The organism is Sphingobacterium spiritivorum ATCC 33861 (genome assembly GCF_000143765.1).
GTDB classification, from domain to species: Bacteria; Bacteroidota; Bacteroidia; order Sphingobacteriales; family Sphingobacteriaceae; genus Sphingobacterium; species Sphingobacterium spiritivorum.
In genome coordinates, this window is the sequence record NZ_GL379773.1 from 230,686 (window position 1) to 288,356 (window position 57,671).

Genomic DNA, 57,671 nt, shown 5'->3' on the forward strand with positions numbered 1-57,671 from the left:
AATAACAGGCAGATCATACATCGTTTTGTGATCATAGTTCTTAACCGGAATGACCGTTACTTTACATTGCTTACCTTTCTCCAGCCATTTCTCTCCATTGATCATATGAGCGAGTTCACCCACTGTCAGCCCGTGAATCATAGCAATCTTATGAAAAGAGACATTAGATTTGAATTTATCATCTTTTCTGACCGGACCATCCACCTGATCTCCGTTCGGATTAGGCCTGTCCAGTACGATCAGTTCTTTGTTATGTTTAGCACATAATTCCATCACACGATGCAGAGAAGTGATGTACGTATAAAACCGGGCGCCCACATCCTGCAGATCAAATATCATGACATCTACAGACTTCACAATGGAGTCCTGCTTCTCATTACCTCCATATAAGGTATACAACGGAAGACCTGTTTTCGGATCTACATCATTGCTTACTTTTTCACCACGCTCCACATTTCCGCGGAAACCATGCTCAGGAGCAAATCCGAATTTCAAATTTACCTTCTCTCTTAATAGCACATCTACAAGATGTTCCTTATCTTTTCCGACGATAGATGTTTGATTCCCCATCAAACCTACTTTCTTGCCTTTCAACAAGGGCAGATATGCAGATAGCTGATCAGCTCCGGGAAGAGGTGATGAAGCAACAATGGTTTGTGCAACAGAGTCATTTCTTACCGCGGCCTGTTTTGAAGCTGAAGTGCAGGCATTCTGCATCAGTACCACAGTGATAAGTGATAATGTAAATAGTTTTTTCATAAGCAGTAGAAAACACCAAGAGATTTGGTTCTCTTGGTGTTATTATATTTATAATTGTTTAAATAATTACCAACCTGGTGTCTGAGCCAGTGTATAGCCTAACTCCGTATATTGTTGTATCTGATTTAAACCCACAGGAGCTAAATAAGCTCTGTCTGTAAAGGCAACACGATTTGCAAATCTCGCAACTACATAATACCCGACCAGCGCATCTGCGTTGGTACCGTCATATGTAATAATCTGTCCGTTTGCATTTTTTACTTTCAGTACATTTTTATAAGTTGCTGTCAATCGGTTTGGTAAATCTTTTTTCACATTTACCCATGGACCCAAACTGTAATCTTCTTTTACAAAATTCATATAGTTTAGTTTCTTCCACCGTCTGATATCATTGATACGCGCGTATTCATAAACAAATTCCATACGTCTTTCTCTGCGAATTTCCCACATTAATTGGGAAACATCTCCGTCACGGGTAGGATCATTAGGCAGATTGGCCAAAGTTAAAGGAGCTGTTTTCTTTACCCCTTTATTTGTTGCCTCTGTATCTAAAGGACGATTACGGATGGCATTGATCGACTTATCCAGATCTGCCTGAGTCACTGCCGGGCCTCCAAATTTTTCTGCTAAGATTTGTTTTGCTTCTATCCAGTTTAGAACCACTTCTCCAAGGCGCACAATAGGTGCATCACTGACATTTGTATTACTACCCCATTTAGCAGGATAGGTCTTACCGATATAGGTCAATGCATCTCTTCCTGCAAATTTGTGTGCATATGCCATCGTGGAAGATGCCGTATTAACAGTATCCATAAATGTAGCTTCGAAACGCGGATCTCTTGTTTTTGCCAGATTTTTCAGTGTAAAATCCTTTGCATTCGCGACGGTAGAATTTTGCCAGATCTGACCATCGGTACAGATAAATGCTTTCAACAGATCCAGATTGGCTCCGCGAGGCTGACCTTCAGTACCATTACTGTAAGAAGATACTGCATGTGTTACTTTCAACACATCATCATAGGATCTGTAAAATATAACTTCTGTATTGGTCGCCAGATTATCAGACGCAAAGAGACTTTTAAAGTCATTGTTAAAGCGCCACTTTCCACTATCCATTACAAACTGAGCTGCTTCAACAGCTAATTCCAGATATTTTTTAGACCGTGTCGCATCTAACCCGTGATAATGCTGCCATGACCCTTCAAATAACATCATATTAGAAATAAGTGCTGCCGCTGCATAACGGTTTACATACTGTGCTCCATCGTCCAGACGCATATTAGCCAGCACGTATTTAAAGTCATCGTACACACGATCCATTACTTCTCCTCTAGGCGTACGTTCTTTATACATAGAGGCCTGATCTGTAGGATCCACCGGTGCGTCATAGTATGGAACATCTCCGAAGACACTGGTTAATCTCGAATATTCAAAACCTCTGAAGAATCTCGCCACTGCCATCCAGTGATTATACTCTTCCTGAGAAAGATTTGCTTTAGCCTGATTGTCCAGTCTGTTGATCATGACATTAGCTTTGCGAACCCACGCAAAATTCCAGTTAGGCCCTCCGCCGTATTGCTGAGAGAGAATAGCAGGAACTTCTGACGTAGAACCTCTTGTAGCAGGAACGGTCGCCTCAAATCCGGTCTGCGTTCCTTCTGATGTGAAATCATCTGCCATTGTATAACCAGTCATGGGTGCATACGCAGTTCCGAATCCGGAGTTGTAACCCACAAAGTAATTGGTGTAAAAGTCATTGGCGTATAACTTTACATCCCCCTGATTTCTCCAAAAATCTTTATCTATAACTTTTGTTTTCTCAGGTCTGTCCAGAACATCTTTATTACAACTTGCTAAACCAACTGTAGTAGCAAGCATTGTATATATGATTTTTTTACTTATTTTCATTTTTGACACATTAAAAATTCAACTGAATACCAAAAGATGCACTTTTAAAGCTTGGAGTACCGACACCTGTTCTTCCTCCGTTATAACTATTCGCATCAAATGAGATTGGATTTCTGCTGCTTGTCGGATTAAAGATAGATTCTCCCTCTACTTCTTCCGGATCAATAGGCAATCCGTTCAGCTTATCCCATGTAAAGAAGTTTTCTAAAGAAACGTATACTCTTAAATTGTTAATCTTAACACGCTCCAGCACATTTCTTGGGATGGTATAACCCAAAGTCAGGTTTTTCACTCTCAGGTAGGACATGTCCAGCAGATAGCGCGATTGAATCTGCATATTATTTACATTTAATGTCCCTGCATTATTAAATGCTGCAGGATAGAATGCATCCTGATTATCCGGTGTCCAGTAATCATTAACAAAAGATGCAGGCATAGCTCCGTCAGAGACGTTAAAACCAGGAATAGCCAGGAATCCAACTCCCCATACACTACGCTGTCCCACTCCCTGGAAGAATGCAGAAAGATCAAACCCTTTATAATCTGCTCCTATTCTGAATCCGTACTGGTAACGTGGAGTAGAGTTTCCGATGATACGCATATCACCCGGATTTTCTACTGTTCCGTTGCCGTTATCAATCTCACCGTCACCATTTAAATCTTTAAATTTAACATCACCGGGACCGAAGTAAAAATTCGTTGAATTCTGGAATCTCGGCTGATAAACAGCTTTTTCTCCGTTTGGTCCGTCTTTCAGCAAGTATGCTTTACCACCACCGCTGGTATTATATTTAGACATATCAGGAGTCAGGCTAACCAGTTGAGGTTTTCCGTTACCATCTAACACAAAGTCATCATACTGATACAGACGATCTGTCTCATATCCCCAGATATCTCCGTATACACGGCCATCGTAATTTAACCCTGTACCTCTTTGTGAAGTGTATCCGCTAAACACTGACTTCGCATCATCTAAATTAGCTCTTAAATTGATCCCCAATCCGTTTTCGAAACGGTGATTGAAGTCAATAGCCAACTCGAAACCTTTAGTTGTCAATGTACCGTAGTTTCCGAATGGAGCAGCAGCACCTAAGGTCCAGGTCGTTCCCTCCATAGGAGCAAACATATTATTTGTTTTCTTCTGATACCAGTCAAATGTTAAACCCAGTTTGTTTTGGAAGAAACGTGCATCCACACCAAAATCCAATGTTTCCAGATCTTCCCAGGTTACTGAAGGTACATTCAGCTTAGGAGTTCCCACCGAATTGGTCAACGCACCGTTAGCAATCCAACCCGTCTGTCCCGCAGTCATATTTGCAATGTACAGATCGGAAGGAACAGCCTGATTTCCGATAATACCCCAGGATCCTCTGAACTTCAGATTACTTAATGCAGGCTTAGCCCATTCCATAAAACTTTCTTCTGAAGCTACCCAACCAGCAGAAAAGGATGGAAACCATCTCCACTTCAAATCCGTTGGAAATTTAGAAGATCCGTCATAACGCAGATTCGCTTCTACCAGATATTTATTTTTAAAGGCATAATTGACACGTCCGAAATATCCGAGTTGGGAATCCCATGATTCGCCTCCGCTACCGGTAACTTGCCCTACGGCCAGGTCAAACTGAGGATTAGTGATATCGATCAGGTCAGCACGTTGTGTCCAGTGGTATTGTCCATCCGTAGTCACTCTGTTAAGTCCCAGCATAAATTTGAAATCATGTGCATCATTCAGATTTAGCTGATAGGTGGTGAATGCATTCACAGTATGTCTGCGTTCATTTTCAGACCGCATATAGATATGATCCTGAGCGGACCCGTTAGCAGTATACGTATCTTTTGAAAGATCATATGCCAATATCGCTCCCGGATCTGTAGACGCGACAGTCTGTCCGTCACTATTCACATATACCGGTTTACCATCTTTATCAAATCTTTGTTTTGCAGCAACCCATGAATTGGCTGCAGTATAACGGGTTCCGTTTTTTCTCCAGCTGTAGTCTTCATTTGTGAAAGTATAATCAATATCTACTTTCCAGTTTTTCATGATATTAACAGTTGCACCTGCATTTAAGTTAATATAATTGCGCAGCATACTGGCATCATTTGCAACAGAGTTTTCGCTCCATGGGCTGCGAATCGGATTTCCGTTTTCGTCATTTCCCATCGGATATAAAGAACTCCATCTGTACATGTACAACCATGGATCGGCTGTGGTAGAGTTAGTGGCATACGGATACGTCTTATTCCGTTGCGCAAACATGGCACCTCCGCGTACAGTCAGGTATTTATTCAGCTCCGAACTCACACGTAAGGCTGCATTGTATCTTTTGAATTTATCCGAATCACCAGGTTTCAACATCCCGCTTTGATTCAGCGAACCAAAAGACATAGTATACTTGGTTTTATTCAGGTTACCGTTCAGTGACAGGTTATGTGTCTGTGTAGGTGCCCATTCACGGATCATATAATCATACGGATCGTATGTACGTATACCGTATTTCTTAGTCGGATCTCCAGGGTTCACATACCAGTCGCGGCCATATACAGTCGGATCATCTGCACCAATGGTGGATCCGTATTTTTTATCCCATTCTACCGCCTTTTCATAGCTCTCGCGGTTTACTTTATAAAACGCTCCTGTTTCTACAGCTCCGATACGGTCTAATGCATCCATTGTATATTTCAATGCATTGACACGACCCATTTCATATTTTTTGAAAGGATTTTGGAAAGAAAAGTTGTTGGAGTAATTAATATTGATTTTTTCCTGTGTCCCGCCGGTCTTACTTGTAATGAGAATAACACCAAAAGCAGCTTTTGCTCCATAAATAGAAGATGCAGCAGCATCTTTCAATACGGAGATCGATTCGATATCTTCCGGGTTGACATACTGAATGCTTGGAATCTCCACATTATCCAATAAGATCAATGGATTACTGTTTCCCTGCATAGAAGAAATAGCACCACGGATTCTGATTCTTGGATCAGAACCAACCTCACCGCTAGGTATGGTAACACTCAGGCCGGGAGTTGTACCCTGTATAGCACGACCAACGTCAGAAATAGGCCGGCTCTGCAGATTTTCCTTTACATTGATGGTAGACACAGCTCCTGTAAGATTTCCTTTTTTCTGTTTACCGTATCCTACAACAACGACCTCATCCAGTGTAGATTCATCACTCGTCAGGGTTACGTTTAATGTGTTGGATGTAACAGTCAGATCTTTAGATGTATATCCTACACTTGAAAAACGGATCTTAGCTCCGATAGGAGCTGTAAGACGGAACTGCCCTTTGGCATCCGTTTGTGTAGAAGTAGTGGTTCCCACCACAGAGACAGTAACACCCGCCAATGGTCCTTCCGGACCGGATACTGTCCCTTGAACCGTCCCCTGCTCCATTCGTAAATTTGAACTCATGTACGAAGTTGCTTCACGGACGAGCGTATTACCTTTTACATTTCCGGCATGTGCTTCCGGAGATGGTAAGGATAACCCTAGAGCAACAGAAAATAGTAGAAATTTTCTCATACTTTTTTAGATTAAATTAGCTTATTTTTTAAAGTAGATTTTAAAAAGTTTTGCCTGTTTATGTTTGTTTTGTTTTAAATCAGGATAAAAGTATGCAAGAAATATGGATATAATTAACATTTATTAACAAATAAAGTGAGGAAACACTTACTTTGCACCATAATAATTCTTATTTAAGCTCTTATAAAAAGCAAAAACAGGCAATTAAGGTTTTGAAAATGCGCACAAAAACGCATAATAATCAGATTGACTGCTATTTAATGAAGAAAAGCATAGTGTAATAAATACACTGTTTTGTCACGTTTACGATACAATTGCGTTTATAACAAAAAATGCCGGCACTTTACTGCCGGCATTTAAAAACGATTAAGTTGGCGGATACTTACTTTGCCGCAGCAAAACCTACTTTTATTAAAGACTGTGCGCCAACAGCATCCTGGCCCCATTCCCAAAACATAATTCCATTTCCTTTTTGTCTGGCCAGCTGTGTTTTCAGCCTGATGGTATTTTCCCCATTGTAATAATAGGTTTTTCCATCTTTTGTAAATTCATCGGCATTTGCATTCGCTCCCATTGCCAGCAGATCCCGATATGGAGTTGCTGCATTGGCAGCCGTTTTTCCATAAGCCGGCAATCCTAAAACAGCCTTATTTGCCGGAAGTCCCTTTTCTGTTATCCAGATATTGAGCACACGTTCTGCCATACCATAGCTTGCATGATGATTGGGATTGGCCGAATCTGTTCCAATACCATCGTAGGCCATGAGGTTGACAAAATCACAGGCATCGATAGCCTCTTTGCTGATTCCTTCTTTTACAGTCCCTGCAAAGATTCCTGCGGTCACAGCCATACTGAGTGTACGGTGCCAGGAGTGAAGCTCGGCACCTAACTCTTGCATAAAGATTCCGAACGTAACATCATTCGCCTTATTGGATCTTGGATATTCCCAGTCCATATCTACGCCATCGAACTGGTTCTGAAGCGTAAAGCTCACTATATTTGCAATAAACTTAGATCGCAACTGCGGATTGGAAACAATCGTCGTAAATACCGAATCCACACCGTTCATCGCAATTACAATTTTCTTATTGTGACGCTTTACCAACCTGACCGCAGCCTGCATGTTTTCCTTTGTTCCCTGCAAAACCAATGATCCGTCGGACTTGGGCTGCATAAACGCGTATATCACATGTGTCAGACTTTCCAACGCTGTCGTATCTATAGCGGCAATGGTACGATAGCTTGGTAAATAAACAACCGTTTTAAATGAAAGATCTGGCTGATAAGGAGTTGTCGGTTTGACAAACTGATCTGCTCCGTAACCATCCGGTACCCAGATAACATCCTTCTTACAGGATACCAGTGTTACCAAAAGGGCTATACCCAATATTAAAAATTTCTTCATATTCATTTTATTTAGCCCCTGCATTTCTACAGGGGCAGATTATATCTTATCGTTTTACCTGATCAATAGCGATACCATAAGGCGCATATCCTTTGATAATAAATTCAGGAGTTTCACTTGTTCCTAATTTATATCTCAGAACTCCGGATTTAGATCCGGATCCAACTGTCTGTGGCGCATTTGCTCCACTTGCATCAGCTTTATTACGGTAGCCAAAGTATAGATAACCTTTTCCGGTCTCATCTACATCGATATCCATACCGGTTACATAGATGGTCTCATTTGTGTTGTCCGGTGCTACATAGCCCTGATCACTAAATCCTGTAGCAGTAAAGCCCATTACAGCCGGATCATTATAAACGGCAACAATATTATTGCCGTCCATATCCGAACGGTAAATTCCCGGTATATATGTTCCGCCTCTGTTGATCGCAAAATAAATCTGCTTATTGACCTGATCTACGACAAACTGACGTACTCCTAAAGACTTAATAGTTCCTGACAGGGAGCCGATAAACGCTCCAGCTTTGCTGAATTTATGAATTCCGACACCTGCAGTACCGGTAAACGAAACCCAGATTTCACCATTCACTTCTTTAATTCCGCTATAGAAATGTGTGGAAGAAGAAAAACCGGGAATATTGGTCGCTGTTGGTCTGAATTTAAAGTTAGGATAAGGAATCTCTACCCCTCCTCCGGCAGCTACATACACACCGTTATTACGACTTGTCCACCAGACATTACCGTCCGAATCTACTGCGTTCATCCATGGATCCAGGTTATATTCGGATGCTCCGACAACACTTCTCTTTGTCAGGAAGGTCTCGCCTGTTCCATCCAGATTGAAATATTTCACAAAACCATCTCCGTTTGCATTAGTACCGGTACTAAAACGCAATCCAAGACCGGCATCTGACAGATACACCTTGCCATTACCTATAGACAAACCTAAAGGACTGACACCGGTGGTAATTCCAAGATCAACTACGGTAGACGGCGCTAAAGTCGTCAGTTTATATTTGTAGATTTTCTTGGTAATGACATCCGTAAAATAAATGGTCTTGGCCAGTTCACCTTTGACATCTACTGCAACTTCTGTTGTTAGCGTTTCTACGCCGTCATTGACAGTCAGTTTCACAATCTGACTACCTTCTTTTGTAAACTTAATAACAGGCTTTTCGAGATCTGAAACTACTCCGTTGCCAAAATCCCAGCTATAGGTAACCGTTTTTCCGGGATATGTGAATATGCTGGCGGAGAACTGTACATCTGTATAAACGGCTATATTCTCAGGGACATTGATCTTAGGCTGCATTTTAGGGATAACGATTTTCTTTGTAATCTCCTTTTTCTGATCGCCTTGCCAGGTAGTCAGACTGACACTGTATTCACCCGGAAGTTCATAAAAAATAGTATCCGGAACCATCTTTTCAGATGTGGTCACATCCTGTACCTTACCCTTGCTATCGATAATCTTTGCCCCTTCAAACTGCCATTGAAACTTGTCTGCATTCTTTGAACGGTTTGTCAGCACCACTTTTGCCGGAGCAGTAATAGCATATTCCGGAAAATCAAAGTTTGCAATATACTCTCCTTGCTGACCGATACCGGTTATCTCATCCTTTGAACAGCCTAATATGACAAGGCCGATAAATAGATATAAAAATTTAACTGTCTTCATATTATAAACTGTTTTCGAATGTTCTGGTCGCTACGGTAGCAGTACCTGTTGAAGTAATTGCCGCTACATCTATAGTCACACTGTATTTTCCTACTTTTTTAATGCTGTTGACAACGGGTAGCAACTGTGTTTTTGTCAATGTCTGCTTTAGATTATTAATACCCGTTTGTGACAACACATAAGTTCCGCCATTCGTAAAATGACTGGCAGGAGCACTCGGATACAAGACCAGATAATCTGCTCTGGTAATCGTGTAAGCCAGCAAACCTTTCAATATCTCAAATTCCTGATCAGACAATTTCGTAATCAAGCTACTGTTATTCGGATACTTTCCTTCTTTAATAACCATCGGATACCTTCCTACCATCACATAATTATTGGTTACAGTTACCCAGTATTTATCCATATCGGCAGCAGCAACTTTCAACCATGAATTTGCTTTTGCAATGGAATCTATAACGGTCAGCGTAGACTCAGTTTCTCCTTTTGTCAATAGTTGCGTCCCGTTTTTAAGACTCATATTAATACCGAATGTTTCGACTATAGTCTCCATAAACCTCACTTCTGAAAATTTATCATCACGCTGCCAGGTCGATGCTGTCACTTGTAAGGTATCGCCGATTGCCGGCCGTGTATTATTATACGACACTCTCAACTGGGCAGCAAACTGACCGTTTGTTTCTCCCAATTCTGAAATGGGATCATTTTTCTCACAAGAAATCAAAGCACATGCTAAGACTACTGCATATAGTATGTTCGTTATCTTTCTCATTCTTTTAATCTTTTAATGTTGACTTCTCTGCCCACCAAACCGGTTTAAAGACCCAGTCTCTGGCTGACGCACCCAAACGTGCGATCTCTTTAGGGTTATAGACATATTCTGTCTGCGGATCGTACGGCAGACGCTGAATATATCTCCCTGTCCATTCTGTAAGTGCATATCTTGGGTAGTATAAATTCGGATAAGCCTTTTTACTGTATCCGTACCGTCTGATATCTGTCCAGGTCTCTCCCTGCAGGTAGAGTGCTATATATTTTTGAAGCATAATATCCGCTATAGTCAGTGCAGAAGCATTCTGTGCAACCTTAGCTGACCCCATATAACTAATGATCTGCCCTTCAGCTACACCCAGTCTTCTCAGGTTCAGATCTATGCCCGTATGGTAAGAAGCCAGCGCACCTTCTGTATCTCCTAAGTAAAACTGTGTTTCCGCTTTGATAAAATAAAGCTCTTCTTTTAACAGGATCGGATAAGGAGAATCATCTGATGTCCAGAATCCGTTTCGCAGGTTTGCAAAATCCTGATATACAGTCCCTGTCGGAAGATTAACATCCCGCAGACCTTCAGACATTTTAGCTCCCAGATATTTGTTATTTGCTCCCGGCGTTGTCAGCTTCAGTAAACGAGGATCATATACCTTATTTACTTCGTCTATTGTCAGTGATTTCATAAGCACATCCGTTGGAAGAGTGGTTTCCAGATCACTTTTGATATCAGCAAACTGAAATGCTTCTCCGGCAGGAGGCGGACCTGAAGGACCCCAAAGATTGCGCTGCCAGGATGATGTCGATCCTTTCGGATAGGTATACAGGGCATCCGAGAAATTAGCAATTGCGTTATTTACAATTGTCAGCAACTCCTGATGACCGTTTTGAAAATTAGCTGTTCTCAATTTTACACGAGCCCTTACCGCTTCGGCCAAACCTTTCCATTTATTAAGATCTCCCTGATAGATAATATCTGTCTTAGCATTCATGGATAAGGCCTGATCACTTACATTGTTCAGATCAGCCACACCTTCGTCCAGAAGAGTAAGTATATTTTTCAGAATTTCTTCCTGGCTATCATACAGCGGATTAAAAGAGCCTATATATGCTTCTTTCATTGGCATATCTCCAAATACGTCTGTCGCACTGAGGTAACTCAATGCAAGCATAATTTTGCCCACACCAATGTAGTTATTAGACCCTTCTTCTTTAGCGCGGACAATCATACCAGCCTGTCCGATAATATTACTACCGACATCAAAGTAATGCCACCTCCATGCACCCAGACGTGTAATACTGTTGTAATTCCAGGTATCTGTCTGTGCATTACTATTTCCTGTTCTTGTCGTCAGGTAATAGCTATGATAGGCTCCCCAACGTGCCTGAGAATACAACGAATAGGCCAGATTGGCTTCTATTGCGGCCAAACGCTGTGTAGAAGGTACCGTTACCGGATTCACAGGGTTCTCATTAATATCCAGTTTACTACATGAACTTACCACGACCAGGGCAAGTACTGTTGTTATGTTTTTTAAAATTCTAGTCATGATCCGATGCTTATAAAGAAATATTAAAACCAAAAGAGTAGGATTTAGGCAATGGAATAGCTCCATTGTCTACCCCCATCGTGCTGGCTCCGGAGCCACCTGCATTTGGACCCGCACTGTTTACCTCCGGATCTCCTCCGGAATAATTGGTAATGACAAACGGATTCTGTGCAGACAGTTCCAGACTCAGGTTATTTACACCCAATCGTTTGGACCATATCTTTGGTAATGCATAGCTTAATGTGATATAACGCACACGAGCCCAGTTCACTTTTTCAACAAAGTTGGTTCCTACCTGATAGTAGTTGTTTGCAAAGTAACTGTAATCCATCACGACGGATTTCTCATTCTTGACATACGTTCCGTCATTTTGCTGTACAACACCATTGAACACAAACTCTTTATCTCTCCATTCTCCGATATCATATGCTGTACCTACAGACATCATACGTTGACGGCTGGCATTCAGAATATCTCCTCCGAATCTGAAATCCCACAGAAAAGAAAGGCTGATATCTTTATACCGAAACTTGTTCATCCAGCCGATATTAAATTCTGGTTCGCGGTTACCGATATACTTTTCTTTAGAATCAATAATCGGATAACCATCTGCATTTACAACGACATACCCTTCATCTGTTCTTTTATAATCAGTACCCACAATGCCCAACACAGCATCATTAAGCGTCGTCGCGGCTGTACCGGCAGTAAGCTGTGCATTGGTGTATTTGAATGTCACGATATCTCCCGCAAATTCTAACATTTTCGAAGTATTACGCCATGCGTTTAGTGTTGATGACCATGTAAAATCATCTTTCTTAATTGGCGTTCCGCTAAGTGAGGCTTCGATTCCACGATTACGCAGTGAACCTGCATTGAAAGTCATAATAACATATCCTGAAGGCAGAGGCACACGTGGAGTCATAATCATATCAATGCTCTTACGCTCATAGTAGGTCAAATCCAGATTCAGGCGGTTTTTAAACAAACTTAATTCTGATCCGATCTCAAATTCACTGGTTTTCTCCGGTCTCAGATCCGGATTACCTCCTGTAGCACTGGTCACGAATCCACCTCCCTGTGTCTGTGCCTGTACCAGATTGGTATTGGTACGGTAAATAGGAGCATCCTTACCTACTTTGGCATAACTCACACGTACTTTACCAAACCAGGAATCATGATCAAACAGTTCGCTATAGCTAAAACTACCGGAGTAGGATGGCGAATAGAATGAACGTGCATTTTTAGGTAAAGTGGAAGACCAGTCATTACGTCCGGTTACCCCAACAGAAACGATGTTTTTGTATTCCAGTTTGAAATCTCCATAGATTGCGTAGCGCTGACGTCTTGACCATGTATCTGTAAGGCTAAGGTTTTCACGCTCCACGACATTCGGAGAGAAGATATCCTTTACGAGCAGACTTTCACCCATATAACCAACGCCTTTACTATCAAAGTAATCACTTGTCCCTCCCAAGATCAACGTTGCACGGAAGTCATTATAGAATTTACGGTCAAATGTGGCATTGAATATCGATGTTGTATACTTTGTATTCGTGTTGGATTCTGAAACCCGGCCATCAAAATAAGTTCCCGGAGTTCCCGGCGTGGTGATAATACGGTACTTGGATGCTGTAAAATCCTGTCCCAGCTGATACGAAAGTCTCACCCAGTCTGCAACTTTGTAATCAATTCTTCCATTGACCACAAAACGTTCTACATCGTTGTTTCGCGGATTACGCATAACACCCCACATAGGTGAGATCATTGCATTACGTCCATCATCCTCTGCCTCAATATACGAATACAAGGGCTCTCCATTGGGTTTCTGATACGAAAGAATATCGTATCTGAGCGGATAAGTCAGAATACTATTGATCCATCCTCCTGAGTTTACTCCTCCAAGACCTTCCTGAATATTGTTTTTGATGTAATTTGCAGAAGTTGTCAGTTCCAGTTTTGAACTTAATTTAGCTGTTCCTTTTAACAGGAAGTTGATTTTCTCCTGCTCTGTATTAGGCACCATAGATCCTGCATTGCGGTATCCTCCGGACATGTAGTAATTTAATTTCTCACTACCTCCATTGACATTCAGGTTGACATCATGCGTTACAGCCGTTTGAAAGAAACGATCTATATTATTGTACACAGTCTCATCATATCTGAATTTTCGACCCCATGAACTTCCTGAGGTTTCATCATACACTCCTCCTGTTCCGGTAGTATAAATACCTTGCTGACGAGGTGTACGTCCCATGGTCTCGACAAATGCTTTGTACGATCCATTGATCTGCATTGCTCCGGCTTTACCTTTTTTAGTTGTAATAATGATTGCGCCGGAAGCGGCATCAATACCATACAATGCTGCTGCAGCCGCTCCTTTTAATATGGAGATATCCTCAATATCAGCAGGATTAAAGTCCGCAATCCGGTTGACCGTTCCATTAGCAGAAGAATTACTCACACGGATACCATCCACGATCATCAGGGGCTGGTTGTCCCCTGTAAGTGTACTCGATCCCCGAAGAATAATTTCTGTAGGTAGTCCCGGAGAACCTCCGGAAGATGAGATCTGCGCTCCTGCGATCTGCCCTTGTAATGCATTCAGGACATTCGATTGGTTGGCATCCCGGAGATCTTCTCCTTTTACAGTCTGTACGGAATAGGTAAGGCTCTTTTTATTACGCTCAATTCCCATTGCTGTGACCACTACCTCGTCCAGACCTTTCATGTCGGGCGACAAAGCAATGTCTATAGTAGAAGATTCGCCGACCACGCGTGTGGCGGCCAACATCCCTATGTAACTAAAAGAAAGAGTCTGCCCTTTAGCAGCCTTGATCTTATACTTACCATCTGCATCGGTCACTGCTCCTACAGCAGTACCTACGACTTTAATTGAAGCGCCCAAAATAGGTTTTCCATCCTCCTGCGATGTGACTAAACCAGAAATTGTTAGCTCCTGAGCAGTTACCACATCCAAAAGGCACACTAGCATTGCCAGCAGCAATAGTAGATGTTTTCTCATAGTGAAAAAATTAGTTTATTCTTTAGTAGTTGTTAAATTGGTTTTGCGTTTTCATGTCGGTTAATTGGCAAAACGTGATAAAAATAATAAAGATTTTGAGTTTAGAAAACAATACCATCAATTAAAATCGGCCGGAACCTACAAAAATAGTATATAACAAGTTTTTAAACAGCAATCACGCATAATTTAAAATGCGCACAAAACCGCATTAACGTGTTTAAAATCTTATTATTTGAATCAAAAAAGGAAAGAAGAGAAAACAAAAAAAGTGTCATTCAGACACTTTCAGGTAATTTTTATGTTACAGTAACAGTTTAAGCTTAAAAGGAAAGTTTTCTAAGGGTTGTATTTTTCAATCCTGAACGCAGTCTTTTCATAAAATCCAGACCAGGATCTGATTTTCCGGTGATATAATTTGGATCCGTTTCTTTCCACCATTTAGTTTTCTTAAACTGCTTGTACTCCAGATGCCCAATGACGAGTTCAATAGGATATTTCTCCGACAACAGATCAATAAGCTGTGTATTAGCTTTGAGCTGTGCATCTGTTAACGGATTTTTCTCACTTCCGATATTTTCGATACCAATGGCACAATAATTAAGACCTATCGTATGTCTGGCAAATACGGTATCCGGCAAGAACTGATAGATCGTACCATCCCTGTCAATGACATACTGAGAAGAAACATTGAGTTTACTGGCTTTGGTAAGCTCGGGCCTGCCTGGTAACTGCACAGGATTGAAAGCATTGAATGTAGATTTTACGCTGTTATTTGCGGTCCAGTGAACGACCACGATCTGAGGTTTTATAACAGCTTTTTTCTGATCTAACCCATGTCGGACTTTCAGGTATTCCAGCGATAATTGTTCACGCTCAGCATTCCATGTTATTGGTTTTTGAATGATTTTTAAATCTTGCGCCTTAACACATAGGCAACCCATAATCAGATATATGGTCAGTACTATATTTTTCATATTCGATTCTAATATACAAAAAGCCTGTCTAATGACAGGCTTTTTATTATTCCGCAACATTAAACCACAAAGGCGTAGTAAGTCGATATTTCTCTGAATTATCTCCCACATTATCCGGATTGCGATTTTGCTCATTACTCTCATAAACCATTGCCTGAATCCATTGATTAGGATTACCCGCTTCAAATATGGTTGTATTCAAGTTAGCTGGTCTTTTCAAACTTGGTCCGTATATCGTCGAAGCATAATCCATACGGCGCATATCAACCCATGTCTCAGGATTGAGACACAATGAAATATATTTTTGTCGAAGGATATGACTCAAACCTCCATTTAAAGAGCTGAAATGTGTACTTAATCCATCAGCTTGTTGAGCTGTCCAATACGCATTAATTCCCTCTTGTGTTACTCCGAGTTTGCGCATATTGGATTTTACACCTTCTTCATATGCAATTAATGCACCAGCAGCATCTCCTGATCTTAGCTTCGCCTCTGCTTCTATAAACTTGACTTCAGAGTAGGTTATAAAACCAAAAGGAGACACCGTTTTAGTATAATAACCACTCTTGCTAAATCTACCATAATCATCAGGAGCGGTTTTTGTAGCATCTCCGGGATTACCATTTGCGAGAGTCCCTTGACCATTTGCAATAAAAGCTCCTGCAGCAGGCCCTCTGTACTTTCCGTCAGATGCCGCTCCAACCATAATTTTACTTATACGTGGATCTTCATAACTTGTATTTGTGACAGGAAAAGAAGTCAACATATTTATAAAAAACTGAGACCAGGAGAAATAACGGGGATTTGCAACACTTTCAAAACCACCCCAACTTGACCATGGATTTTCATCGATTAATAAGCCTCCTGCCAAATATGGAAATTCAGCATCCATTCCATCTCCATTGAAACCATTCTGACATGCTTCAATAATTTTTGCGGAATTATAGATGCCACTTTTCTTTGACAAATGGTTCATATAGCGAGCTTTCAATGACCAAGCAAATCTCTTCCATTTCTCTACATCACCTTGGTAAAGTAAATCACCTTTCTTCGCGTTAATACTACGCTGGGATGCTGTAGAGCTAAATGCTTCAATAGCCTCATCCAACAATTTTTGGATACGCTCATAAACAGTCTTCTGATCATTAAATTTAGGTTCCAAAACCAATTGATCTTTTCCCGTATAATAATCATCTACAACGATATTACCATATTGACTAGTTAAAAGGCCGAAATTAAGTGCCAATAATGTCTTTCCAACTCCTACAAGATGAGGATTACCTTCTTCAGTTGCCAGATTAATAATATCTACACAGTTTGGCATCGTATTGACATACGCATTCTGCCACAAAAAGTATCCCGAAGTAAAGCGCCAATTGCTTGCTGCATATCCTCCTGAATTAATCGTCTGGAGTCCGGTATATTGCATCACTGCTGCAATTTCCCTGGTTCCTCTCCATTGTGCTGCTCCGCTAGAAGTTGTAATTGCTCCGGCAACACGACTTGCAGCCTCAACTTTTGATGGATTATTAGGATCTTCATTAACATCCAGATACTTTGTACAGGAAGTTATTGAAACACTTAGTGTAACCATTAAATATATGCCGTAATTTTTAAATTTTCTTTTCATCATCGATCGCGTTAAAAAGTTAGTTTCAAACCAAAATCAAATCCTCTTGTTGCTGGAACACCTAAATTATCAAATCCAAAAGAGCCGGATCCACCAACACCAGCACCGCTTCCGGAAACTTCCGGATCAACACCTGAATAATCCGTAAATAACAATAAATTTCGGCCGGTTAAGGTAAATTGTAAATTAGATAACCTCAAGCTTTTAACCACATTTGAAGGCAAGCTATAAGTCAGACTGGCGTATCTTAACCGCACCCAAGATCCGTCTTCTACAAAGTTAGACCCTCTCGCTGCGTAGTATGTTTGGTAAAAATCCTGATCCAGATTAATAGATTTGGTATTCGCAGCTCCTGTTTTCTCAACAATCCCTTGCAAAACTGTAGTTCCACGATCTGCTGTTAATGGACTAAGCCCCTGACGTACCAACATATAAGATGTTGCATTAAATACATCTCCTCCTTTTCTTATATCCCACATAAAGGACATTCCCCAGTTCTTATACTTAAATGTGTTTGTGATTCCACCTATCCAATCCGGATTTCTATCTCCAATTTGAGACATAGTAGAAACAACCTGAGGTAAGCCTGCTTCTGTCAGCAACAACTGTCCATCTGCATTCGTTTTCCAGGTTTGTCCATTGATTCCGAAAAGAGTGCCATTCAAAAACGCGGCTCCCTGTGCAATTGAATTAGCAATCCAAGAGTCAGAAATTTCAACTCTGTCCAATTTTCCAGGCAGATCTTTTACGGTTGCCTTATTAGCACTAAAATTCACATCTATACTCCAGTTAAAATCCTGCTTTCTAACAGCCTGAAAGTTCAGAATAGCTTCGTATCCCTTATTTTCAATAGATCCACCGTTCAAATAGGCAAGAAAAGAACCTGAAGAAGGAGGAGTTCTTGTTCCAAGAATCTGATCGTCTGTCAGCGTCTTATACCAGGTTAGATCTAACCCAATACGATTGTTCCAGAATCTCAAATCTGCCCCTACTTCATAAGAATTTGTAAATTCAGGTTTCAGATTTGGATTCCCAAAATAGTCTGTAATATTTGTAATAAAGCCTCTTGGATTAATAGTAAAATCATTGATATATGTCCCCAAGGTTGTTTGCAATACGTGAGATGGCGCATCTTTTCCGACCTGAGCCCACGCCCCTCTCAACTTTGCAAATGACAAAAAACCTGTTGGCTGATCTCCATTTAATTCCTTGATTAAATCAGTTACTAGAACAGAAGTACTGATTGAAGGATAGAAAAAGCTATTTTCAGCTTTTGGCAATGTGGAAGACCAATCGTTTCTTCCTCTGAAATTCAAATAAACTATGTTTTTCCAATCCAAATTCAGATCTCCGAAAACTCCTACAATTCGCCGGCGCGAAATCCCTTTTGAAACGGTTCTATCACTTGCAAGGGTATTATTAATACCAATAAAATCCGGATCAATAAAATTCCTTGCAGTAGATGTCACAGTCTTTCTGTAAGTCGCCTCAACATTATGACCTAATGTAAAATTTATATTAAAGTCATTAAATGATTTTTTAGCATTCGCTAAAAAAGTTGAAGTCGTTACCTGATTCGTTGTGGCAGCTTCCGCTAAATATCCGGTAAGACCTGTTTGAGAACTTGGACTTGTCACACTCTGGAAATTTTCCCCATAGTAATCCGTTCCAATTCTATAAGTAATATTCAACCATGATAAAGGATCATATACCACTTCACCAATTCCGATAACTCTGTTAATATCATTAAAAACAGGCTTTCTGTTGATTGTCCAGTAGGGATTATCAAATGCAGATTCAGAATTCTCACTTAATACCTTTTGTGTATTATCGGGATTCAGATAATCTGTCATATCGACATTTCTTGGCCAGAACAATGCTCCCATTATGCCACTCTGGCTACCTTGAGAAAAATAAGTGCGATCAGTCTTAACATAATTAACATTAGCCCCTATCTTCAAATTATCCTTAATTTTATGATCTGCATTAACCCTAAAAGACTTCCTATTAAACTCTGTGTTTTTAGCTATTCCTCCTTGATCAAATAATGATGCTGATGCATAGAACGTTGACCTATCCGTTCCGCCACTTACAGACAAATCATGATTTTGAGTGAAAGCTGTTTTGAAAAAAGCAGGGATATTATCATAGACGTTCTCACCTTCGTTAAATTTCGGGCCCCAAGACAGATAAGAACCTGCACTAAATACACCTTTTTCGCCTTGCTTATATAACGACTGCAATTCAGGGAACTTATTTGCTTTATCAAAAGAAAACGTATTAGAGTAAGTAATACCACCCTGACCACTCACACCTCTTTTAGTTGTAATAACCACAGCACCACTCGCTGCTCTTATTCCATATAAAGCTGCAGCAGCAGGTCCTTTCAGAACAGTTACGCTCTGAATATCCTCGGGATTAATATCAATGGCTCTGTTGGAGGCTGGTGTTATACCCGCAGCTAAACCGCCCTGAGAAACCGGGGTAGTATTATCTACCGGAATACCATCCACAACAAATAGAGGTTGATTATTTCCACTTAAAGAAGTTCCCCCACGGATCATAATATTTGCTGAAGCCCCGGGAGATCCTCCTGAATTGGTTACTTGAACTCCCGCAACTTTACCTTGAAGAGCATTAACTACGTTGGTTTGATTCGACTCTGTGATTTGTTTCGGAGATACACTTTGTAATGCAAAACCCAAACTCTTTACTTCCTGTTTGACCCCCATCGCCGTTACCACTACTTCTTCAAGAGCTTCTTCCGAACCGGACATAGACACAGAGACCGTATTTGAAGCCCCCACTGCTTGCTGGACTTCTTTGGATCCTACAGAACGGAAGATCAGTACATCGCCGGGACTTGCCTGGATTGTAAAGCTACCATCCGGATCCGTTTTTGTGGTTACAGACTTTCCTTTGACAAGAACAGTCACACTGGACAACGGCGCCCCGTCTGCGGAATTGGTAACTTTCCCGGAGATCGTTTTCTGCTGCGCCATCAAATTGACTGAAATAAGCATCAGCCAAAAGAATAATAAGAGTAATTTTCTCTTCATGTTTGACAGTTTGTTTATGATTTATAAATAAGTTTAGATAATAAGCATGTAATATGGTCTGGTCAGTATAACAGGACATTGTCCTTTACAATTTTAGCAATTTATTTTCTAAAATTGCAGTATTTTGCTTCTTTTATTTAAATTCAAGATAAAATAACACTAATAAACACCAAACAGAACCATAAGATCCGCAATAAAACGCAAAAACAGGAATGTAGCAGCATATTTCAACAAAAAAAAGCGGGCAGATATTCTGCCCGCTTCTTTATTAACTCCAAAATTATTACGGTCTCAGCACAAATCCGATCCCATTTGCTGTTGCAGACCCGGTTTTATTAACGGGTTTATTCAGCATATCCCAACGCGGGCCTTTTGCGTCTTCCTGTCTCTTAACCACAGCAGAGAAATTACCTCCATTTGTAAAAAAAGCCCTGCTGGATCCCAAGGTTTTCATAACTAGCCCAAGATCATTCAGTGTGATTCCTGAAGAAAAGGCGTCATCTCCGCCATCCACTACCACACAGATAACTTTTTTGTCTGCATTAATTCCTATCGCAGTACGCGCTGATACTGTAGCATTCGTAGATGTTATCAGATTATTGTTAAAGACAAGCCAGTTTGTTCCGGATACTAAATGATAAATAGTATTCAGATCAACCGGTTCAGCAGGATAAGTTGCAGCCGGTCTGTTTCCGATAAAGGGTACTCCGGCCTTTGTAACGGCAAAATACGGAATAGTAAACGCTGTTGTAGTAGTGGTATTTGTTTTGATCTGCCTTCCGTATCGGATATAGGATCCGGATGGTGCATTAATCGTTGTTCCGGAAGTCAATACAGCATCTCCGTTGATAGCAACCATCATCTTACCACCTGATCCCGACTCATTATACTTAGCCATTTCAGGTAAAATCTGCGTAGCATAAAGCACCTCGTTAAACGGACCGAGTGCCTGAGCGGTAAGTTTAGGTTTGGACAAATCTATTTCCAGAACATGCATACTCACAGGCCGATTCAACCTGTTGAGGTAACGGATGTGTGTATGAACGATTCCGTCTGCAACAGTTGTAGTCGAATCCAGACGAAATGTCTTGATAATATCGGTATTTGAAATAATACTTTGAGTCAATGCACCGATTTGATTATCAGGAGGAATGGTATCTTTTTCCACTACAACTTCCTTTTTCTCAAATACCGGCCAGTCATCCCGTTGTTTACAGGATGTAAATGCTGAAACGATAAACATAGAAGTCACAACAAACTTCAACGAATGTTCAACGCTCAATGACAAAAATTTTAAACTTGATTTCATAGCGTGGTCATTTATCGTATGTTAAAAAATGAAAGATAAGGCTTCATTGCGGTACTCGTCTGTCCATTATAGCCTAATGCAAATGCAGTATAGGTTCGCTGATTGACTATAGTACCTGCATTGCCATAAAAAGCAATAACGGTCGCATTGGTCACTGCTGCCCCTGCAGGTCTGACTTTCCAGGTTCTGGAGACGCTTCTGTTCAGTACAAAGTATTCACTCATCTCCATAAATTTAATATTACTAGCCACCAATGAGTCCTGAGTAGCAACCTGGCCCGCTGCTGTAGTAGAGAAAAACCCATAATACAGATCTACTGCCGGCACATTAGGCATTAGGTTTACAAACCGGTAGCGCGCATATAACGAGTCCGGCACAGAGAAATCTTCTTCTGTGAGAAGCGATTTGGTATTTGCTGCAGTATCTGCCAGATGGAGTGTATAACGTTTACCTGCTGTTAACATAATATTTGTTTCATAAAGAATCAGCGAATCTGTACCATCATCCTTCTTCTTCGGGAGACCCAGTTTGACATTTACATTGCCGGCTTTGATTCTTAGAAAATCCGCTCTTGAATCTCCTCTTGTATTCCATCCCCCACCCGGATACGGTTCACGAGCACGAATAAGGGGCGTCACACGCTGATCATTAAATTTGACATACATGTATCTGTCATCCGGATACACACTTGCCATATTAATCTTGACAATAGCATCATCATTGGTCATAAACTCCAGATTTCCGTAATCCTTGACCGACTTCTCGCAGCCGAATAACGATACGAGACCAAGCATGCATATAATTAGTTTTATTGATTTCATAACTTCAAAAATTTCAATCCGTAGATTTTGAAAACCATAATTCTTTTGTGACATAATCAGGCTCTAAACCGCCCCATTTAGCCAATTCATCTGCATTCCATACATATTCTGAATTGTAGCGGGGGCGCACCCGGTATCCGTATTTCTTATAGACCAATGTAGAGGGATCGATTTGTTGGTATTGTCTGAAAACAGTTGCATCATAATGATATTTTCTCAGGTCACACCATTGTTCCAGTGATCCCCATCCCCATTGCGCAATATACTTTTGCCCCATAATATCGGTTATGGTCAGTTCTGCTGCAGTCTGTGCGACCTCTGTACTTGCCAGATATAGCCCAATTTCAGTTGCTGTAATTTCTTTTTCTCCGGAAGCTTCCGCTACAGCATATCGGCTTACAAACGACATATGTGCGGTTATCCCGTTTCTATACGCAGCAAACGCGCCGTCCCGATCACCTTTTATCAGCATCGCTTCTGCTTTGGCAAACTGCAGTTGTGAATACGTCATTAATGGAAAGTCTACTGTATTCTTAAATATAAATTTACCCCCGGTACCTACAACAGACGGAACAGTCGAATTAGAAATATTGGGTGTACCTCCAATAAATGTACTATCCGGCAGTCTAAAGTTCAGCATTCTTGACAATCTGGGATCCAGAGAAGTCTTCGCTGCCTCTTCAAAATCTCCTCTGACACCTCCTGTTAAATACCGTAAAATCGGCAAGCCCGCTTTACTGTAATACGTAGAGTTGAGATATCCGCCATCTGTCCCAAAGATATTTGATGTTTCCGGTGATTTCCCGCCAAACTTTACTCCGGCGTCATCCGCCGCAGAAGTGAAGGAAAGATCTGCATAACGGATTACAGAATCAGCATACTGAGAAGCAAACTCCGGTTTGTTAACCAGATGACTGTATTGCAAAGCCAAAATTCCATATACAAACTTTTTCCAGCGATCCATATTCCCTCTGTACAGGTTATCACCGGATGCAGAATTCAGATTAGCAGAATAATTAAGCGGACTTTTCAGCGTCATATAATACAGCGAAGAATCACACCACTGACGCACTTTAGCATACACTTCAGGCTGATCCTGATATTTGAATTTTAATAAATCATTGCGCAAAGCTTCATCCAGAATTACAGGACCATGATAATCTGTCAGCATCTGATAACCCCATGCTTTGATCGCATAGCCAATTGCAGCATACTCGTATTTCTCATTTTTGATAGCATCTTCGAGCATCACCCTCAGATTGTGCCCATGATTATAATAGACCATTCGCCACATCACACCTCCTACATCACTTACACCGCCAATATATCCGTGCCTTTCCCATACCAGGGAGTTAAAATCGGAACTACCTCCCACAATCCCTTGCGTAAACTTGTTTATAATACGTGCATCCTGCGAATAACCATTAGCCATCTGATAGACAATCGGCGCCAGCAGCAATTCAGCTTTTGCATCCTGTGGAAATGACGGGTTATCATTAATGTCCAGATATTTTTTACAACTGGTCAGTAAGCCCACTATGAGCACTACCAGCAATATTTTTGTGCTTTTCATAAAATTATAATTTTAACCGCAATCCTAAGTTAAATCCACGGGGCTTAGCCATATTACCATAGTCAATACCGTAACCACCTATACCTCCCACACCCGGTGTATTCAGGTTACTTTCCGGATCCAGTCCGGTATAGTTTGTAAATAACAACAGATCTGTCCCGGTAAAGAATACACTCATACTTGTATTTTTACCGATTCTGCTGGTAAGACTTTTCGGCAATTCATAAGCCAGAGAGATATCCCGTAAACGGAAAGTATAGATGTCCCGCTCGATAAACATAGACGGTTCGACATTTGTAAAGTAATAGTTGGAATTATAAAACGGAGTAACAGCAATATTATTAATTGTCGGATTAGCAGATTCCTCTAGGCCATCCTGCAGGACACCCTGAATAACGCGAGGCTGTTCACGGTTAAGTGTTTTCGCTGAAACACCCAGATTAAACATCCGGTTTTCTAAACCATTAAACACATCACCTCCTACCCGCAGATCCCAAAGGAAGGATAAGGAGATACTTTTATATCTGAACTTATTAATCGTACCCAATGTGAAATCAGGTATACGGTCGCCGATAGGATAATAAACACCATCTCCTGTCACAGGAAGTCCTGTAGCTGTATTGATCAGCACATCTCCATTCGCATTCCTCTTGAATCTCGTACCACTCAATGCTCCTATACTATAACCCGGATGTACTGAAGTACGCAATCCGGAAAGCACCCAGGTATCAGATTCATATAATTCGGGTAACTCTTCGGCCAGCGAAAGTACTTTCCCTCTGTTTTTAGTAAAATTGAACGTAACATCCCAATTGAAATCACGCTTCTCAACAGGTCTGACCATTGTCTGAATCTCTATTCCGTGATTTTTAACCTCTCCGCCATTCAGCATCTTCAGAATATAACCTGTTCCATAACTGAGACGTGGCAGAATAATCTGATCCGAACTTAAACGGGTATAATAAGTAAAATCAAATGAAACACGTTTTTTAAACAACGAGAACTCGATTCCTGTCTCAAAGTCTCTTGTACGTTCTACTTTCAGATCCAGATTACCGCCATTAACACCATATGCAAAACCTCCTCCGGTAGAATATTGTCCTTCAAAAGAAGATTTAGTGTAATAGGTACGCCAAGGTTCTTTTCCAGTGAGTGACACTGAAGATCTCAACTTTCCTTCATCCACAAAAGGGAACATGTCGTGGAATCCTTTAATATCGGAGAAGTTAAAAGCTATAGATCCGGAAGGGTAACCAAAGAACGGATTATTCGGCATTAGCCGTGAACTGCCATCCAGGCGTCCTGACAATGTAAGGTACAATATCGTTTTGTACCCAAGTACTGCCTGCCCGAAAAAGCCAACATTCCGGTAATTATTAATGGTGCTTTTGGATAATCTTGTTTCCGGCAGAGTATTGTTTATACTGTAAAAATCCGGATCAAAGAATTTTTTGCCATACTGTGCATTGGTCACATAATTATAATCATTAAAGGAGGCGCCCAATACGCCCTGCAATGAGAAATCATCAAACTTGTGACTCGACCTTGCCGTCAATGATCCCGTCAGGATGCGTGAAGTTCTGTCATATACACTTATCTGCCCTCCGGTAGGATCGCCTTCTGACCCCGAACCTAAGTAGGACTGATTATGATAAACACTCTCGCCATGTGTAAAAGAATAGTCTAAGCCCAGAATACCATTAACAGACAACCATTTAGAGGGTCTGTACATAATATTGGAATTAGCCATCATACGATTCACCTTATCGAAAGAAGTATTTCTGTAAACATCCCAGAACGGGTTGTCAAATTCGCTGTATATAGTACCGGAGTGCAGGACACGATTCCCTTTTTCATCTATCCACTGACGTACATCTGCCATAGGATTGAATCGTAATAAAGTAACCATATACCCATCTGCACCTTTTCTGGCTTTATCATTATCCGAATTGGTATAGCTGAAAGAGGTATTAATATTTAGTTTCTCGCCAAACTTTGCGGTGGCTGCAAGTCTGGATGAAATACGGGTATAACGTGTATTCGGTGTGATACCGGTATTATCATTGTATTCATTAGACCATCTGTAGGTAAATGCTTCATTTCCTCCTTCAAAAGAAAGATTATGTTTCTGATTATATCCTGTTCTGAAAAAGCTTCTGATATTATCATACAATTGGACCCCTTCTTTGTATTTAGGTCCCAATGAATATGGTGAAGTCCCGTCATATAATCCATTAGTACCTTTTGAATATATGTTCTGTACTTCAGGAAATTTATTAACAGTCTCCATACGTCCCGAAAAGTTGTATGTTACAGCTGTTCTGCCGGCTTTTGCTTTCTTTGTAGTGATCAATATCGCTCCGGAGGCTCCCTGACTACCAAACAAAGCCGTTGCCTCAGGGCCTTTCATGATCGTGTACGATTCAATATCTTCCGGATTCAGGTCCATTCCGCGATTGGAGTAATCCAACGCTCTGTTTGCAGAACCCGATGCCAAATCATTTTCATTAAGTGTCGAATTATCAATAGGAACTCCATCCACAACAATCAGTGCACTGTTGTCTCCGGACACAGACACAAACCCGCGAAGTACAATTTGTGCGGAAGCTCCGGGCGCACCACTGGTCGAATTGATGGACAATCCCGGAACACGCCCCTGCAGACCATTAAAAAAGGCCTCACGCTGTGTTTCAGAAACTTCATCACCACTCACGACAGGAGTTGAATAGCCTAAAGATTTTTTACTTCTGTCAATACCATAGGCCGTGACCACCACTTCATCAATCGATGAGGATGAGCTCGATAAAGTTACGTTGAGATTGGTTTTGCTGCCTACAGCTTGTTCTACAGTATTCATGCCGACGTAGCGATAGATAAGAGTAGCGCGGGGAGACACCGTAATTTTATAATTACCACTTCCATCGGTAATTACCTGGTTACTTTTGCCCTTTTCCATAACAGTAACCCCCTGTAACGATTTTCCATCATCGTCAGTTACTTTACCGGTTACTGTCTGTTGCTGCGCAAAGAGTATAGCGCAATTCCAAACAACCCCCAGCATTAATAGGAGAAATTTTATTTTCATGATTCAAAATTAGGTTAGTTTCAATAGGTTAAGTCCGATCAGATTAATGACCTGGTCAATAATTCTGAAAAAACAGAGAGGTAGCTGTCTACTTTTTGTTTATAAAATTTGGTTCTTCTTAGGTTAATAATCTCTACCGAAGATAACACATTTATGCATGATATTTCGAAATATATTTAAAAATAAACACAAAAAAGGGTTTGAATATTATTTCAAACCCTTTTTTTCAATAAAACATAATGCATTCACGTAACAAGACGCAAGAATACGCAAATCCTATTTTACCCTATACACCCCCATTTCTCCTTCATTTTCTAATGGGTCTATAGCTTTTACAATGACCATTTTTAGTTTTTTGCCGTTTTCTTCACGCGCAAACTCCTTACTCAGTATAGAAGGTACTACAATCTCATATTTCCACTCCCCTCCGTAGTTAGTATACACCAGCCACTTACTTACCTGCTCTTTTCGAGGATGCGACCATTTGACAAAGACGCTCTGTTTATGCGTATCGCCGCTTACAAATGGAGCGGAGAGATAGAAAGAAGTTAGCCAGGGTGTTCTCGGTGCAAGTGCCTCCGTACGGTAAGGTCCGTCAGCAACCGCTCTGGTCATAGCCGCATTTTTAGTCAGCCCGGCAATACTCCAGTGAATGGCACCTATACTATTAGGAATTTCCTTACGCGTCACCTCTATCTGACGGACAATCTCATTTGAATAATCTGCAGATCGTCTTCCAACCGTGTTAATACCGGGCCACACATGACGACCTAATGTATTCTCACTCTGCCACCATCTCAATAGAGTCGTAAAGCTTTGTTTAGCCGGTTCAATTGGCCAGTATAATTGCGGAGCGAAATAATCGATCCAACCTTTATTTAACCATAGCTTGGCATCAGCATACAACTGATCATACTGACTTGAGCCCTGTATTCCGGCAGGATACCCCGGTTTCCAGATACCAAAAGGACTGATTCCGAATTTTACATGATTTTTTTCAGCTTTGATTTCCTTATAGATACGCTCAATAAATGTATTTACACTATTTCTTCTCCAGTCCGCACGGGTAAGTTTACCTCCGGATTTGACATAAGCATTCCAGCTTTCCGTATCCGGAAAATCCTGCCCTCCGTTATATTCTGCATATGGATAGAAATAGTCATCAAAGTGAACACCATCTATATTATATCGTTTTACAATATCTAATACGACACGTGAAGCATGATCCTGAGTAGATTTTTTAGAAGGATCAAACCAGTAATAGCCTTGTTTCAGCTTCAGTACAGATTCAGGCATTCGCTTTACCATAGATGCTTCCGTGACCACACCGCTTGCGCTGTGATGTGCACGATAAGGGTTTAACCAGACATGAAGTTCCAGCCCCCTTTTATGTGCCTCTTCAACCCAGAATTCCAGGGGATCATAGTAGGGGTACGGAGCTTTACCCTGTTGTCCTGTCAGAAATACAGACCAGGGTTCATATTCACTTTTGTATAATGCATCAGCAGCAGGTCTGACCTGAAAGATAACCGCATTAAAGCGATTTGACTTTAAGAAATCCAGTAAGGATATGGCTTCCTGCTTCTGTTCCTCTGTGGAGAGGTTATTTTTACTTGGCCAGTTTATATTAGCAACAGATGCGACCCAGGCCGCCCTGAATTCACGTGGTACCTGTGGCAAATCCACCTTAAGCTCTTCTTCCTTTTCCTTTGCTTTGGTTTGCGGTTTTTCTATTTGCGGAGTGACCGCCGGTACAGAATCCACCTGCACAACAACGGAAGGAGCTACCAACACTTGATTTTTCATTCTTTTCCTGGAAGAACATCCGCTCATACCAACAAAAATAAAACTCAATACTATAACGTAAAATAACTGTCTATTCATAAATCGTAAAATAAACGACAAAACTACACTTTTAAGATTAAACGAAAAATTAATCACTGCTATTGCCGTTTTCTAGCCTTTAATGTCGATCAGTTCTCCTTCAAAAACCACCTGCTGTAATCCGAACGCATCATCAAACACAATTATATTGGCTGTCGCCCCTGCTTCGATCCTTCCCAGATCTGTACGTCCGATGAGATTCGCCGGATACAAAGTCGCCATACGCAAAGCCTCTTCCAGAGGAATATCAACCTGTAATACTGCATTCTTTACAGCCTGCAACATCGTCAGCGCAGAACCGGATAATGTCCCGTCCGGCAACACATAGTGATCTACATTCAGGATATGTTTATAGATTCCTTTATCACATCTGGCGACAGCATCTGTAATCATAAACAAACGTTCTCCCATTTGTCTTTTAGCCACTTTTGCAGCTTCATAATTCACATGAATACCATCCAGAATGATACTAGCACATGCTCGCTGATGATTGAAAACAGCACCAGGCAGACCTGTTTCACGATGATGGAAAGCCGACATCGCATTGAAAAGATGTGTTGCCGTCTGTATACCACTATCAAATCCCGCTGTAGCCTCTTCAAAAGTCGCATTACTATGCCCTGCACTCAACAGAATACCTCTCTCCAGCAAAAGAGACAGACAATCAGCATCCAGTAATTCGGGGGCCACAGTCATCATTTTAACCAGCGCCTTATGGTCATCATTCAATAAATGTGTGATCTCTTCTGCCGTAGCTTTTATGATCAGCTCTTCAGGATGTGCGCCTCTTTTTTTTGCGTTCAGGAAAGGTCCCTCCAGATGGAGCCCCAAAGCTACACGGGGCACATATTTATTAACAACAGCGATAGCCGTTTTGAATACACCGATCGTATTAGTAGCAAGACACAAGAGGTAGGAGGTACATCCTTGTTTCAAAAGCGTATCCTCAATCTTAGCCAGCGAATCACTGGTCAACTCTGCGGAAAACAGCTGATCACCGGCTCCGTAGATCTGAAGATCAATCAGCCCCGCACTCACCAGTCCTCCGTTTGCATCTATAACCTTTGCTCCAGCCGGGAGTTGATCTGAAGGAATAATAGAAGAAACCTTATCATTTTCCAATACGATGATACGGTCAGATAATATTTCGGTACCTGTAAAGATACGCCCGTTTACAATTACAGTTTTTGTATGCATGATGCCTGAATTTTGAGAGATATAAAGATAAGGATTGGTAATGTCAATGAAGGTGTGTAAATTAGCTTAATGGATTCTTTTAACAAAAAAGACAGCGAAAAACCTGTCAATTCGAATATCAGACTGATGCGCAATATCAATATTATAGCTATCACGATTTTCGTACTGGCTATTCTTTTCAAGGTTATCCAACATTTCTTTTTTAAGTAAACGCTAAACGCATGTCAGAAAAAATTATTTTAAACACTGAAAAAGCACCTGCAGCTATCGGGCCTTACAACCAAGCCATCAAAGCAGATAAAACATTATATGTATCCGGACAGATTCCTTTGATTCCTGAGACCATGGAACTCATTACATCAGGTGTCCGCGATGAAACACACCAGGTTCTCAAAAATGTAGAGGCTATTCTAAGTCACGCAGGATATTCTTTTAAGGATGTCGTCAAAACATCTATTTTTTTAAAAGATATGGGCGATTTTGCTACTGTCAATGAAATATATGCTCAGTATTTTGTAGATGCTCAGCCGGCACGGGAATGTGTTGCAGTAGCTACATTACCCAAAAATGTAAACGTAGAAATATCAGTCATTGCCTGGAAAGCATAGTGAATAACGAAATAAAACCTACAGAAAGCCGCGGAAAGTATTTCTTAGCGGCTTTTTTAGCCCCTTTCATCTGGGGATTTATGTCTATCCCTGTTCGCTGGATACGTGGATGGCCGGCTGAAGATATCCTTTATTTTCGCATACTGACGGCCATGCTTATCCTTTGGATATTTATCCTCATATTCCGGAGAAAAAAATTAAAGGAAGATATTTACCATTATAAAGAACTGGTTCAAAAAGACAAACAAAAATATGTCTGGCTCACTATACTGGCCTCTTTATTTATCTTTGGGAACTGGTATACCTATATATACTGCATCAATCATATCAGTATTCAGGCTGCTGCATTTGCATATATGTTATGCCCTCTAATTACCACAGCAGCGGCTCATTTTATTCTCAGGGAAGAATTAAGTCTGATCAAAAAAACAGCTTTATTCTTTGCGCTATGCAGTGTCATTATGCTAGCCACAGGCTCCTTGACTGAAGTATTATGGTCTATAGCGATAGGTGGATTATATGCTTTCTACCTTATTATACAAAGGGTCGTACAAGGATTTGACAAATTAAATATTCTGGCGATACAGTTGCTGCTGTGTATGGTTATCGTCGTACCTAAATTATTATTCAATCATCATGCTCTGCCCACTGCACCGGTATTCTGGTATACGACATTCATTATAGCGCTGTTATTTACGATCATTCCGCTGTATCTGAGCATGTTTGCACTCAACAAAATATCCTCATCAACTGTCGGCATAATGCTGTATATCAACCCGATAATAGCGTTCCTCTTAGCCGTATTCTATTTCAAAGAACAGGTCGATCCGCACAAATTCTGGGCCTATGGTTTGCTTATTGTAGCATTGCTACTCTTCAATTCAAAGATCCTGACAAAAATTAGGAAAGGTTAAAAATACATCCCTGAATAAAATTTTACTCAAAAACTGACAATAATAAAACAAAAAAGTCGTTAAAGTGTATTTACTTAGTATTCGCTTTTTAGCGTTGCTAAATGCTTTTAACACACAAAATATAAACTGTAATTGTCACTTTATCCGTTATCCGGTTATATCTTAATTAGTGGTTCCTTTTCCTTCAAAAACTGTAACCTGCTATATCCCGCTTTCTGTAAGAAAACGGTGCAACAATTTTTTTCATACGAGACACATCCCACCTGATATTCAACACTGACTTAATAAAAACAATAAACAATTATATCGTTTGATAATACACTATCTTAAAATCACCAATATATGCGTCTTACTACTATCAAATTTCATGAATTGCTCAAAGCGGCTTTAATAGTACTGCTATTAAGCTTGGGCAGCAGCCAGATATTTGCACAGACACGGCAAATCAAAGGGCTTGTCCTTGACGGACAGAATCAATCTCCAATCGCAGGAGCTACTATCAAATTGGTCGGGACAGAGCAGGCAGCTTCCTCCGACCAGAACGGAACATTTACAATCAGTACGACTTCCACATCAAACACGTTAAGTGTATCTTCTGTGGGCTATGAAACCAAAACAGCAACTGCTGCGGCAAACGGAGCACAGGTAACCATCGTGCTGACTCCCAGCATGCAGGAACTGGAAAGCGTAGTCGTAACAGCATTGGGTATCAACCGTGCGCAGAAATCATTGACCTATTCCACACAACAGGTAAATTCGGAAGAGTTAAACCGCGTAAAAAGCCCCAATCTGATCAATACCTTAAACGGTAAGGTTGCCGGGGTCAACATTGCGCCAAGTTCTTCAGGTCCCGGAGGTTCTGCGAAAGTAGTTCTGCGTGGTAACAAATCCGCATCCGGAAACAATCAGGTTCTTTATGTTATTGACGGGGTACCGATCAACAACAGTACACTCGGAACGCAGCCAAGCAATGTCTTCGGAGGTGAGCGCGATCCGGGAGATCCGATTGCACTTATCAATCCGGAAGACATTGAAAATATATCCATCCTGAAAGGTGCATCAGCTGCAGCCTTGTATGGTAGCCAGGCCGCAAATGGTGTAATCCTCGTAACAACGAAATCCGGAAAACAAGGCCGTACAGTAGTGAATTTTTCATCCAGCGCAACTTTGGAATCACCAGCTTACACGCCTGAATTCCAAAACAAGTATGGACAGGGCTCCAATGGAGTCGCAAGTACGACAAGTTCTTCCAGCTGGGGAGAGGAAATCTCCGGACAGAACTACGACAATGTAGGTAAGTTCTTTCGGACAGGTAATAATTTTACCAATTCCATTACCTTATCCGGAGGAAACGAAAAAAATCAAACTTACTTCTCATACTCTAATACACAGGCACAGGGAATCACTCCAAATAATGACCTTTCCCGCCACAACTTCAACTTTAAAGAATCTGCAAACTTCTTCAATGATAAATTAAAAGTAGAAGGAGGAGCAAATTATATTACACAGAAGCTAGAAAATGCGCCTCAGACCGGTTTTTATTTCAACCCTATTGTAGGGCTTTATCTTCTTCCGAGAAGTATTGATATCTCACCCTATAAAGAGTTCGAAAAATTCAACCCGGCAAGAAATCTATACGACCAAAACTGGTTTTCTATAACAGATAATGAGACCACGCAGCAAAACCCGTGGTGGATTGTCAACCGTAATCAGAATTCTTCTGTACGAAACCGCCTTCTTCTGAATGGTAGTGCAAAATATACCGCTACTCCCTGGTTATCTGTACAGGCTCGCGGTAGCCTCGACAGAACAAGCGAAGTATATGAAAGAAAAGTATACGCAGGAACGCAAAGCATCCTTTCCAGACCAAACGGAAGATACGATTACACCAATACCACTATCACACAACAATATGCAGACTTAGTTGCCAATGTCAATTTCGATGTGACAGACAAATTCAAGATCTCCGGTGTGGTAGGAACCAGTATCACCGATTGGAAAACAGAAGGTGTTGATTACAACAGCGGACAGGAAAGTCTGAAGATCCCGAATGTATTTACACTTCAGAATTCAACAACTCCCCGTCCTTCAACACTCTCCGCTATGAGAAGACAATTACAGTCTGTATTTGCAAGTGCCAATCTATCGTATGACAACTGGTTATACTTAGACCTTACAGCACGTAATGACTGGTCAAGCACGTTAGCTTTTACTGGCAACAAATCCTTTTTCTATCCTTCTGCCGGTCTGGGTGTTGTGCTGAATGACAAGCTGAACTTGCCATCGTTTATTAATATGGCGAAGATCCGCGGATCATTTGCGCAGGTAGGTAATGATCTGCCGCCATACACAACGCTGCTCACCAACAGATTAGATCCGTATGCGGTCCTTACACTAAATGACATCGCATTTTTAAGAGAACTGAAACCGGAAATGACCAACTCTCTGGAGATCGGTACAGAATGGAGAATGTGGAATAACCGTCTGGGTGTAGATGTGACCTATTATAAAACGAACACAAAAAATCAGTTCTTTAAGATCGCAGCCAGTCAGGCATCATTCTACAATCAATATGCAATCAATGCCGGAAATATTCAGAATCAGGGTATAGAAGCATTAATCAGTCTGGATGCCGTTAAATCAGAAGATTTTAACTGGACGACAAGCATCAACTATTCTTACAATAAGAATAAGATCATTGAACTGGACGACAGAATCAAAGATTTCTCTCTTACAGGAGAAAGCCGTAATAACTACGCTTCTAAATTCGAAGTTGGTGGCTCATTCGGAGACATCTACGGGCAGGATTTCCAGAAAGATGATCAGGGTAGAATCATTGTCAGCGATGGTATACCTCAAAAAAATTCAAACTATACCAAATTAGGAAATGCCAATCCGCTTTGGCAAATGGGCTGGAATAATAATTTCAGTTACAAAAATCTATCGCTTAGCTTCCTGATCGATGGTAAGTTTGATTACGAAGTAATGTCCGTGACACAGGCTGTCCTGGATGGATACGGGGTATCCAAAGCCAGTGGAGATGCACGTGAAGCAGGAGGTGTAGCGATCAACGGTGTTACACCAGCCGGAGTGCCTGTTACCAGCATCGATGCAAATAAATGGTATACTTCGACTGGTGGTATAGGTCCCGTTACCAGCAACTATATCTATGACGGTACAGTGGTCCGACTGAGAGAATTGACATTAGGCTATGACTTCAATATCAAACAAGGCTTTATTAAGAAATTAAAAGTTTCTGCTGTAGGACGTAATCTGTTCTATATTTCCAAAAAAGCACCTTTTGATCCGGAGGTTACTATGTCTACAGGAAATACACTAAGCGGTGTAGATATCTTTATGATGCCTGCAACACGCAACTACGGACTTACTTTAAATGCGACTTTCTAATCTGGACTATCATGCAAAAAATTAATATAAAAAAATACGGAAGCTATTTATTATTCCTTTCGTTATCAGCCGGAGTACTAAGCGGTTGTACCAAAAATTTTGAAGAATATAACACAAATAATATCGGGGTGACAGATGAAGACCTCAAACTTGACGGACAGGATCTGGTCTTATTCTTTCGTCAGGCACAAATGGCCATCTACAATTTTTCAGGTGGGGGCGATCCAAACTCCTATCAGGTACAACAGAATCTGAATGCAGACGTATTTTCAGGATACTTCATGTCTCCGACACCTTTCAACAGCGGTCAGAACAATCTTAACTATGCTTTAGTAAACGGGTGGAACGGAGAGCCTTTCAAAGTGTTATACGTCAATGTACTCAACTCGCTGAACAAGCTTGAGAAGAATGAGCTGGCTACAACGTATCCTGCACTCTGGGGATCTGCTTTAGTCGTGAAAGTTGCAGCAGCCAGCCGTGTAACCGATATTTACGGTCCGATTCCTTACAGCAAAGCCGGAATTACAGGAGATATTCCATATGACAGTCAGGCAGATATCTACACCAGTTTTTTCAGCGATCTGGATGCTTCCGCAAAAATACTGCAGGACTACATCGCGAATCCATCTGCGAGTCCTGTTCCGGATAAAATTAATGATATTGACCTGGTTTATAAAGGAGCTGACAATACCGCACGTTTCAGAAACTGGCTCAAATTATCCAATTCCCTTCGTCTGCGCTTAGCGATGCGTATTGTAAAAGTAAATCCGCAATTAGCACGTGAACAAGCTGAGAAAGCCCTTAACCCTGCAAATGGCGGAGTAATAGAAGCAAATACCGATAATTTCAAGATCAATATTCCAACAGATGCTAACTTCTCCAACCCATTATTCTTTATTGCAAAAAACTGGGAGGACACCCGTATTAATGCATCCCTGGAATCATTTATGATAGGTTATCAGGATCCCCGTATCTCCAGATACATGGATAAAGCCACTGATTCTGCATTTGCAGGACAGTACAAAGGGATACGCGCCGGTGCTGACGGTATAGAAAAAGATAAGTATAAATCTTATTCATCATTGAATACAACCGATGGCAATCCTTCCTTTACTGCGACTACAGCTCCGGTACTCATGACTGCTGCTGAAATATACTTCCTGAGATCAGAAGCTGCGCTCCGGGGATGGGCAAATGCAGGTGGCACAGCACAGTCGCTATATGAGAAAGGAATAGATCTATCTTTCCAGCAATGGAATGTCTCATCTCAATTGAGCAACTACATTCAGGATAACACGAATATACCTGTCAAATATACAGATCCCAAGAATTCAAAAAATGACGCCCAGGCCATGACAGCAATCACCATCAAATGGGATGAGTCAGCAAGCAATGAACAAAAGCTGGAACGTATCATCACACAGAAATGGCTAGCCATATTCCCTGAAGGACAGGAAGCATGGAGTGAATACAGAAGAACAGGATATCCGAAAATATTCCCTGTTGTAGTCAACAACAGCGGAGGCACGATCAGTACGGCTGTACAGATCAGAAGATTGCCTTTCCCACAAAACGAATACAATGCCAATGGTGCTGAAGTGCAAAAAGCCATACAGTTACTTGGTGGTGCAGACAACGGGGGCACCCGTCTGTGGTGGGACAAAGAACAAGGAAATTTCTAAAAATCCTTATTCATATCTCTGTATAATGCCTCTGATCTTATTGATCAGAGGCATTATTATTTTTATTAAAATAACAATACAGCTGTAGCAAAACTACTACAATCCCCGTCTCTATCTAAAACCATATTATTATTGTTATGAAAATCAAAGCCGTATCGATCTCGATACTTTCTATCCTTATTCTCACACTCATGGCGTGCAAGAAAGAAGGAGAGTCCTATGAAGAGCTAAGCAGATTAGCCAATCTCAAAATTCAGGAAGCCATACAACTTACCAAAGATCGCTCCTGTGGCAATCTGAATGAATGGCGCATAGACACCCTCTATACCTATGGTTATTTTCCCGTACATCCAAGTTTTGAACAGGACTACAAAAAATTAGTACAAGAAGCAAACGAACTCTTCACAAGAGCCGGTAAGCTCTATAAAGGCCCGGTACTCAATACCGCCAGGACGTCAATGGCCGTCCTTCCGCCTCACTTTGGATTACGTTGTACAGAAGGCAAGATAAAAGTGGTCACCGCCAATGATTTTGACTTGACAGAGGTCAATGATCGTTTACAGAAACTTTTTCCGGAAATCAGAGACTTTTTCAAAGAGGAGACATGTAGTTCGGCTACAGGATGGTATGTAACTACGATACGCAAAGATTGTGAATTTGTGTCAATAGCCTATACACAGACCGACAGATTTAGAGAGTTTTCTAAAAGAATGGAAGAGTATGCTCACCTGTATTATCGCAAAACAGTCTTGGATAAGTCTATGAATTGCCCGTCTGTCAATGATAAACCGGCAAAAGGAGTAGCTTGTGAGAATGGTAAACCTGCTGTTAAATACTAAATCAGTGTATATTATGAAACATAGAGCACTTTCAGCATCGCTGGTCTTTATGGTAATCCTGATCTTTTTTAGTTGTAAAAGAAAAGACTGCTGTATTCCTGATATTCCCAATCCGTACAAAAACTTTAGTCAGGAACAATTAGAAAAACTTTCAACAGATTCTTACAAAAAGATAAATGAGTTAACAACCAGTATCCCCTGTAGCGACCCTACAGATTGGAATATGACCGATATTCGCACAGAATGCGGATTATCACACATTGTTTATCACAAAAGCCTGGACAGGACAAAACTTGAGCAGCTGATCTACAACCATAATCAGATTATGGAAATATATGCGCCTATGGTCGCTCCTGTTATAAATTGCATGGCTTATCAAAAGCCATCAGGAATCATTTGTCAGAACGGGAAAGCAACATTAATCTATAACAACACCAAAAACTAATTATGAAAAGAGTATTAAGCACCCTTCTTTTATTGTCCGGGATCCTGATTTTGGGCTGTAAAAAAGATCCTGGTTACGAAGAATTAAATCGTCTGGCAGACGAAAAGTATCAGGAAATAGTACAACTGACACAAAGTGTAGCATGCGGAGATCCATCCGTCTGGAAGATCGCTACTATTTACCAACTGGGGCCGGTATATCTTCCGGTACACCCAAGTTTTGAAGAGCGCTATAATAAACTTGTAGAAGAATATCATGTTCGTCGTAAGCGCGCTGATAATGCTCCGGATGCTCCTCCGATTCCTTACCTAGATTATATAGAAAGCTATCCGCCGATCGGAATACGATGCAAGAATAATAAAGCTGAGCTTTATTATGCTAAGGATATGACACTGCAGGAAATTGAGGAGGAACTACCAAAATATTTTACAGAAATAGTGGATTTCCATAAGAATGATCCTTGTACTAATCCAAATTTGTGGAGAATAGGATATATCCGGCAAGACTGTAAATATATCGCTGTACTCTACAATGAAAACATCAGAGGAGAAGAGTTTTACAAAAAAGGTCGTCAGTATGAAAGTCTGTATGCACAGAAAAGAAAACTTCAGGCCTCCCCTCCCTGCAGCAATCAAAATGATAAGCCCGCAAAAGGAGTAAGCTGTGAAAATGGAAAACCAGTCATACAATACTAACCGTATTTAAAGCATTTTTCTTAAATTAGCCACTTAGCAGAAATGTAATTGCAGTGGCTAATTTATCTTTAATAACACCCATAGAATATCTCAAAGGCGTAGGCCCGCAAAAGGCCGACATACTCAAAAAAGAGTTGCAGGTTTTTACTATAGGTGATCTGCTGGAATATTACCCTTTCCGCTATATAGACCGCACTCAGTTTCACAAAATTCATAAGCTACACCCCGATATGATCGGCGCCCAGGTATTGGGACGATTAGTCGGCCTGCAGGAAGTCGGTGAAAAACGAGGGAGAAGACTTGTCGGTCAGTTTAGAGACGATTCCGGATCAATAGAGCTTGTCTGGTTTCAAAGTATTCCCTGGCTGAAGAAATCACTTAAAATCGGCTCTCCATATATTCTCTATGGGAAACCAACCGAATTTAACGGACATATCTCCATTACACATCCGGAGATGGAGCTGTATAATGCACAGGAGCAAAAGATCGGAAACCAGAGTCTGCAACCTGTATATTCCTCTACAGAAAAGCTCAAAAAATTCAACCTCGACACAAGAGGAATACAGCGTTTACAACAGACCGCCCTGGAAACAGTATACCGTAGTATCGGAGATATGCTGCCGGTCTATCTCATACAGGAACATCGCTTAATCGAATATCCGAAGGCTTTACTTGCTATACACTTTCCAAAATCACAGCAGGAACTCGATCAGGCCATCCGAAGATTGAAATTTGAAGAGCTGTTTTTTATACAACTTCGTCTCTTAAACAACAAGCAACTTAATACCCTCAAATTTAAAGGTCACCGCTTTGATCAGGTCGGAGAAAAGGTCAATACATTTTTCAATGAAAAACTCCCCTTTCCACTGACCAATGCGCAAAAAAGAGTAATTAAAGAAATTCGTCAGGACACCAATACCGGCGCCCAGATGAACAGGCTGGTTCAGGGAGACGTAGGCTCAGGGAAGACTGTTGTAGCCCTGATGAGTATGCTGCTTGCCATAGACAATGGATTTCAGGCCTGTATGATGGCTCCCACAGAAATTCTTGCTACACAACATTACGCCAGCGTAAGTGAACTGTTAGGCGAGGGATTTGCAAAAGTCCGCTTGCTGACCGGATCTACACCTGCCAAAGAACGTCGGATTATCCATCAGGAGCTGGAAGAAGGAACACTGGATATACTTATAGGTACCCACGCACTCATCGAAGATAAGGTACGATTCAAAAATATTGGTTTTGTAGTTATTGATGAACAACACCGGTTCGGAGTAGAGCAGAGAGCCAAACTATGGCGTAAAAATGTCATACCTCCGCATATGCTCGTGATGACAGCTACACCTATACCGCGAACATTGGCGATGACCATGTATGGCGATCTCGATATCTCGGTCATTGATGAATTGCCGGCAGGCCGTAAACCGATCAAGACGGTGCACTTTTTTGAAAGTTCACGGCTGCGCATGTTCGGCTTTATGAAAGAAGAGATCGCAAAGGGGAGACAGGTGTATGTCGTATTTCCACTGATTAAGGAAAGCGAAAAGCTGGACTTGCTCTATCTGGAAGCAGGTCTTGAAAATCTACAACGTGAATTCCCCTTGCCACAATACAAGATCAGTATCGTTCACGGAAAAATGCCGGTAAAAGATAAAGATTTCGAGATGCAGCGTTTTATAAAGCATGAAACACAAATCATGGTAGCCACGACAGTGATCGAAGTAGGAGTCAATGTACCCAATGCATCTGTCATGGTCATCGAAAATTCCGAACGCTTTGGACTCTCCCAGCTTCACCAGCTGCGCGGTCGCGTAGGAAGAGGCGCAGAACAATCCTTCTGTATCCTTATGTCTGGCAACAAACTAAGTAAAGAAGGTCGTTTACGACTGGAAACAATGGTCCGAACCAACGACGGATTTGAAATCGCAGAAGTCGATTTACAGCTTCGCGGACCCGGAGATATCTCCGGAACACAACAATCCGGTGTACTGGACATGAAGATTGCCAATCTGGCCAGCGATCAGGCAATTCTCTCAGAAGCCCGGAATGCAGTGATCAGCATTTTCAAAGAAGACCCTGCTCTACAGTCTGAGAAGAATATTTTACTTAGCGCTTACCTTAAACAACGTGCTCCCGGTATCTCCTGGGACAAAATCTCTTAAAAAACCCCTATCTTTGCATTATGCTTTGAGCAAGATGCTTCCGGCAAACAAAATTGCGTAGGAATCTGTTAATAATATACCTGTTTTCAAATCTCCTGTCGCTCTTATTCTTAATACTATTATATGGCTAGAACCAAAATATACGATACCGCCTTAAAACCCGAAACTGCAGTACTGATCTCTGTCATTACTCCGGATACAACAGAAGCTAAAGCCCGTGAGTATCTCGAAGAACTGCAATTTCTGGTCGAGACTGCCGGAGGAATTACCAACGGTATTTTCACTCAAAAACTCGCTTATCCGGATAAGGCAACTTTTATCGGAAGTGGTAAAATGGAGGAAATCAAATCCTACATAGATGCAGAAGAAATCGATATGGTGGTGTTTGATGATGAATTAAGCCCTTCTCAACTGCGCAATATCGAAAACTTTTTCAAAGTAAAGATTCTGGACCGTTCCAATCTGATTCTGGATATATTTGCCAGTCACGCCAAAACGGCACAGGCAAAGACTCAGGTAGAGCTGGCTCAGCTTCAATACATCCTTCCCCGACTGACACGCATGTGGACGCACCTGGAGCGTCAGCGTGGTGGTATCGGTATGCGTGGGCCGGGTGAATCTCAGATAGAATCCGACAGACGGATGATTCTGAATAAGATCTCTCTGTTCAAAGAACGTCTCAAATCCATTGACAAACAGAATGAGACGCAGCGTAAAAACCGCGGAGAAATGATCAGAGTGGCATTAGTCGGATATACAAACGTTGGAAAATCAACCATTATGAATATGATTTCCAAATCTGACGTACTGATCGAAAACAAACTCTTTGCAACTCTGGACACAACAGTCAGAAAGGTTGTAATCGATAATTTGCCATTCCTGTTGTCCGATACTGTAGGGTTTATCCGCAAGTTGCCTCACCACCTGGTCGAGTGTTTCAAATCCACATTAGATGAAGTACGGGAAGCAGATGTACTGATTCATGTCGTAGACATTTCTCACCCCAATTTTGAGGATCACATTCACGCCGTTAATGAGACGTTAAAAGATCTGGGAGCATTAGACAAACCGGTTATTACTATATTCAATAAAATCGATGCTTACAAACCGGCAGTTGAAGAAGGAGACGAAGGTGAAGAAAGAGAAGTAACACTGGAAGAATTCCGAAATAGCTGGATGGGAAAAAATTCAGATCCGGCCATCTTTATCTCAGCAACCAATAAAACGAATGTAGAGGAATTCAAGCAAAAGCTTTACGACATTATTGTCAAAATGCACAATGCCCGATATCCATATAATAATTTGTTGTATTAGTGAAAGGCCGTAAGCGATAATTTAACAAGGAGGGATTTGAACCCACATCATCATTTCCCTCTGCCAATAAAAACAAAACGTTACAGATTAAGCAAAAAAACAGTCAATCAACAGCTTACAGCCTTTTGCCTACGCACATCATATGAACAAAAAAGTACAATTCGCCGACTGGGGTTTGCAGGATTATCAGGATGCCTGGAACAGACAAGAAGAGATTTTCAAAAGTATATTGGACATCAAGCATGATAATCGTGTCAACGAAGCACATACAGAGACCAGTAACTATCTCATCTTTACTGAGCATCCTCATGTATACACCTTAGGAAAAAGCGGTCACCCCGACAATCTTTTATTAGATGAGCAGGGCCTTGAAGAAAAACAAGCCACCTTCTATAAAATAAATCGCGGAGGAGACATCACCTACCACGGTCCCGGACAGATTGTAGGTTATCCGATTCTGGATCTCGACAATTTCTTCACCGACATCCACCTGTATCTCCGTACATTGGAGGAGGCTATTATTCTGACCCTCGCAGACTATGGAATTCCGGCAGGCAGATACCCGGGATATACAGGCGTATGGATAGATCCGGATAATGACAAAGCCCGCAAAATATGTGCAATGGGTGTGCGCGCCAGCAGATGGGTCACTATGCACGGATTTGCATTCAATGTAAATGCAGATTTGAGTTATTTCGGAAACATTGTTCCATGTGGAATAGATGATAAAGATGTGACTTCTATGCAGCGTGAACTTGGCAGAGAAGTAGATATCAACGAAGTAAAAGACAGATTAAAGAACCATCTGGCAGACCTGTTCCATATGGAACTGATATAAATATTTCAGTTCCGCAACACCCCTAAATTAATTCTTTCAGGAGCAAAGCATGAAGATCAAACAATTCAGTCTCCGCAGACCTGGTCGCTATAGACAGTTTGATCTCTGAGCAATGCGGAGCAAATGTCTGTTCCACCAGCTCTACACTGTTATTCTCTCCCGAAAGATGAGTTAATATCAGGTGCTTCAGCCTGCTACTGCGGCAATTATTGAAAATTTCCAGAGAAACAGTATTGGAGATATGCCCCCATCCGCTACTGATTCTGTTTTTCAGATAATAAGAATAGCGCCCCGTACGAAGCATTTCCTCATCATAGTTAGATTCTAACAGCAGAATATCCGCATGCTGAATAACATATCTGACATTATCACAAGCCCGGCCGATATCTGTCAGGATACCGATATTATATTGTCCGTCAGAAACAAGAAAACTGCAGGGTTCCTTCGCATCATGATATTTGGGAATACCATACACCGTCAACTCCCCTATCTCTACCTTATCATCGGGCTTGATAACATGTACCAAATGAGAAGGAAGATGTAACCGGCTTCCGCGATAACTTCCTTCAGTAATATACACCGGAAGATTATATTTTTTGCTAAAAACCGAAAGCCCGCGAATATGGTCGGTATGTTCGTGTGTTATAAAAATTGCTTTTATAGTATCAGGCTGAATACCCAGATTCCCCATACGCAGATGAATATGCTTACTGTTTATCCCGGCATCAACCAGAATCGCAGAATCATTCTTCGCCACGTAATAGCAGTTACCGTTACTGCCTGATGCTATAGCACTATACTTCATTCAAAACAAAATTAAAAAATATCCGGCAAGATCATATGCCTTTAACATTCAGGAAGACTAAGCGGAATATGTACAGCCAATCCACCATCTGCCGTTTCTTTATATTTTACATTCATATCCTGTGCGGTATCCCACATCGTTTTCACCACGGCATCAAGACTTACTTTTGCCTTATCCGGATTAGAACGCAGCGCTAGCTGGGCAGCAGTGATTGCCTTAATTGCCCCCATGGTGTTCCGTTCTATACAAGGCACCTGCACAAGCCCACCGATCGGATCGCAGGTCAGTCCCAGATGATGTTCCATGGCAATTTCCGATGCCATCAGTACCTGCCGTTGAGATCCACCCAGACATTCGGTCAGCGCCCCGGCAGCCATTGCAGAGGAAACCCCAATCTCAGCCTGACAACCGCCCATTGCCGCAGATATAGTTGCTCCCTTTTTAAAAATCGAACCGATCTCAGAAGCTGTAGCAATAAATTGAATAATCTTACTCTCATCAAATCCATTGTGAAAAGTAATAAAATATTGAAGCACCGCCGGAATTACCCCCGCAGCTCCGTTTGTAGGTGCCGTAACGACACGTCCAAATGAAGCATTTTCCTCATTTACGGCCAAAGCAAAGCAACTCACCCAATCCAGAATATAATCAAAATCTTTTCCTCCTTCACGTATAGCCTGTACCCAACTCTCAAAATCGACATAACTACGGTCGTTGATCAGTTTTTTATTCAGTTTTGCAGCACGTCGTTCTACATTCAATCCGCCCGGAAGGACACCCGAAGTATGACAACCTCTGTAGATACATTCTTTAATAGCTGTAAAAATACGAAGCACGCCGGCTTTAGTCTCTTCTTCGCTACGCCAGGCGCTCTCATTCTCCATGACGACATCAGAAATCTTCAAACCCGTACGCATACAGGCCAGCATAAGCTCCTGAGCAGTATCAATCGGAAAAGGCAAATCTATTTCAGATAGGAAACCCGAATCGTCTCCCTCCTGAACAACAAAACCGCCACCAATTGAATAGTAGGTTTCACTCACCGCCTTTTCACCTTTTAAAAAAGCCTGAAATGTTACCGCATTAGGGTGAAAAGGAAGACTTTCCTGAAATAAGAACAACAGATCTTCTTTAAAATAAAAAGGAATAGCATGTTTACCGGCAAGTACCAGCTCATGAGCTGCTTTGATATGCTCGACCTTAGGAGTAATCTGATTCACATCACAGGTCACGGGATCGTCTCCGCTCAGTCCCAACAGGATGGCAATATCGGTTCCGTGCCCCACTCCGGTCTTTGCCAGTGATCCGTACAATAAGATCTTGACAGCTTCTACATCACCCAACACACCCTTATCTTCTAAGACTTTGGTAAACTGCTGTGCAGCACGCCATGGACCCAATGTATGCGAACTGGAAGGCCCTACCCCAATCTTAAACATATCAAATATAGAAATCTGCTCTTTTGCCATTTTTTAGATCAACAATTTAATCGTCACAAAAATATGATATATTCCATTACAAATATCATATTGAAAAGGTTATTTCAACACGAATTATTGTCATTTTTATAAACAACGGTTTTCCCTCCACACATTCCGAAAAATTAACACTATTTAACACCCTCATACCTGTACGTAACAAGTCAGTTACCCGCTGTTTGCTATCTTTGAGGCCTAATAGTTGGGGGGATTCAAAAAACATGTTGCACTTTCGAAAGATAATCATTCTAATTCTTTTCATCAGTCATTTCCCGTATAAGGCCATCAGCCAAAATTCTCCGAAAAGGGAACTTCGGGGGGTGTGGATCGCTACGGTAGCCAATATTGACTGGCCAAGCAGAGACAATGAAAGTAGTGAACGGCAAAAGCAAGAGCTGATCAATATTCTGGATGCACATCAACGTGCGGGACTGAATGCAATATTCTTCCAGATAAGACCTGCTGCAGACGCATTTTATGCAAAAGGAAGAGAGCCCTGGAGCAGATATCTTACGGGTGTGCAGGGTAAAGCACCTTCCCCGTTCTATGATCCGCTCGAGTTTGTCATTGAAGAAGCACACAAAAGAGGAATGGAGCTGCACGCATGGGTCAATCCTTACCGCGCATCTACCACACTGAATCCTGCCCATTTTTCCAAAGATCATATTACCCGGACAAAACCGGAATGGTTTTTTAAATATGGCGGAAAATACCTGTTCAATCCTGGATTGCCTGAAGTAAGGCAATATATTATCGACGTCATCATGGATGTCGTCAAAAACTATGATGTGGACGGGATTCACTTCGATGACTACTTCTATCCTTATCCGGATGCCAGAAATACTGCACTACCTGATGCACCTACCTTTCATCAATTCGGAAAAGGCTTTGCCAATATACACGACTGGCGCAGAAACAATGTGGATCTTTTGATCCGTGACCTCGGAATAGCAATTAAAAAGGAAAAGCCTTTTATCAAATATGGAATCAGTCCCTTTGGGATTTGGGACAATAAAAGAGATAACCCGGATGGCTCCAATACAAGCGGACTCAGCGGCTACCGCACGCTGTATGCCGATGGAGTAAAGTGGATGAAAGAGGGCTGGATAGATTATATCAATCCACAAATCTACTTCCCGTTTAATAACAGGGCCGCAGCATTTGAAATATTACTGGAATGGTGGGAAAAACATACGTATGGACGTCATTTCTATGTAGGACATGGGGCATATCGTGTAACTGAAAAACGTCCGGGATGGACCGATAAGGGACAAATTCCAAAACAGGTGCGTCATCTGCGGGATCAACATGAGGTACAGGGAAGTATTTACTTCAGCTCTAAATCGTTGATGGACAATCTGGCAGGCCTGCGTGATTCCATGCAGTATGATCTCTATCGCTACAAAGCACTTCCACCAACGATGGCATGGATAGACAGTATTCCTCCACAATCCCCTTACGGATTACAGGCCCATGTGTCTTCAAACAGAAAGTCAACTACACTTGTATGGCAAAAGCCGAACGATGAACAGATCTATGGCTACATCATTTATCGTTTTGAAAAAGGAGAAAATGTCAATACAGCAAATGCAGAACGTATCTTGCAAATATCCTACGATGACAGCTACCTTCAGTATACAGACAATACTATAAAACCGGGAGGACATTATTTTTATGTAGTGACTGCTATTGACAGAATGAAGAATGAAAGTAGTATCTCTAATATCCGGGAAGTCATACTCCCGTAATACAATAAAAAAGTGGCGAATCATTCTTACCTGATTCGCCACTTTTTTTAATACGCTAAACCTTAAATTCCCGTTCCGTATTTATAATTTTCGTTGATCGTTACCGGCAGTTTACCTTTAGGCTTGATCTCTCTGAAGATAGCTCTGACTGCAGCTCTTTGCATAAACCAGTCATTCTGATACCCCATGAGTATAGATTGACTTTTCTCTACACCCGGCAGATCAGCTAATGCGTAAGGATTCGTAAACAGACAGGTAATCGCTTTTCTCTTCGCTAATTTCGCAATCACTTCTTTTACTTCAGGGCTAAAAGGAACCTCACTGCGCGGACGTGAACGATCATCGTGAATAGCTACGATCAACTGCTTATGTCCTTTCGCATTTTTAAAGATCTCCTGTAGTGCTTCTTCTTTTTCATCTCCTTTGATGTAATATATATCAGACTCCGGAAGACGGGCTTTCATTTCTTTTTCGAAATCCTGTGCAGCAGTCACACCTATACTTACAATGGCTGTTTTCTGCTTTGGCTGAAAGGAATAAAGACGGTTATTAGAATTCAGCAGTGTAATGGATGCATCTGCTAATCGCTGTACCAGTTGTTTTGAACTCGTTCTGTTCAGGTCATCGTACAGATAGTTAGTACTGATTACACGCTTACGGTTCAGACCAACCCACAATTTTGCAGCAAGAACCTTCTTTACACGGGCATCCAGATCGGCTTGTTTGATACGGCCATCTTTGATTGCTTTTTCGATCAACCCAATAGCACGGCCACTGTTTTCAGAGACTTCCAACAAATCATGACCAGCAATAATAGCCTGAACATCTGCTTCTCCGTTTGGAAAAAATTTCTTCACGCCACTCATATCCATGGCATCTGTAACCGTAAGCCCCTTGAAGCCCAACTGATCTCTCAAAAGTCCTGTTACCACAGGTTTGGAGATAGATGAAGGCATATTAGGAGTCGGATCCAGACTTGGAATATTCATATGCGCAACCATGACCGCTGGTGCACCATCTTTGATCAACTGTCTGAAGGGATACATTTCCAACGTATCAAGACGCTCTTTACTGAATTTCAACTGCGGCAAGTCATGGTGTGAGTCCACATCCGTATCTCCATGTCCCGGAAAATGCTTTAATGACGCAATAATTCCTCCGTCAACCATACCGTCCATATAAGCTTTTGCTTTCTTAACGACATTGTATTTATTATCACCGAACGATCTGAAATTGATCACCGGGTTTTTTGGATTATTATTGATATCAACTACCGGCGCAAAATTAAAATGCATGCCGATACGGTGAAAATCTTTAGCCACCTCTTTACCCATCTGATAGATCAGAGACTCATCCTGAATCGCGCCCAAAGTCATTTGATAAGGATAAGAAATTGTAGAATCCGGCATACGCATACCCAGCCCCCATTCACCGTCAAAAGTCATCAGCAATGGCACTTTGGCAACAGCCTGATAACGGTTAAACATATTGGCATGACGCACAGGTCCGCCCTGAAAGACAACCAGACCACCCAACTGTTCTTTTTGAATCACGGCAGCCACAGAATCTATATATTTCTGGCCCAGATTCGTATGTGCACGAACAAGAAACAATTGTCCTATTTTCTCTTTAGGTGAGAGAGTATTGAATACAGAATCAACCCAGGCGTGCTTTTGATTAATAAAGGCAACAAAATTTGGGTTAGACTGTGCTTTAGCGGCAAGTGAAACAGCCACAAAGGCAAGCCCTAAAACCATTTTTCTAAATATCATATGCTTTAAAATTAATTAGGTACCACGAATTACGTCAAATAAAATTGATTTTTAAAACTATTTGTGCGTATTGCAACAAAAAAGATGCACAAAAACGCAAATTGTTACAAAAAAATATAGCCTATAACAGATCGTATTTTTTCTCTAAAAGAATAGCCAAATCCAGGGATTGGTCAATCTCACCGCTGGCTTCTTTTTTCCAGAGCGAGTCAATAACAATTAATAAAAACTGTGTTTCAAGTTCCGGATTTTCATATCCGAGTTCCTCAAATGCCCGGTTAATAATAGGCTGTACAGGTTTCATAAATTGTTCGTGTTGTTGACGCGAAAAAGAATTATGAGACAGACGTTCCTGCAGCTTCCAGAAAATAGGCTCTTCAGCCACCAGTTTACTTGGCAGAAAGATCATATTTTTGAGAAAGTCTTTTGGATTTTTGTAAGTCATCATACCCTTATGGTACATCAGCACCCTACGGTATCCGGATTTGATCAGATGAAAAAGCAGCGCATCTTTATTTCCAAAATGCTTAAAAATCAAGGCCTCTGAAACTTCTGCATTTTGAGCAATAATTTTTGTCGAAGTATCCGCATATCCTTTCTCAGCAAAGAGAGCCAGAGCCTCCTTCATTATCCTTTCCTTGCGACTCATCGCATTATCTTTCATGTATCTTTATTGCTATAAATATTACAAATATACCTAATCTTTTTATATTCGCACAGGCATAGTCGAAGAGGATAACGGATTGTCATTATTTTTTTTACAAACAGTATTCCTATAAAAAGGCTATTACATCAACCTAAATTTCAATGAGACACCTTGCGTTTGTCAGTATCTTTCTGTTCCTTTCCTTATCGGCTGTTGGTCAAATCCGGATTTCCGGTAAAATCACAGATAAACAAACATCCCAACCTATCAAAGGGGCCAGTATTTCTATTCTTAGCAGCAAAGATTCAACGACCCTGAAAGCTCCCAGTGATGAGGTGGGCAACTATACGTTCAATAACCTGGAACAAGGCACCTACGTTATCAATATCAACTACATGGGGTATAAACAGGATATGCGAAAAATTACCTTGGGAAGCACAGCTGCAACTGTCAATTTTCAGATGGAATCTTCAGAGATCATATTAGATGAAATAGAGATTACGGCCGAAACAGTTGCACTGAAAGGTGATACAATGGAATTTAATGCCAATAAATATGCAACAGCCAAAAACTCGGATGCAGATGAACTGATCAGGCAGATTCCCGGAGTAGAAATTGATGAAGACGGCAATGTAAATGCCCACGGAGAAGTAGTAAAGAAGATAATTGTAGACGGCAAAGAATTCTTCAGCACCGACCCTAAAATTGCGCTCAAATCTCTCCCTGCAGACATCATAGACAAGGTACAGATCATCGATGATAAATCTGAACAGGCTAAATTCTCCGGATTCGATGATGGTAAACGGGACAAGGTCATCAATATCGTTACCAAGCCCAATCGGAAAAGAGGATATTTCGGAAAAGCAAACGGCAGTATGGGAAATGATGAAAAGTATGCGACCAATATCAATATAAATGGCTTTCAGAATGACAAACGTTATTCCCTTACAGCAATGGCCAATAATACCAATGAGACCAATTTTGGAGAACAGGGACGCGGAGGCAACAGAGGAGGAAATTCGAATGTTGAGCGCGGCCTGTCCAAGACATACGCAGTAGCTACAAGCGTTAACAACAGCTATTTGAATCAAAAAATGCAGGTAAGCGCAGATTACAATTTTAATTCGACAAATACCAATACCTTTACAAATTCCTTAACCAATTACATACTCGGTTCAAGGGCAAACCAGTTAAGAAAACAGACTCAAAATTCAGATAACGGATCCGTAAGTCACAATGCCGGAGCAAGGCTACACTGGGATATAGATTCCACTCAACGCATAGATTTTGTACCGAAATTGTCCTATTCTTCCAATGACCGCACTAATTTTAATATAAGTACAACACTTAATCAGCTTCAGGATACCATTAACACATCGGACCGGAGAAATCGGAATAATAGCAACAACTTTAATATATCAGGCGCACTTACTTATATGGTACGACTGAATAAGCCAGGAAGGACATTATCTGTCAATCTAAATGGTAATCATTCCTCCAATAACAGTGAGGGACGCACAAATGCGCTCAATCAATATTATAAAGATGCGCTGTTAAATCGTATCGACACCAATAATAATCAGAATATATCTGAAGGCTATGGAAACGGAATAAACGGAAGACTGACGTTCACTGAAAATATATCCAGATTCAGCCGGTTACAGGCTAATTACAGTTACCGCAACACGGCAAATTATTCTGACCGCAAAACTTTTGAGTTCCTGGAAGAGACCGGACAACTGGGTCAGCTGAACGAGAGACTGTCAAATGAATTCAGAAATGATTTTGATTTTCACAGCGGTGGGATATCCTATTTATTCTCTAAAAAAGACAGTCTAACCTTTCAGATTGGGGCAAATTATCAATATGCTTCCCGCAAAAATGATAAGACTTTTCCTAAAAATGTCATTACTACTTCCGGATTCAGGAGCTTTTTGCCGGAGATGAATATCACTTATCATATCGGTAAAGAAAAGCGGCTGGAATTAAAATACAATACCGCAACTAATGCCCCTTCTATAAATCAGTTGCAAGACTTTATAGACAATCAGAATGCCTTACGTATTCAAAATGGTAATCCGGATCTGAATCAGGAATATAAACATAATATCAGTTTTCAGTTCAGAGATATCAAAAAATTAACAGGACGAAGTTTTAACTCCAGTCTCAACTTTGAATACATACAAGATAAGATCGTCAATTCGATCTTGCTGACAGATACAGCTGTACAAATCACAGACGAGATTATATTAGGTGCTGGCGGACAGTACATCAGACCGGAGAATGTTAATGGAGCTTACTCCGTCAGGATGACAAACAGTCTGGGTTTACCGATCAAAAAATGGAAACTGAATGTCAATCTGAATAATAATCTTTTCTTCAATAACAACTACTCTATACTAAATAAGGACCTGTTAAATTCCAGATCCTATGGTATACGTCAGCGGGTAGGAGTATCCAGTAACTTCGGTAGAAAGACAGTAATTGGACTTTCCTACAACGGCAACCTGACCTTTACTGAAAACCCGTCATTACAGGTCAAAAAATATAATGTGTACAACCATACCATCAACAATAATGCATCTGTAGATTTCTGGAAAGGAATGTTTGTGACTTCGAATATAAACTACATGCTTAACGGAGGTGTACAGAATACTTCCGGTGTCCAGACTGTCATCTGGAATGCCTCCATAGGCAAAAGGTTCTTTCAGAAAGAAAATGCGGAATTGTCTTTAAAAGCGTTTGACATTTTCAATAAAGCAAAAAATGTCAACAGGCGTATAGATGAATTCTCCATTTCAGACGTGCAGTCCAACACACTGACCCGCTATTTTCTGTTGAGTTTTACATACCATTTACGCAAATTCGGCGGACAGGAAAGCAAAGGATCCCGCGGACCGTTTAATTCGCGAGGAGAACGGGGAAGAAGCCGAGGAAACCGCTAAATCAACCTTCCGCTATCTTCTTCAAATGATCTGGCAAGTTTTTCAAACTGAGCCGGATCTATTGCTTTTGTAGCATCGGTAAGGATTGCCGTCTTAAAGCCAAGAGACAACGCATCTTTAGCCGTAAAGTACACACAATAATCAGCTGCCAGACCGCATACATGAACTTCTTCAATATTTCTGTCACGCAGATATCCGGCAAGACCTGTATTTTTCCGGCGTCCGTTATCAAAAAAACCACTGTAACTATCGATTTCAGGATCAATTCCCTTTCGGAACACAGCTTCTACCCGGTCCATATCCAGTTGTTCATGAAATGCAGCACCACTACTTCCCTGCACACAGTGGGTAGGCCACAGTCGCTGCTCCAGACCATTAAGTTCAATCACCTCAAAGACGCTTTTACCAGGATGTTCCTTAGCAAAGCTTTTGTGATGAACAGGGTGCCAGTCCTGCGTTGCTACAATAAGTCCATAATCTGACTGAAGCCGGTTAATCAAAGGAATAATCTCATCCCCGTGTTCTACCGCCAGCGATCCTCCCGGCAGAAAGTCATTCTGCACATCCACTATAATTAATGCTTTCATCGTTATTCATCTATGGTTAACATATAACCTATCCCTCTGATATTAATAATCTTGATCCGTTCATCCTTAATAAGGTACTTTCGCATTCTACTGATAAACACATCCAGACTTCTTCCCGTAAAGTATTTGTCCTGACTCCAATAAGCTTTAATAATCTCTTCTCTGGGAACTACTCTGTCCTTATTTTCAAATAATCTGCGCAACAATTCACTTTCCCGAAAGGATAGCTTCTCTTCCATGTCCTCAAATGTCAGCAGATGCTTCACATGATCCAGGATATAATTTCCTATTTGCAGTTTAGGAACAGATTGTGCCCGGTTATAGTATTTAAACAAAGCCTCTATCCTGACAATGAGCTCTTCTATCTTAAATGGCTTTTTGATATAATCATTGGCTCCCAGATGAAACCCCGCAACGACATCTTCCGTCTGGGTCCGTGCTGTCAGAAATATAATAGGTACATCCGTATCCATTCCTCTTACCTTCTTTGCCAGCTCAAAACCATCCATCACAGGCATCATCACATCGATCAGCAGAAGATCATATTTTTGCTCCTGAAAAGTGGAAAATGCTTCTCCGCCATTATCGCAATGTGTCACCGCAAACCCATGAGACCTCAGAGTATCTGACAGAATCATGGCCAGCCCCGCCTCATCCTCTACATACAAAATACTGATCATAACTACGCTTTAGGAATACTGATCGTAAATATACTACCTTTATTTAATTCACTGATGAGAGAAACAGTCCCTCCATGTTGTGTAATCATTTGTTTTACATAGGATAATCCCAGACCAAAGCCCTTTACTTCATGAAGATTCCCTTCCGGAACTCTGAAAAAAGCATCAAATACATCCTTTTGATATTCTGCAGCAATTCCCTTCCCATTATCTTTCACACTAACCTCTACCGAATGCGCCAATTCTTTGAGAGCAACCGTTATCAAAACCTTCTCTCCGGAATACTTGATTGCATTATCCAGCAGGTTGCTGCACACATTCTTCAAATGCGCTTCATCAGCCGATATCATTACCGGCCTCTTTTCGCAATCAAAGACAATCTCAATCTCCTTTTTAAAATTTAGCTTTGCAATCCTAATACAACGCTCCAGCAAGTCTGCAATATCAAATGTTGTGTATTGTAAATTGACTCCCTTTACCTCATCAATATCCATCTGCAAAACTTTTTCAATCATATCCGAAAGGTGCTGAAGCTCATTCCTGGAAACCTGAAGATACAACTCCATTTTAGCCTTATCATCTTTGACACCATAGGTCTGAATCGCTTCTACGGCAGCCATCACAGTGGAGACCGGGGTCTTGAGCTCATGCGTCATATTGTTCACAAAATTCTTCCGCAGCTGTGCCATTTTATTCTGCCGGAATATCGTCAGCATCAGATAAAGAAAAGATCCTACCAGAGAAGCCACCAGAACAATAGAAACCAGCAATTGCCATCCCATACCAAAAAGAAGATAACGCCAGGTATTTTCAAATTTGACCACCACAAACTGTCCCCGGTCCGGATTGACTAATGTAGGTCTGGTCCACATCAGCTTTTGGGCTTTCGTATTTGCACGGAAAGTCGACACTTCTTCCCGGCTAAGCTGCAGCAACTCTACCTTGAAATCTGTATAGATACCTTTATCTGTTAATGTGGTCTTCAGTCTGTGACAGACGGTGTCCATCACTTCTTTATCGAAATCAAAATCTTTGAACAGATAAGGCGGAATAATCTGTGAAGGCCCTTCGTCATTACGCTCTTCTCCCTTTCGGGTTGCATTATCCCGGAAGCCTTGCATATATGAAGATTTCCCTGAGCTTTCCTCAAAATTCTTACGTAAAGAATCAAAGTCTATTTTTGGAAATTTCTCCTGCAGATAGCCGACAAATGATTTCCGTCCTCTGGCCTGAGCGGAACGAAGAGAATCATCTACATTGATCTTTGTCTGATATACTTCCTGTATAACATTAAACATTGATCTTTCTGCAGAAGAAAGAAACAGATCCCGTCTGTTCTGATAGCTGCCGTAAAGCCATCCAGACAACACCAGAATAACGCCCAAACCCGTCAGGATCATGACTGTTATTACCAATTTATACCTTTTCACCATAATTAAAAAACAAATTTAAATTAGTAGCTTTGCTCCACGGTTATGAATTAACCTAATTTAACAAAATATAACACTGATTAACAGGAGGCAATCATTACTTTTGCGTCATTGCGTAATTTTTCAACATGAGTCGATTTTTTAAAAGAAGAAATATAAGATATATTTTACCAATTTTATTCATTGCTGTCGTAACTTCCTGTAATAAGGATATCAGTATTTCACTTGATGGCTCCGATAACAACCTTGGTCTTAGTGTTACCGATTCATTTACTGTAAATGTCTCCACCTTCCAGATGGACAATCTTCCTACTGCAGCAACAGGTACTATTCTGGTAGGTAAGGCAAATAGTGCAAAGACAGGAAGTATCTCATCAAGCAGCTATTTTCGCTTAGGTTTAGGAAATGTATCTGCTACCATACCAGACGGTGCAACATTTGATTCCCTGACCCTGGTTATCAAACCTAATCAGGCCAGATACTATTACGGAGATACTACTGTAAATCAAAAGATAAGTGTACATGAAGTCACTGAAAATATCATACTAAAAGACATTACTACAGGTATTGATAATAATCTGACTCCGGCTTTTGTCACAGGTCCTACTCTTTTCGGAAAGCAGCAGTTTAATTATAACAGCACGCCTCTGGGTGAATTAACATTCAGCCCACGTATTAAATCCTTAGATACTTTATCTGTACGTCTGGACCAGAATCTTGGAAATACATTATTTAATCTTTTCAAGAATAATGATATCAAGGTATCTTCCAATGCCAACTTTCAGGAGTTTTTCAAAGGTATGGTCATTGTCCCTGCAGCAAGCAATACGGTTGTACTCGGATTTAACGATACACTGGCAGTTAAAGTGAACTATTCTTACATCGGATCGGACGGATTTAAAACTCAGGCTGCAAAAACTTTTACCATTGACAGTAAATCTTACCAACATAACAATATTACATTTGATCGTACAGGTACTCCATATGCATCCCTGAATTACACGAATAAAGAGCTTAAAAGTTCGGAAACTAATCAGGAAGTATTTGTTCAGGGTGGTACAGGTGTTGTAGCGAACATTAAGATTCCCTCGTTAAGAGAATTTATACTGGATGAAAAGATTTCCATAAATAAGGCGGAGTTGATTATCGAAACACCAAATTCAAATACAGGAATGTACCCGGTACCTCCGTCCGTAATGCTGATGGTAGCGAATATTAACGGAATCCCTGTTACAGCAGTAAATTTTCCTTTTACGACCACAATACAACAGGTAAGTTTTAGCAAAGGAAATGATACCGGAGCAAATGGTAAATATGTATTTGATCTGATTGCATATCTTAAAAATATTAATACTGTAAATTATTATGATACTTCGTTATTTTTAACTGTTGCTTCTCCAAGCCTGTTCTCCACAGCGAATACGCTTGAAATCGCAAAAGAAAATAACAAGCCAAAAGTTAAATTAAACATCGTATATACTAAATTTTAACAATTTATGAACAAGAAAAATTGGCTAATCCTATTTTTAGCCTGTACTATCGCTTTAACGTCCTTCAATTCTTGTAAAAAAAGTGATGATACAGATAGCAACACAGATACAGGCCCGGCCGAATGGTTTAAAACTTCGGCTTTTGACGGAGATCCACGCAGTGCAGCAGCCTATTTCTCTATCGGAGATAATGGTTTTATTACTACGGGTATCCTGAGAACAAATGAGAGAGTAAAAGATACCTGGTTATTCGATTCCAAAAAAGGTTCATGGTCCAAAAAAGCGGACTTTATCGGAGACGCTCGTAATGCAGCTGTAGGTTTCGCGATCAACGGAGTTGGTTTCGTAGGTACAGGTTACAACGGAACAGATGCGTTGAATGACTTTTACAAATACGATTCAGCAACTGACAAATGGACAGCAATTGCACCTCTGCCAGGTGAAGCCAGATACGGAGCTGTAGCTTTCTCATTAGGAGGTTTCGGATATGTAGGTTTAGGTTCAACTAAAGCTGAAAAAACACTTAAAGATTTCTACAAATACGATCCTGCAACTAATACATGGACTTCAGTAGGTACTATCTTCGCTAACAAAAGAGTGAATGCATTTTCTTTTGTGATCGGCAACACTGCTTATGTAGGCGGTGGTTTTGACAACAACTCTTTCCCTGAAGATTTCTACAAATTTGACGGCACAACATGGACTCGTCTGAAAGACATCAAAACTGATGATATCGATGTAACACGTCAAAGTGCATCTGCTTTTACAGTAGGTCAGACAGCATTTGTTGTAGGCGGTAAAAAATCTTCTATCCTGAACAGTACATGGAGATACAACCCTTCAAGTGATTCATGGGAAAGCAAACATCAGGCATTCCAGGGATCTGCACGTGAAGGCGCAGCAGCATTCTCTGTAAACGGAAAAGGATATATCACAACAGGTGCTAACGGTACATTCAAATTTGATGATACCTGGGAATTCATTCCTGTGAGATAAGAATACACCTGTTCACAAAATAAAAAAAGAGCAAC

At 41.0% G+C, this 57,671-nt stretch carries 39 protein-coding genes (1 of these 39 running past the window's edge); 15 read left to right on the plus strand and 24 right to left on the minus strand.

Annotated features, from left to right (window positions below; translation table 11 throughout):
* From HMPREF0766_RS17225 to nagA, 17 genes are all read right to left on the minus strand, one after another.
* Window positions 1-759: the 5' portion of an exo-beta-N-acetylmuramidase NamZ family protein gene (locus HMPREF0766_RS17225; RefSeq protein ID WP_003000042.1), read on the minus strand. 471 nt of this gene lie to the left of the window's left edge; the window shows 759 of its 1,230 coding nt (coding positions 1-759); it begins with the start codon at window positions 757-759; its stop codon lies beyond the left edge, outside the window.
* 66 nt (window positions 760-825) lie between these two features.
* Window positions 826-2,667 carry a RagB/SusD family nutrient uptake outer membrane protein gene (locus tag HMPREF0766_RS17230; protein ID WP_003000045.1) on the minus strand — a complete coding sequence of 614 codons (1,842 nt, stop codon included), beginning with the start codon at window positions 2,665-2,667 and terminating at the stop codon, window positions 826-828.
* A gap of 10 nt (window positions 2,668-2,677) precedes the next feature.
* The gene (locus tag HMPREF0766_RS17235; RefSeq protein ID WP_003000047.1) at window positions 2,678-6,199 is read right to left on the minus strand and encodes a SusC/RagA family TonB-linked outer membrane protein; all 3,522 of its coding nucleotides are present in this window, start codon (window positions 6,197-6,199) and stop codon (window positions 2,678-2,680) included.
* A gap of 382 nt (window positions 6,200-6,581) precedes the next feature.
* Window positions 6,582-7,604: a glycosyl hydrolase family 18 protein gene (locus HMPREF0766_RS17240; RefSeq protein WP_169311224.1), complete on the minus strand. Its 1,023-nt coding sequence runs from the start codon at window positions 7,602-7,604 to the stop codon at window positions 6,582-6,584.
* A 46-nt stretch (window positions 7,605-7,650) separates the two neighbouring features.
* Entirely contained in the window at window positions 7,651-9,285 is a 1,635-nt protein-coding gene (locus tag HMPREF0766_RS17245; RefSeq protein ID WP_003000054.1) for a PKD domain-containing protein, read from the minus strand.
* A 1-nt stretch (window position 9,286) separates the two neighbouring features.
* Window positions 9,287-10,057: a hypothetical protein gene (locus HMPREF0766_RS17250; RefSeq protein WP_003000056.1), complete on the minus strand. Its 771-nt coding sequence runs from the start codon at window positions 10,055-10,057 to the stop codon at window positions 9,287-9,289.
* A gap of 4 nt (window positions 10,058-10,061) precedes the next feature.
* Window positions 10,062-11,600, minus strand: a complete 1,539-nt coding sequence (locus tag HMPREF0766_RS17255) for a SusD/RagB family nutrient-binding outer membrane lipoprotein (protein ID WP_236590606.1) — start codon at window positions 11,598-11,600, stop codon at window positions 10,062-10,064.
* Between the two features lie 10 nt (window positions 11,601-11,610).
* The gene (locus HMPREF0766_RS17260) at window positions 11,611-14,625 is read right to left on the minus strand and encodes a SusC/RagA family TonB-linked outer membrane protein (RefSeq protein ID WP_003000061.1); all 3,015 of its coding nucleotides are present in this window, start codon (window positions 14,623-14,625) and stop codon (window positions 11,611-11,613) included.
* A 320-nt stretch (window positions 14,626-14,945) separates the two neighbouring features.
* Entirely contained in the window at window positions 14,946-15,599 is a 654-nt protein-coding gene (locus tag HMPREF0766_RS17265) for an N-acetylmuramoyl-L-alanine amidase (RefSeq protein WP_037460789.1), read from the minus strand.
* Between the two features lie 46 nt (window positions 15,600-15,645).
* On the minus strand, window positions 15,646-17,232 hold the full coding sequence (locus HMPREF0766_RS17270) for a SusD/RagB family nutrient-binding outer membrane lipoprotein (RefSeq protein WP_003000067.1): 1,587 nt from the start codon (window positions 17,230-17,232) through the stop codon (window positions 15,646-15,648).
* 8 nt (window positions 17,233-17,240) lie between these two features.
* Complete coding sequence (locus tag HMPREF0766_RS17275; protein WP_003000069.1) at window positions 17,241-20,288, minus strand: SusC/RagA family TonB-linked outer membrane protein; 3,048 nt, start codon at window positions 20,286-20,288, stop codon at window positions 17,241-17,243.
* 283 nt (window positions 20,289-20,571) lie between these two features.
* Window positions 20,572-21,597 carry a phosphodiester glycosidase family protein gene (locus HMPREF0766_RS17280; RefSeq protein WP_037460731.1) on the minus strand — a complete coding sequence of 342 codons (1,026 nt, stop codon included), beginning with the start codon at window positions 21,595-21,597 and terminating at the stop codon, window positions 20,572-20,574.
* Window positions 21,598-21,608: 11 nt separating this feature from the next.
* A complete protein-coding gene (locus HMPREF0766_RS17285) occupies window positions 21,609-22,418 on the minus strand; it encodes a DUF4397 domain-containing protein (RefSeq protein ID WP_248676772.1) in 810 nt (269 codons plus the stop codon).
* A 13-nt stretch (window positions 22,419-22,431) separates the two neighbouring features.
* Entirely contained in the window at window positions 22,432-23,991 is a 1,560-nt protein-coding gene (locus HMPREF0766_RS17290; protein WP_003000077.1) for a SusD/RagB family nutrient-binding outer membrane lipoprotein, read from the minus strand.
* 4 nt (window positions 23,992-23,995) lie between these two features.
* Window positions 23,996-27,076, minus strand: a complete 3,081-nt coding sequence (locus HMPREF0766_RS17295; RefSeq protein ID WP_003000080.1) for a SusC/RagA family TonB-linked outer membrane protein — start codon at window positions 27,074-27,076, stop codon at window positions 23,996-23,998.
* A gap of 276 nt (window positions 27,077-27,352) precedes the next feature.
* Entirely contained in the window at window positions 27,353-28,882 is a 1,530-nt protein-coding gene (locus tag HMPREF0766_RS17300; protein WP_003000082.1) for a glycoside hydrolase family 10-like protein, read from the minus strand.
* A gap of 150 nt (window positions 28,883-29,032) precedes the next feature.
* Complete coding sequence (nagA, locus tag HMPREF0766_RS17305) at window positions 29,033-30,157, minus strand: N-acetylglucosamine-6-phosphate deacetylase (RefSeq protein WP_003000085.1); 1,125 nt, start codon at window positions 30,155-30,157, stop codon at window positions 29,033-29,035.
* Between the two features lie 69 nt (window positions 30,158-30,226).
* Between nagA and HMPREF0766_RS22415 the strand changes: the two genes are divergently transcribed.
* From HMPREF0766_RS22415 to lipB, 11 genes are all read left to right on the plus strand, one after another.
* Window positions 30,227-30,367 carry a DUF6728 family protein gene (locus HMPREF0766_RS22415; protein ID WP_003000088.1) on the plus strand — a complete coding sequence of 47 codons (141 nt, stop codon included), beginning with the start codon at window positions 30,227-30,229 and terminating at the stop codon, window positions 30,365-30,367.
* Window positions 30,368-30,378: 11 nt separating this feature from the next.
* Window positions 30,379-30,765, plus strand: coding sequence for a RidA family protein (locus tag HMPREF0766_RS17310; protein WP_003000090.1), 387 nt, complete (start codon window positions 30,379-30,381; stop codon window positions 30,763-30,765).
* The gene (locus HMPREF0766_RS17315; RefSeq protein WP_003000095.1) at window positions 30,765-31,679 is read left to right on the plus strand and encodes an EamA family transporter; all 915 of its coding nucleotides are present in this window, start codon (window positions 30,765-30,767) and stop codon (window positions 31,677-31,679) included. The genes HMPREF0766_RS17310 and HMPREF0766_RS17315 overlap by 1 nt, the downstream gene beginning before the upstream one ends.
* Before the next feature lie 342 nt (window positions 31,680-32,021).
* Window positions 32,022-35,087: a SusC/RagA family TonB-linked outer membrane protein gene (locus HMPREF0766_RS17320; protein ID WP_003000098.1), complete on the plus strand. Its 3,066-nt coding sequence runs from the start codon at window positions 32,022-32,024 to the stop codon at window positions 35,085-35,087.
* A gap of 11 nt (window positions 35,088-35,098) precedes the next feature.
* Window positions 35,099-36,769: a RagB/SusD family nutrient uptake outer membrane protein gene (locus HMPREF0766_RS17325; protein ID WP_003000101.1), complete on the plus strand. Its 1,671-nt coding sequence runs from the start codon at window positions 35,099-35,101 to the stop codon at window positions 36,767-36,769.
* A 137-nt stretch (window positions 36,770-36,906) separates the two neighbouring features.
* Window positions 36,907-37,608, plus strand: a complete 702-nt coding sequence (locus HMPREF0766_RS17330; protein ID WP_003000103.1) for a hypothetical protein — start codon at window positions 36,907-36,909, stop codon at window positions 37,606-37,608.
* Between the two features lie 13 nt (window positions 37,609-37,621).
* Complete coding sequence (locus tag HMPREF0766_RS17335) at window positions 37,622-38,053, plus strand: hypothetical protein (protein WP_236590608.1); 432 nt, start codon at window positions 37,622-37,624, stop codon at window positions 38,051-38,053.
* A gap of 2 nt (window positions 38,054-38,055) precedes the next feature.
* Window positions 38,056-38,748, plus strand: a complete 693-nt coding sequence (locus HMPREF0766_RS17340; RefSeq protein WP_003000109.1) for a hypothetical protein — start codon at window positions 38,056-38,058, stop codon at window positions 38,746-38,748.
* A 53-nt stretch (window positions 38,749-38,801) separates the two neighbouring features.
* A complete protein-coding gene (recG, locus tag HMPREF0766_RS17345; RefSeq protein WP_003000111.1) occupies window positions 38,802-40,907 on the plus strand; it encodes an ATP-dependent DNA helicase RecG in 2,106 nt (701 codons plus the stop codon).
* Window positions 40,908-41,030: 123 nt separating this feature from the next.
* Window positions 41,031-42,221 carry a GTPase HflX gene (gene hflX, locus HMPREF0766_RS17350; protein WP_003000114.1) on the plus strand — a complete coding sequence of 397 codons (1,191 nt, stop codon included), beginning with the start codon at window positions 41,031-41,033 and terminating at the stop codon, window positions 42,219-42,221.
* Between the two features lie 142 nt (window positions 42,222-42,363).
* Window positions 42,364-43,059, plus strand: a complete 696-nt coding sequence (gene lipB, locus HMPREF0766_RS17355) for a lipoyl(octanoyl) transferase LipB (RefSeq protein WP_003000117.1) — start codon at window positions 42,364-42,366, stop codon at window positions 43,057-43,059.
* Window positions 43,060-43,081: 22 nt separating this feature from the next.
* On the opposite strand, the gene HMPREF0766_RS17360 is transcribed toward lipB, so the two are convergent.
* Both HMPREF0766_RS17360 and HMPREF0766_RS17365 read right to left on the minus strand, forming a co-directional pair.
* Window positions 43,082-43,864 carry an MBL fold metallo-hydrolase gene (locus tag HMPREF0766_RS17360; protein ID WP_003000120.1) on the minus strand — a complete coding sequence of 261 codons (783 nt, stop codon included), beginning with the start codon at window positions 43,862-43,864 and terminating at the stop codon, window positions 43,082-43,084.
* 41 nt (window positions 43,865-43,905) lie between these two features.
* On the minus strand, window positions 43,906-45,333 hold the full coding sequence (locus tag HMPREF0766_RS17365) for an L-serine ammonia-lyase (RefSeq protein ID WP_003000124.1): 1,428 nt from the start codon (window positions 45,331-45,333) through the stop codon (window positions 43,906-43,908).
* A 230-nt stretch (window positions 45,334-45,563) separates the two neighbouring features.
* Between HMPREF0766_RS17365 and HMPREF0766_RS17370 the strand changes: the two genes are divergently transcribed.
* A complete protein-coding gene (locus HMPREF0766_RS17370) occupies window positions 45,564-47,090 on the plus strand; it encodes a glycoside hydrolase family 10-like protein (protein ID WP_003000130.1) in 1,527 nt (508 codons plus the stop codon).
* Between the two features lie 62 nt (window positions 47,091-47,152).
* On the opposite strand, the gene HMPREF0766_RS17375 is transcribed toward HMPREF0766_RS17370, so the two are convergent.
* Together HMPREF0766_RS17375 and HMPREF0766_RS17380 are read right to left on the minus strand one after the other, a co-directional pair.
* Window positions 47,153-48,862 carry a glycoside hydrolase family 3 protein gene (locus HMPREF0766_RS17375; RefSeq protein WP_003000133.1) on the minus strand — a complete coding sequence of 570 codons (1,710 nt, stop codon included), beginning with the start codon at window positions 48,860-48,862 and terminating at the stop codon, window positions 47,153-47,155.
* 121 nt (window positions 48,863-48,983) lie between these two features.
* Window positions 48,984-49,526, minus strand: a complete 543-nt coding sequence (locus HMPREF0766_RS17380; RefSeq protein WP_003000135.1) for a TetR/AcrR family transcriptional regulator — start codon at window positions 49,524-49,526, stop codon at window positions 48,984-48,986.
* 143 nt (window positions 49,527-49,669) lie between these two features.
* Between HMPREF0766_RS17380 and HMPREF0766_RS17385 the strand changes: the two genes are divergently transcribed.
* Window positions 49,670-52,453: a TonB-dependent receptor gene (locus HMPREF0766_RS17385; protein ID WP_003000137.1), complete on the plus strand. Its 2,784-nt coding sequence runs from the start codon at window positions 49,670-49,672 to the stop codon at window positions 52,451-52,453.
* Here the strand turns inward: HMPREF0766_RS17385 and pncA are convergent.
* The 3 genes from pncA to HMPREF0766_RS17400 are packed head-to-tail and all read right to left on the minus strand — an operon-like array spanning window position 52,450 to window position 55,153.
* On the minus strand, window positions 52,450-53,040 hold the full coding sequence (gene pncA / locus HMPREF0766_RS17390; protein ID WP_003000139.1) for a bifunctional nicotinamidase/pyrazinamidase: 591 nt from the start codon (window positions 53,038-53,040) through the stop codon (window positions 52,450-52,452). The genes HMPREF0766_RS17385 and pncA overlap by 4 nt on opposite strands.
* 2 nt (window positions 53,041-53,042) lie before the next feature.
* Window positions 53,043-53,720, minus strand: a complete 678-nt coding sequence (locus HMPREF0766_RS17395; RefSeq protein WP_003000141.1) for a response regulator transcription factor — start codon at window positions 53,718-53,720, stop codon at window positions 53,043-53,045.
* Between the two features lie 2 nt (window positions 53,721-53,722).
* Entirely contained in the window at window positions 53,723-55,153 is a 1,431-nt protein-coding gene (locus HMPREF0766_RS17400; RefSeq protein WP_037460744.1) for a sensor histidine kinase, read from the minus strand.
* Window positions 55,154-55,278: 125 nt separating this feature from the next.
* Here HMPREF0766_RS17400 and HMPREF0766_RS17405 point away from each other — a divergent pair, with 125 nt between their 5' ends.
* The gene (locus HMPREF0766_RS17405; protein ID WP_003000145.1) at window positions 55,279-56,640 is read left to right on the plus strand and encodes a DUF4270 family protein; all 1,362 of its coding nucleotides are present in this window, start codon (window positions 55,279-55,281) and stop codon (window positions 56,638-56,640) included.
* Window positions 56,641-56,646: 6 nt separating this feature from the next.
* On the plus strand, window positions 56,647-57,636 hold the full coding sequence (locus HMPREF0766_RS17410; protein ID WP_003000148.1) for a Kelch repeat-containing protein: 990 nt from the start codon (window positions 56,647-56,649) through the stop codon (window positions 57,634-57,636).
* The last annotated feature ends 35 nt before the right edge of the window (window positions 57,637-57,671 follow it).

Excerpts from the sequence above, each read along its gene's own strand:
- HMPREF0766_RS17230 (WP_003000045.1), bottom strand. The coding sequence starts at position 2,667 with ATGAAAATAAGTAAAAAAATCATATATACAATGCTTGCTACTACAGTT.
- HMPREF0766_RS17235 (WP_003000047.1), bottom strand. The coding sequence starts at position 6,199 with ATGAGAAAATTTCTACTATTTTCTGTTGCTCTAGGGTTATCCTTACCA.
- HMPREF0766_RS17240 (WP_169311224.1), bottom strand. The coding sequence starts at position 7,604 with ATGAAGAAATTTTTAATATTGGGTATAGCCCTTTTGGTAACACTGGTA.
- HMPREF0766_RS17245 (WP_003000054.1), bottom strand. The coding sequence starts at position 9,285 with ATGAAGACAGTTAAATTTTTATATCTATTTATCGGCCTTGTCATATTA.
- HMPREF0766_RS17250 (WP_003000056.1), bottom strand. The coding sequence starts at position 10,057 with ATGAGAAAGATAACGAACATACTATATGCAGTAGTCTTAGCATGTGCT.
- HMPREF0766_RS17255 (WP_236590606.1), bottom strand. The coding sequence starts at position 11,600 with ATGACTAGAATTTTAAAAAACATAACAACAGTACTTGCCCTGGTCGTG.
- HMPREF0766_RS17260 (WP_003000061.1), bottom strand. The coding sequence starts at position 14,625 with ATGAGAAAACATCTACTATTGCTGCTGGCAATGCTAGTGTGCCTTTTG.
- HMPREF0766_RS17265 (WP_037460789.1), bottom strand. The coding sequence starts at position 15,599 with ATGAAAAATATAGTACTGACCATATATCTGATTATGGGTTGCCTATGT.
- HMPREF0766_RS17270 (WP_003000067.1), bottom strand. The coding sequence starts at position 17,232 with ATGATGAAAAGAAAATTTAAAAATTACGGCATATATTTAATGGTTACA.
- HMPREF0766_RS17275 (WP_003000069.1), bottom strand. The coding sequence starts at position 20,288 with ATGAAGAGAAAATTACTCTTATTATTCTTTTGGCTGATGCTTATTTCA.
- HMPREF0766_RS17280 (WP_037460731.1), bottom strand. The coding sequence starts at position 21,597 with ATGAAATCAAGTTTAAAATTTTTGTCATTGAGCGTTGAACATTCGTTG.
- HMPREF0766_RS17285 (WP_248676772.1), bottom strand. The coding sequence starts at position 22,418 with ATGAAATCAATAAAACTAATTATATGCATGCTTGGTCTCGTATCGTTA.
- HMPREF0766_RS17290 (WP_003000077.1), bottom strand. The coding sequence starts at position 23,991 with ATGAAAAGCACAAAAATATTGCTGGTAGTGCTCATAGTGGGCTTACTG.
- HMPREF0766_RS17295 (WP_003000080.1), bottom strand. The coding sequence starts at position 27,076 with ATGAAAATAAAATTTCTCCTATTAATGCTGGGGGTTGTTTGGAATTGC.
- HMPREF0766_RS17300 (WP_003000082.1), bottom strand. The coding sequence starts at position 28,882 with ATGAAAAATCAAGTGTTGGTAGCTCCTTCCGTTGTTGTGCAGGTGGAT.
- nagA (WP_003000085.1), bottom strand. The coding sequence starts at position 30,157 with ATGCATACAAAAACTGTAATTGTAAACGGGCGTATCTTTACAGGTACC.
- HMPREF0766_RS22415 (WP_003000088.1), top strand. The coding sequence starts at position 30,227 with ATGGATTCTTTTAACAAAAAAGACAGCGAAAAACCTGTCAATTCGAAT.
- HMPREF0766_RS17310 (WP_003000090.1), top strand. The coding sequence starts at position 30,379 with ATGTCAGAAAAAATTATTTTAAACACTGAAAAAGCACCTGCAGCTATC.
- HMPREF0766_RS17320 (WP_003000098.1), top strand. The coding sequence starts at position 32,022 with ATGCGTCTTACTACTATCAAATTTCATGAATTGCTCAAAGCGGCTTTA.
- HMPREF0766_RS17325 (WP_003000101.1), top strand. The coding sequence starts at position 35,099 with ATGCAAAAAATTAATATAAAAAAATACGGAAGCTATTTATTATTCCTT.
- HMPREF0766_RS17330 (WP_003000103.1), top strand. The coding sequence starts at position 36,907 with ATGAAAATCAAAGCCGTATCGATCTCGATACTTTCTATCCTTATTCTC.
- HMPREF0766_RS17335 (WP_236590608.1), top strand. The coding sequence starts at position 37,622 with ATGAAACATAGAGCACTTTCAGCATCGCTGGTCTTTATGGTAATCCTG.
- HMPREF0766_RS17340 (WP_003000109.1), top strand. The coding sequence starts at position 38,056 with ATGAAAAGAGTATTAAGCACCCTTCTTTTATTGTCCGGGATCCTGATT.
- hflX (WP_003000114.1), top strand. The coding sequence starts at position 41,031 with ATGGCTAGAACCAAAATATACGATACCGCCTTAAAACCCGAAACTGCA.
- lipB (WP_003000117.1), top strand. The coding sequence starts at position 42,364 with ATGAACAAAAAAGTACAATTCGCCGACTGGGGTTTGCAGGATTATCAG.
- HMPREF0766_RS17360 (WP_003000120.1), bottom strand. The coding sequence starts at position 43,864 with ATGAAGTATAGTGCTATAGCATCAGGCAGTAACGGTAACTGCTATTAC.
- HMPREF0766_RS17365 (WP_003000124.1), bottom strand. The coding sequence starts at position 45,333 with ATGGCAAAAGAGCAGATTTCTATATTTGATATGTTTAAGATTGGGGTA.
- HMPREF0766_RS17370 (WP_003000130.1), top strand. The coding sequence starts at position 45,564 with ATGTTGCACTTTCGAAAGATAATCATTCTAATTCTTTTCATCAGTCAT.
- HMPREF0766_RS17375 (WP_003000133.1), bottom strand. The coding sequence starts at position 48,862 with ATGATATTTAGAAAAATGGTTTTAGGGCTTGCCTTTGTGGCTGTTTCA.
- HMPREF0766_RS17380 (WP_003000135.1), bottom strand. The coding sequence starts at position 49,526 with ATGAAAGATAATGCGATGAGTCGCAAGGAAAGGATAATGAAGGAGGCT.
- HMPREF0766_RS17385 (WP_003000137.1), top strand. The coding sequence starts at position 49,670 with ATGAGACACCTTGCGTTTGTCAGTATCTTTCTGTTCCTTTCCTTATCG.
- pncA (WP_003000139.1), bottom strand. The coding sequence starts at position 53,040 with ATGAAAGCATTAATTATAGTGGATGTGCAGAATGACTTTCTGCCGGGA.
- HMPREF0766_RS17395 (WP_003000141.1), bottom strand. The coding sequence starts at position 53,720 with ATGATCAGTATTTTGTATGTAGAGGATGAGGCGGGGCTGGCCATGATT.
- HMPREF0766_RS17400 (WP_037460744.1), bottom strand. The coding sequence starts at position 55,153 with ATGGTGAAAAGGTATAAATTGGTAATAACAGTCATGATCCTGACGGGT.
- HMPREF0766_RS17405 (WP_003000145.1), top strand. The coding sequence starts at position 55,279 with ATGAGTCGATTTTTTAAAAGAAGAAATATAAGATATATTTTACCAATT.
- HMPREF0766_RS17410 (WP_003000148.1), top strand. The coding sequence starts at position 56,647 with ATGAACAAGAAAAATTGGCTAATCCTATTTTTAGCCTGTACTATCGCT.